This window comes from Pseudomonas sp. GM55 (genome assembly GCF_000282395.1).
Taxonomy (GTDB): Bacteria; Pseudomonadota; Gammaproteobacteria; order Pseudomonadales; family Pseudomonadaceae; genus Aquipseudomonas; species Aquipseudomonas fluorescens_CC.
This window is the reverse complement of the sequence record NZ_AKJJ01000040.1, coordinates 1-57338: the sequence shown is the minus strand read 5'-3', so window position 1 is coordinate 57338 and position 57338 is coordinate 1. Positions and strand designations below refer to the sequence as shown.

Annotated in this window: 52 protein-coding genes and 1 tRNA gene; 30 read left to right on the top strand and 23 right to left on the bottom strand. The window is 59.5% G+C overall.

Annotated features, from left to right (window positions below; genetic code table 11):
- Window positions 1–17: 17 nt before the first annotated feature.
- Window positions 18–839: a c-type cytochrome gene (locus PMI31_RS09145; RefSeq protein WP_008017651.1), complete on the bottom strand. Its 822-nt coding sequence runs from the start codon at window positions 837–839 to the stop codon at window positions 18–20.
- Between the two features lie 599 nt (window positions 840–1438).
- Here PMI31_RS09145 and PMI31_RS09140 point away from each other — a divergent pair.
- The 3 genes from PMI31_RS09140 (at window position 1439) to PMI31_RS09130 (ending at window position 5631) form a co-directional block, all read left to right on the top strand.
- On the top strand, window positions 1439–2644 hold the full coding sequence (locus PMI31_RS09140; RefSeq protein WP_008017649.1) for an acetyl-CoA C-acetyltransferase: 1206 nt from the start codon (window positions 1439–1441) through the stop codon (window positions 2642–2644).
- 24 nt (window positions 2645–2668) lie between these two features.
- Window positions 2669–4813: a 3-hydroxyacyl-CoA dehydrogenase NAD-binding domain-containing protein gene (locus tag PMI31_RS09135; protein WP_008017648.1), complete on the top strand. Its 2145-nt coding sequence runs from the start codon at window positions 2669–2671 to the stop codon at window positions 4811–4813.
- Between the two features lie 95 nt (window positions 4814–4908).
- Window positions 4909–5631: an amidotransferase gene (locus tag PMI31_RS09130; protein WP_008017646.1), complete on the top strand. Its 723-nt coding sequence runs from the start codon at window positions 4909–4911 to the stop codon at window positions 5629–5631.
- Window positions 5632–5731: 100 nt separating this feature from the next.
- Here the strand turns inward: PMI31_RS09130 and PMI31_RS09125 are convergent, their stop codons facing one another.
- The 3 genes from PMI31_RS09125 to PMI31_RS09115 form a co-directional block, all read right to left on the bottom strand.
- Entirely contained in the window at window positions 5732–6703 is a 972-nt protein-coding gene (locus PMI31_RS09125; RefSeq protein WP_008017645.1) for a magnesium and cobalt transport protein CorA, read from the bottom strand.
- Window positions 6704–6864: 161 nt separating this feature from the next.
- Window positions 6865–7587: a lysophospholipid acyltransferase family protein gene (locus PMI31_RS09120; protein WP_008017643.1), complete on the bottom strand. Its 723-nt coding sequence runs from the start codon at window positions 7585–7587 to the stop codon at window positions 6865–6867.
- 214 nt (window positions 7588–7801) lie between these two features.
- The gene (locus PMI31_RS09115) at window positions 7802–8491 is read right to left on the bottom strand and encodes a crotonase/enoyl-CoA hydratase family protein (protein ID WP_008017641.1); all 690 of its coding nucleotides are present in this window, start codon (window positions 8489–8491) and stop codon (window positions 7802–7804) included.
- A gap of 308 nt (window positions 8492–8799) precedes the next feature.
- Between PMI31_RS09115 and PMI31_RS09110 the strand changes: the two genes are divergently transcribed.
- Window positions 8800–8889: transfer RNA gene (locus tag PMI31_RS09110), tRNA-Ser, on the top strand.
- A gap of 334 nt (window positions 8890–9223) precedes the next feature.
- Here the strand turns inward: PMI31_RS09110 and PMI31_RS09105 are convergent.
- The gene (locus PMI31_RS09105; RefSeq protein ID WP_043302305.1) at window positions 9224–9679 is read right to left on the bottom strand and encodes a hypothetical protein; all 456 of its coding nucleotides are present in this window, start codon (window positions 9677–9679) and stop codon (window positions 9224–9226) included.
- Between the two features lie 170 nt (window positions 9680–9849).
- Here PMI31_RS09105 and PMI31_RS09100 point away from each other — a divergent pair, with 170 nt between their 5' ends.
- From PMI31_RS09100 to PMI31_RS09090, 3 genes are read left to right on the top strand one after another with little or no spacing between them, the layout of a single operon-like run.
- Window positions 9850–10104, top strand: coding sequence for a type II toxin-antitoxin system HicA family toxin (locus tag PMI31_RS09100; RefSeq protein WP_043302304.1), 255 nt, complete (start codon window positions 9850–9852; stop codon window positions 10102–10104).
- The gene (locus tag PMI31_RS09095) at window positions 10101–10433 is read left to right on the top strand and encodes a type II toxin-antitoxin system HicB family antitoxin (protein WP_008017639.1); all 333 of its coding nucleotides are present in this window, start codon (window positions 10101–10103) and stop codon (window positions 10431–10433) included. The genes PMI31_RS09100 and PMI31_RS09095 overlap by 4 nt, the downstream gene beginning before the upstream one ends.
- Before the next feature lie 54 nt (window positions 10434–10487).
- Window positions 10488–10766 carry a hypothetical protein gene (locus PMI31_RS09090; RefSeq protein WP_043302303.1) on the top strand — a complete coding sequence of 93 codons (279 nt, stop codon included), beginning with the start codon at window positions 10488–10490 and terminating at the stop codon, window positions 10764–10766.
- On the opposite strand, the gene PMI31_RS09085 is transcribed toward PMI31_RS09090, so the two are convergent.
- Window positions 10758–11342: a hypothetical protein gene (locus PMI31_RS09085; protein WP_008017638.1), complete on the bottom strand. Its 585-nt coding sequence runs from the start codon at window positions 11340–11342 to the stop codon at window positions 10758–10760. The genes PMI31_RS09090 and PMI31_RS09085 overlap by 9 nt on opposite strands.
- 150 nt (window positions 11343–11492) lie before the next feature.
- Here PMI31_RS09085 and PMI31_RS09080 point away from each other — a divergent pair, with 150 nt between their 5' ends.
- The 5 genes from PMI31_RS09080 (at window position 11493) to PMI31_RS09060 (ending at window position 13607) form a co-directional block, all read left to right on the top strand.
- Window positions 11493–11813, top strand: coding sequence for a YbjQ family protein (locus PMI31_RS09080; RefSeq protein ID WP_008017636.1), 321 nt, complete (start codon window positions 11493–11495; stop codon window positions 11811–11813).
- Between the two features lie 145 nt (window positions 11814–11958).
- Entirely contained in the window at window positions 11959–12147 is a 189-nt protein-coding gene (locus PMI31_RS09075) for a hypothetical protein (protein WP_032829518.1), read from the top strand.
- 311 nt (window positions 12148–12458) lie between these two features.
- Complete coding sequence (locus PMI31_RS09070) at window positions 12459–12827, top strand: hypothetical protein (RefSeq protein WP_007988063.1); 369 nt, start codon at window positions 12459–12461, stop codon at window positions 12825–12827.
- A 113-nt stretch (window positions 12828–12940) separates the two neighbouring features.
- Complete coding sequence (locus PMI31_RS09065; RefSeq protein WP_008017633.1) at window positions 12941–13408, top strand: glycine zipper domain-containing protein; 468 nt, start codon at window positions 12941–12943, stop codon at window positions 13406–13408.
- A 16-nt stretch (window positions 13409–13424) separates the two neighbouring features.
- Window positions 13425–13607 carry a hypothetical protein gene (locus PMI31_RS09060; RefSeq protein WP_008017631.1) on the top strand — a complete coding sequence of 61 codons (183 nt, stop codon included), beginning with the start codon at window positions 13425–13427 and terminating at the stop codon, window positions 13605–13607.
- A 102-nt stretch (window positions 13608–13709) separates the two neighbouring features.
- Here PMI31_RS09060 and PMI31_RS09055 read toward each other — a convergent pair whose 3' ends face one another.
- Entirely contained in the window at window positions 13710–16829 is a 3120-nt protein-coding gene (locus PMI31_RS09055) for an RHS repeat-associated core domain-containing protein (RefSeq protein ID WP_008017629.1), read from the bottom strand.
- A gap of 248 nt (window positions 16830–17077) precedes the next feature.
- Between PMI31_RS09055 and PMI31_RS09050 the strand changes: the two genes are divergently transcribed.
- Window positions 17078–17773, top strand: coding sequence for an HAD-IA family hydrolase (locus PMI31_RS09050; RefSeq protein WP_008017628.1), 696 nt, complete (start codon window positions 17078–17080; stop codon window positions 17771–17773).
- A 59-nt stretch (window positions 17774–17832) separates the two neighbouring features.
- On the opposite strand, the gene PMI31_RS09045 is transcribed toward PMI31_RS09050, so the two are convergent.
- A complete protein-coding gene (locus PMI31_RS09045; protein WP_008017627.1) occupies window positions 17833–18579 on the bottom strand; it encodes a 3-oxoacyl-ACP reductase family protein in 747 nt (248 codons plus the stop codon).
- A 124-nt stretch (window positions 18580–18703) separates the two neighbouring features.
- Here PMI31_RS09045 and PMI31_RS09040 point away from each other — a divergent pair, with 124 nt between their 5' ends.
- A complete protein-coding gene (locus PMI31_RS09040; protein ID WP_043302300.1) occupies window positions 18704–19627 on the top strand; it encodes a LysR family transcriptional regulator in 924 nt (307 codons plus the stop codon).
- A gap of 131 nt (window positions 19628–19758) precedes the next feature.
- On the opposite strand, the gene PMI31_RS09035 is transcribed toward PMI31_RS09040, so the two are convergent.
- The 3 genes from PMI31_RS09035 to PMI31_RS09025 all read right to left on the bottom strand — a co-directional run bounded on the left by PMI31_RS09035 (window position 19759) and on the right by PMI31_RS09025 (window position 23374).
- Window positions 19759–20487, bottom strand: a complete 729-nt coding sequence (locus tag PMI31_RS09035; protein ID WP_008017624.1) for an aspartate/glutamate racemase family protein — start codon at window positions 20485–20487, stop codon at window positions 19759–19761.
- Between the two features lie 56 nt (window positions 20488–20543).
- Window positions 20544–22085 (bottom strand): NCS1 family nucleobase:cation symporter-1, encoded by a 1542-nt coding sequence (locus PMI31_RS09030; RefSeq protein ID WP_008017623.1) that lies wholly within the window; start codon window positions 22083–22085, stop codon window positions 20544–20546.
- A gap of 548 nt (window positions 22086–22633) precedes the next feature.
- Window positions 22634–23374, bottom strand: a complete 741-nt coding sequence (locus PMI31_RS09025) for a phosphoadenylyl-sulfate reductase (RefSeq protein WP_007971943.1) — start codon at window positions 23372–23374, stop codon at window positions 22634–22636.
- Window positions 23375–23546: 172 nt separating this feature from the next.
- On the opposite strand from PMI31_RS09025, the gene thrH reads away from it, so the two are divergent.
- Entirely contained in the window at window positions 23547–24164 is a 618-nt protein-coding gene (gene thrH, locus PMI31_RS09020; protein WP_008017622.1) for a bifunctional phosphoserine phosphatase/homoserine phosphotransferase ThrH, read from the top strand.
- An 84-nt stretch (window positions 24165–24248) separates the two neighbouring features.
- Here thrH and pabB read toward each other — a convergent pair whose 3' ends face one another.
- The 4 genes from pabB to rloA all read right to left on the bottom strand — a co-directional run bounded on the left by pabB (window position 24249) and on the right by rloA (window position 28874).
- On the bottom strand, window positions 24249–25592 hold the full coding sequence (pabB, locus tag PMI31_RS09015; RefSeq protein ID WP_008017621.1) for an aminodeoxychorismate synthase component I: 1344 nt from the start codon (window positions 25590–25592) through the stop codon (window positions 24249–24251).
- A 218-nt stretch (window positions 25593–25810) separates the two neighbouring features.
- The gene (locus PMI31_RS09010) at window positions 25811–26797 is read right to left on the bottom strand and encodes an alpha-L-glutamate ligase-like protein (RefSeq protein WP_008017620.1); all 987 of its coding nucleotides are present in this window, start codon (window positions 26795–26797) and stop codon (window positions 25811–25813) included.
- On the bottom strand, window positions 26797–28332 hold the full coding sequence (rloB, locus tag PMI31_RS09005; RefSeq protein WP_008017619.1) for an osmotic stress tolerance membrane protein RloB: 1536 nt from the start codon (window positions 28330–28332) through the stop codon (window positions 26797–26799). The genes PMI31_RS09010 and rloB overlap by 1 nt, the downstream gene beginning before the upstream one ends.
- Before the next feature lie 5 nt (window positions 28333–28337).
- Window positions 28338–28874 (bottom strand): retropepsin-like aspartic peptidase RloA, encoded by a 537-nt coding sequence (rloA, locus tag PMI31_RS09000; protein ID WP_043302299.1) that lies wholly within the window; start codon window positions 28872–28874, stop codon window positions 28338–28340.
- 297 nt (window positions 28875–29171) lie between these two features.
- Between rloA and PMI31_RS08995 the strand changes: the two genes are divergently transcribed.
- The 6 genes from PMI31_RS08995 to prpD all read left to right on the top strand — a co-directional run bounded on the left by PMI31_RS08995 (window position 29172) and on the right by prpD (window position 37782).
- Window positions 29172–29891, top strand: a complete 720-nt coding sequence (locus PMI31_RS08995; protein ID WP_008017617.1) for a GntR family transcriptional regulator — start codon at window positions 29172–29174, stop codon at window positions 29889–29891.
- Window positions 29888–30778, top strand: coding sequence for a methylisocitrate lyase (prpB, locus tag PMI31_RS08990; RefSeq protein ID WP_008017616.1), 891 nt, complete (start codon window positions 29888–29890; stop codon window positions 30776–30778). The genes PMI31_RS08995 and prpB overlap by 4 nt, the downstream gene beginning before the upstream one ends.
- A 154-nt stretch (window positions 30779–30932) precedes the next feature.
- Entirely contained in the window at window positions 30933–32060 is a 1128-nt protein-coding gene (prpC, locus tag PMI31_RS08985) for a bifunctional 2-methylcitrate synthase/citrate synthase (RefSeq protein WP_008017614.1), read from the top strand.
- Window positions 32061–32263: 203 nt separating this feature from the next.
- Window positions 32264–34858, top strand: coding sequence for a Fe/S-dependent 2-methylisocitrate dehydratase AcnD (gene acnD / locus PMI31_RS08980; RefSeq protein ID WP_008017612.1), 2595 nt, complete (start codon window positions 32264–32266; stop codon window positions 34856–34858).
- Window positions 34859–34913: 55 nt separating this feature from the next.
- Window positions 34914–36116: a 2-methylaconitate cis-trans isomerase PrpF gene (prpF, locus tag PMI31_RS08975; RefSeq protein ID WP_008017611.1), complete on the top strand. Its 1203-nt coding sequence runs from the start codon at window positions 34914–34916 to the stop codon at window positions 36114–36116.
- A 181-nt stretch (window positions 36117–36297) separates the two neighbouring features.
- Window positions 36298–37782: a 2-methylcitrate dehydratase gene (gene prpD / locus PMI31_RS08970; protein WP_008017609.1), complete on the top strand. Its 1485-nt coding sequence runs from the start codon at window positions 36298–36300 to the stop codon at window positions 37780–37782.
- A 43-nt stretch (window positions 37783–37825) separates the two neighbouring features.
- Here prpD and PMI31_RS08965 read toward each other — a convergent pair whose 3' ends face one another.
- A complete protein-coding gene (locus PMI31_RS08965; RefSeq protein WP_008017608.1) occupies window positions 37826–38731 on the bottom strand; it encodes a LysR family transcriptional regulator in 906 nt (301 codons plus the stop codon).
- A gap of 116 nt (window positions 38732–38847) precedes the next feature.
- On the opposite strand from PMI31_RS08965, the gene PMI31_RS08960 reads away from it, so the two are divergent.
- Window positions 38848–39696 (top strand): type 1 glutamine amidotransferase domain-containing protein, encoded by an 849-nt coding sequence (locus tag PMI31_RS08960; RefSeq protein WP_008017607.1) that lies wholly within the window; start codon window positions 38848–38850, stop codon window positions 39694–39696.
- A 53-nt stretch (window positions 39697–39749) separates the two neighbouring features.
- Here the strand turns inward: PMI31_RS08960 and ppsR are convergent, their stop codons facing one another.
- Window positions 39750–40568, bottom strand: a complete 819-nt coding sequence (gene ppsR, locus PMI31_RS08955) for a posphoenolpyruvate synthetase regulatory kinase/phosphorylase PpsR (RefSeq protein WP_008017606.1) — start codon at window positions 40566–40568, stop codon at window positions 39750–39752.
- Between the two features lie 174 nt (window positions 40569–40742).
- Between ppsR and ppsA the strand changes: the two genes are divergently transcribed.
- The 8 genes from ppsA (at window position 40743) to PMI31_RS08915 (ending at window position 48930) form a co-directional block, all read left to right on the top strand.
- The gene (gene ppsA / locus PMI31_RS08950; protein WP_008017605.1) at window positions 40743–43118 is read left to right on the top strand and encodes a phosphoenolpyruvate synthase; all 2376 of its coding nucleotides are present in this window, start codon (window positions 40743–40745) and stop codon (window positions 43116–43118) included.
- A 197-nt stretch (window positions 43119–43315) separates the two neighbouring features.
- Window positions 43316–44305, top strand: coding sequence for an alpha/beta fold hydrolase (locus PMI31_RS08945; protein WP_043302298.1), 990 nt, complete (start codon window positions 43316–43318; stop codon window positions 44303–44305).
- A gap of 140 nt (window positions 44306–44445) precedes the next feature.
- The gene (gene rraA / locus PMI31_RS08940; protein WP_177323558.1) at window positions 44446–44934 is read left to right on the top strand and encodes a ribonuclease E activity regulator RraA; all 489 of its coding nucleotides are present in this window, start codon (window positions 44446–44448) and stop codon (window positions 44932–44934) included.
- A gap of 27 nt (window positions 44935–44961) precedes the next feature.
- On the top strand, window positions 44962–45957 hold the full coding sequence (locus PMI31_RS08935; protein WP_008017602.1) for a zinc transporter ZntB: 996 nt from the start codon (window positions 44962–44964) through the stop codon (window positions 45955–45957).
- A 62-nt stretch (window positions 45958–46019) separates the two neighbouring features.
- A complete protein-coding gene (locus PMI31_RS08930; RefSeq protein ID WP_008017601.1) occupies window positions 46020–46268 on the top strand; it encodes a hypothetical protein in 249 nt (82 codons plus the stop codon).
- A 2-nt stretch (window positions 46269–46270) separates the two neighbouring features.
- Entirely contained in the window at window positions 46271–47095 is an 825-nt protein-coding gene (locus PMI31_RS08925) for a mechanosensitive ion channel family protein (RefSeq protein ID WP_008017600.1), read from the top strand.
- 90 nt (window positions 47096–47185) lie between these two features.
- Window positions 47186–47776 (top strand): RNA polymerase sigma factor SigX, encoded by a 591-nt coding sequence (sigX, locus tag PMI31_RS08920; RefSeq protein WP_075949123.1) that lies wholly within the window; start codon window positions 47186–47188, stop codon window positions 47774–47776.
- A gap of 107 nt (window positions 47777–47883) precedes the next feature.
- Complete coding sequence (locus tag PMI31_RS08915; protein ID WP_008017599.1) at window positions 47884–48930, top strand: OmpA family protein; 1047 nt, start codon at window positions 47884–47886, stop codon at window positions 48928–48930.
- 75 nt (window positions 48931–49005) lie between these two features.
- Here PMI31_RS08915 and cobA read toward each other — a convergent pair whose 3' ends face one another.
- From cobA to PMI31_RS31285, 6 genes are all read right to left on the bottom strand, one after another.
- Window positions 49006–49791, bottom strand: coding sequence for a uroporphyrinogen-III C-methyltransferase (gene cobA, locus PMI31_RS08910; RefSeq protein WP_008017598.1), 786 nt, complete (start codon window positions 49789–49791; stop codon window positions 49006–49008).
- A 10-nt stretch (window positions 49792–49801) separates the two neighbouring features.
- A complete protein-coding gene (locus tag PMI31_RS08905) occupies window positions 49802–52519 on the bottom strand; it encodes a nitrate reductase (protein ID WP_008017597.1) in 2718 nt (905 codons plus the stop codon).
- Window positions 52519–52836: a nitrite reductase small subunit NirD gene (gene nirD, locus PMI31_RS08900; RefSeq protein ID WP_008017595.1), complete on the bottom strand. Its 318-nt coding sequence runs from the start codon at window positions 52834–52836 to the stop codon at window positions 52519–52521. Before nirD ends, PMI31_RS08905 begins: the two co-directional genes overlap by 1 nt.
- On the bottom strand, window positions 52833–55286 hold the full coding sequence (nirB, locus tag PMI31_RS08895; protein WP_008017594.1) for a nitrite reductase large subunit NirB: 2454 nt from the start codon (window positions 55284–55286) through the stop codon (window positions 52833–52835). Before nirB ends, nirD begins: the two co-directional genes overlap by 4 nt.
- Window positions 55287–55576: 290 nt before the next feature.
- The gene (locus PMI31_RS08890) at window positions 55577–57244 is read right to left on the bottom strand and encodes a bifunctional protein-serine/threonine kinase/phosphatase (RefSeq protein WP_008017593.1); all 1668 of its coding nucleotides are present in this window, start codon (window positions 57242–57244) and stop codon (window positions 55577–55579) included.
- A 7-nt stretch (window positions 57245–57251) separates the two neighbouring features.
- The coding region (locus PMI31_RS31285) for a hypothetical protein (protein ID WP_238539274.1) at window positions 57252–57338 on the bottom strand (87 nt) is incomplete at its 5' end.

Below are 57338 nucleotides of genomic sequence, written 5' to 3'. Positions count from 1 at the left end.
CCTACAAGGGAATGCGGTCAGGGCTTAACTTTGCGTCCTGTCATATGCTGCAAATACCCCACCAACATTCCCAAATCCTCATCCGGCAGTACCTCAGCGGAGAACCCCGGCATCTTCGCCTGCGGCCACTGGCGCAAACTCTGGGGATCGCGAATGTAGCGCTTGAGGAAGTCCGCGCCGAAATACTCGGTCGGGTTGTACGGAATATTCAGGTCCGGCCCGAACTGCGAGTCGCCGGCGCCATTGAGTCGATGGCACGCCAGGCAGTTTTTCTGGAACAACGCAAACCCCTTGTACACCGGATCATCCGCCTTCAGCGCCGGATCGGGCAGCAAGACAGGAAAGCGCTCGGCCACGGGCGCCAGGCGTTTGATGCTCGCTACCTGGAACGGCCATTGTTCGGGGCTGATGTTGCCGGCCTGCGGATGGGTCCAGACCAGATAGAACGGCCCGGCGCCTGGCTTGCCTTCGAACAGCGGTGGCCAGGGTTTGGCCGGGTCTTCTATCGCCAGCCACGCCTGTGCCCCCTGGGTATTGAGCAACGGCGCTGCGGCCATTTCGGCGGCAAAGCCATCCAGGGCCACGGCTTGCAGGTGGTCGTCAGGCTTGATGCCGGTCAGCAACGCGGACAGGGGCACGGCGCGGTAGCTCATGTCCCGCTTGTAGGAAACGTCATTGCTGATGTTGATGGTTTGAACCTGAGGATGCTTGAGCAATTCCTCGGTCTGCCAGGTGCGACTGGTCGCGCCCAGCTCCAGGTTCAGCTGTGCGGCATACAGGGGCGAGCCGAACAACAGGGCCCCGAGCAGAATGAGCATTTTCAAATGATCGCCGTCCATGTCGTGGAAGTGCCGCCAAGGTTGGCACAGCCACGCTGGCCCGGATAGCGGGCCAGTCACATTTTGATAGTGGCAATTCAAAAACCGTGACGCGGTATCTTTCAGACGCGACTAGCCAATCACCTTGGTCAGGTTCGGCAATATCAACAACAGTGTGGTGGCGAAAAGGATGAGCCCGGCTTGACGTACTTTCGATTGTTTGAACATGGCTTGACCGCCTTTATTGTTATTTCCTGATGCCTGCCTGCATTGCTCCATGACGGCAGGTGCACTTCCTGTAGCGACGAGTGCCTCGGCAAAACCCGACGACAACTTCGTACAAGTTCACCTTAGAGCCCGCGCAGAGCTTGGCTTAGATTCATTTTGTATGGTGTTCTTACGATTCGCTGTAAAAAAGACATGAGGCCTATTGCCAGCTTCTTTGGCGCCCGTTGGCTAGACAGCTTGGTGTCCGGAATCGGTAAAGCCGATAGCTCACTACCGTCCGTCTGAGCGTGAGCGTCAACATCTGTGAGCGCTGCGGTCATTGAATCAAATGCGGCTCGGGCCAAGAGTGAGCACTCGATATTCACCCACCCGCACTGTGGTTCGAGGACGTCATGACCCAAGCATTGATTTTCGACGCGTTACGCACGCCCCGTGGCAAAGGCAAGGCCGACGGCGCCTTGCACAGTGTCAAACCGGTGGACCTGGTGGCCGGTTTGCTCACCGCGCTGCAACAGCGCACGGCGCTGGACACCAGCCAGGTCGATGACGTGGTGCTCGGCTGCGTGACGCCGATTGGCGATCAAGGTTCCGACATCGCCAAAACCGCCGCCCAGGTGGCCGATTGGGATGTCAGCGTGGCGGGGGTACAGATCAACCGTTTCTGTGCTTCGGGGCTGGAGGCGGTCAACCTCGGCGCGATGAAAGTGCGCTCCGGCTTTGAGGACCTGGTGGTGGTCGGTGGTGTCGAGTCGATGTCCCGGGTGCCGATGGGCAGCGATGGCGGGGCCTGGGCACTGGACCCGGCGACTAACCTGCACAGTCACTTCACGCCACAGGGCGTGGGCGCGGACCTGATCGCCACCCTTGAAGGCTTCAGCCGTCAGGATGTCGATGCCTACGCGCTGCATTCCCAGCAAAAGGCTGCGCGGGCACGGGCCGACGGTTCATTCAACAAGTCTCTGGTGCCGGTGCAGGACCAGAACGGCATCATCCTGCTCGATCACGATGAGTTCATCCGCGCCGATTCGACCCTCGAAGGCCTGGGCAAGCTCAAGCCGAGTTTCGAGATGATGGGGCAGATGGGGTTCGATGCCACCGCGCTGCGGGTCTATAGCCATGTGGAGCGGATCAATCATGTTCACACCCCTGGCAACAGCTCCGGGATTGTCGATGGCGCGGCGCTGATGCTTATCGGCTCCGAAGCCAAGGGCCGGGCGCTGGGTCTGCAGCCACGGGCGCGGATTGTCGCCACGGCGGTCACCAGCACCGATCCGACCATCATGCTCACCGGCCCCGCGCCGGCGACCCGCAAGGCGTTGGCCAAGGCCGGGCTGCGGGTCGAAGACATCGATCTGTTCGAGGTCAACGAGGCGTTCGCTTCCGTGGTGTTGAAATTCATCAAGGACATGGCCGTCGATCCGGACAAGGTCAATGTCAACGGCGGCTCCATCGCCATGGGCCACCCGCTGGGCGCCACTGGCTGCGCCATTCTCGGCACGCTGCTGGATGAACTGGAGGCCCGACGCCTGCGTTATGGCCTCGCGACCCTGTGTGTCGGCGGCGGCATGGGCATTGCCACCATCATCGAACGCCTCTGAGCCCGGACTTCAAGGAATCCAGTTATGAACGAAGCCATTCGTTACGAAAAAGGCCAGGACCAAATCGTCGTCCTGACCATCGACATGCCGGGCCAGAGCGCCAACACCATGAGCGCGGTGTACCGCGAGGCCATGGCTGACTGCGTTGCGCGCCTGGTGGCCGACAAGGACAGCATCGCTGGCGTGATCATCGCCTCGGCCAAGAAAACCTTCTTCGCCGGCGGCGACCTCAACGAACTGATCAAGGTCGGCAAGCCCGAAGCCAAAGCCTTCTACGACATGGTGCTGACCCTCAAGGGGCAGTTGCGCACCCTGGAAACCCTTGGCAAACCGGTGGTTGCGGCGATCAACGGCGCGGCACTCGGCGGCGGCTGGGAAATCTGCCTGGCCTGCCATCATCGTGTGGCGCTGGACAACCCGTCGGTGCAACTCGGCCTGCCGGAAGTTACCCTCGGCCTGCTGCCGGGCGGTGGTGGCGTGGTGCGCATGGTGCGCATGCTTGGAATCGAAAAAGCCCTGCCATACCTGCTCGAAGGCAAGAAAGTTCGCCCGCAACAGGCGTTGCAGGCGGGGTTGATCGACGAACTGGCAGCGGATGCCGAAGAGCTGATGGCCAAGGCCAAGGCGTGGATTCTCGCCAACCCGGCGGCGGTACAGCGCTGGGACGTGAAGGGCTACCAGATTCCGGGCGGTACGCCGTCAAACCCGAAAGTCGCCCAGATGCTGGCGATTGCACCGTCGATCCTGCGCAGCAAAACCCAGGGCACGATGCCCGCGCCGGAGAAAATCCTGTGCGCGGCGGTCGAGGGCGCCCAGGTGGATTTCGACACGGCGCACTTGATCGAAACCCGCTATTTCACTGAGCTCACCACCGGCCAGGTGGCGAAAAACCTGATTGGCACGTTCTGGTTCCAGCTCAACGAAATCAATGCTGGCGGCTCGCGGCCTCAAGGCTTTGCACCTTATGTCACCCGCAAGGTCGGGGTGCTCGGCGCCGGGATGATGGGCGCCGGAATTGCGTTTGTCAGCGCATCGGCCGGTATCGAGGTGGTGCTCAAGGACATCACAATCGCTGCGGCGCAGAAGGGCAAGGCGCATTCAGCGGCGCTGCTGGACAAGCAAGTCGCTCGCGGACAAATGAGCATCGAGCAACGCGACAGCGTTCTGGCTCGCATTCAACCCACCGCAAGCGATGCCGACCTGGCTGGTTGCGACCTGATCATCGAGGCCGTGTTCGAGGATCGGGATTTGAAGGCCAAGGTCTCGTTGGCGGCGCAGAAGGTCGTCGGCGCGGACGCGGTGATCGCTTCCAACACCTCAACCTTGCCGATCAGCGGCCTGGCGTGCGCCGTGCCCGATCAGAGCAAGTTCATCGGCCTGCATTTTTTCAGCCCCGTGGAAAAAATGCCGCTGGTGGAAATCATCAAGGGCACCAATACCAGCGATGAAACCCTGGCCCGCGGGTTCGATTACGTCCTGCAAATCAGGAAAACCCCGATTGTGGTCAATGACAGCCGTGGGTTCTTCACCTCAAGGGTGTTCGGCACCTTCACCAACGAAGGCATTGCCATGCTGGGCGAAGGCGTGAACGCGGCGATGATCGAGACTGAAGCACGCAAGGCCGGCATGCCTGTAGGGCCGCTGGCGATCTCTGACGAAGTTTCCCTCAGCCTGATGAATCATATCCGCCTGCAAACGGCCAAGGACCTGCAGGCAGAAGGCAAACCGCTGAGGGAGCATCCGGCCTTTGCCGTGATTGACTTGCTGCTCAATGAATACAAGCGTCCGGGCAAGGCTGCCGGGGGTGGTTTCTATGAGTATCCGGCGGGCGGCCAGAAACACCTGTGGCCCGAGTTGAAAACCCGCTTCGAGAAAGCCGACGGGCAGATTTCGCCGAAAGATGTGCGTGATCGCTTGCTGTTCGTGCAAGCCATCGAAACCGTGCGCTGTGTGGAGGAGGGCGTGTTGACCTCGACGGCGGATGCCAACATTGGCTCGATCTTCGGCATCGGCTTTGCCCCGTGGACCGGCGGTGCGCTGCAGTTCATCAACCAGTACGGCGTGCAGGACTTTGTCGCCCGCGCCCAGTACCTGGCCAGGCAATATGGCGAGCGGTTCGCGCCGCCCGCATTGCTGCTGGAGAAGGCCGCCAAAGGGGAGACATTCTAAGGGGGCGATGACGCATTTCGGGGCTTGCCTTGTCACGGTGTTTCAGGGCAGGCTCTGGGGTGTGCATTATTCCCATCACGTGTCAGGTATTTTTTATGTCGTTACGCATCTGCATTCTGGAAACCGACCACCTGCGTCCGGAATTGGTTGACCAATATCAGGGCTACGGGCAGATGTTCAAACACCTGTTTTCGCAGCAGCCGATTGCCGCCGAGTTCATGGTCTACAACGTGGTACAGGGTGAATACCCAAGCGACGACCTGACATTCGACGCCTACCTGGTGACGGGCAGCAAGGCCGACTCCTTCGGCACCGACCCGTGGATCGAAACCCTCAAGACCTATCTGCTGACCCGCTACGAGCGCGGCGACAAGTTGCTGGGCGTCTGCTTCGGTCATCAGTTGCTGGCATTGCTGCTCGGCGGCAAGAGCGAGCGTGCGACTCAAGGCTGGGGCGTCGGCACCCACAAATACAAATTGGCCGCCAAGGCGCCATGGATGAATCCGGTGCGCGAAGAACTGACGTTGCTGATCAGCCACCAGGATCAGGTCACGTCGCTGCCGGAGAACGCCACGGTCATTGCTTCCAGCGATTTCTGCCCGTTTGCCGCTTATCACATCAACGACCAGGTGCTGTGCTTCCAGGGGCATCCGGAGTTCATCCACGACTACTCCCGTGCCCTGCTGGACATACGTCAGGAGGCACTGGGCGAGCAGGTCTACAGCAAAGGCATTGCGAGCCTGGAGCAGGAGCACCAAGGCACTACGGTTGCCGAGTGGATGATGCGGTTTGTCGCGCACAAGCCAACAGCTGTTTAAAACCTGTAGGAGCGAGCCCAGCTCGCGATGGTCGTGAACGATAACGCGCCAAACCTGACAGCCCACGGTGCTCTCAGGTTTTTCGCGAGCAGGCTCGCTCCTACAACCACCCCGATTTCTTGAAGCTCGCCCACAACCCCAGACAGCCCACCGTAATAAATCCCAGCACCCCGAAATACCCGTAGTGCCAGTTCAACTCCGGCATGTTCTGGAAATTCATCCCGTAAATCCCCGCCACCGCCGTCGGGAAGGCCAGAATCGCCGCCCAGGCCGCAAACTTGCGTTGCACCACGCTCTGACGAGAGGCCTCGAGCAGCACCCCGACCTCGATCGTCTGGCTGGCAATATCCGCCAGGGTCGTCAGGTCTTCCATTTGCCGCGTTACATGGATCTGCACATCGCGAAAGTACGGACGCATGTTCTTATCGATGAACGGGAATTTCAGCCTCTGCAACTCCTCCCCGATCTCAATCATCGGAGCCACATAACGACGCAAGCGCAAAACATCACGACGCAGGCCGTGTAGCTTCTGGATGTCGTAGTCATTCAACACGCCGCATAACACGTTGCGCTCCAGCTCATCGATTTCCGCGTGAATGGCTTCACCCATCGGCTGGTAGTTCTCGATCACAAAATTGAGGATGGCATAGAGAACGAAATCTTCCCCGTGCTCAAGCAATAGCGGACGCGCCTCACAGCGTTGTCGGACATGGGCGTAGGACGCCGAGTGACCGTTGCGTGCAGTAATGATGTAGCCATTGCCGGCAAAGATATGCGTCTCGATGAACTCAAGTTTGCCTTCATGACGGATGGGCGAATACGTCACGATGAACAGCGCATCGCCGAAGGTTTCCAGCTTTGGCCGGCTGTGCTTTTCCAGGGCGTCTTCAATGGCCAGTTCGTGCAGGTTGAACTGGCGTTGCAGGTTGTAGAGCTCCTCGGCATTCGGCTCCTCGAGGCCGATCCAGACAAAGTGCCCGGGTTTGGCAGCCCAGGCTGCGCCTTCGTCGAGGGTGATATTGGTGACTCTTTTACCGGCGCTATAAACCGCAGCAGCAACAACTCTACCCATGATGGTGGTTCACTTCTTTTGGCAGCTTTCAATTGGCAACATATGCAATGCCAGTGTTGATCAGCTTAGCCTTGCAGTGTTTGAGAGTCAGCTAAATCTGCCGAGTTCGCCGGTAAAGTCTCGCAGGCAAAAGAAAACCCGCACCAGGCGGGTTTTCTTGTTCAGGCGGCTTGCAGTTGCCGGTCCATCGAATCGATGCATTCACGCATCTGCTCGCGGCACTGGGCAATCAGCATGGGCATGTCGTCCAGGCTCAATCCGGCGGTGGGAATCGCCGGCAACGAACGAATCAGGATTTTCCCGCTGCGCCAGCGGTTCAAGCGCATGTGTTTGATGTAACTGCTGACACACACCGGCACGATCGGAACTCCGGCGGCAATGGCCATCTGGAAGGCGCCTTTCTTGAAAGGCAGCAAGTCCTCACCCAGGTTGCGCGTGCCCTCCGGGAAGACCCAGATCGAGGTGTCCTTGTGTTGCAGGGTGTGGGTGGTGGTCAGCATCGACTTGCGCGCCTTGTGCGCATTGCCACGGTCGATCAGCACATTGCCTGCCAACCAGAACAACTGCCCGAACAGCGGCACCCATTTCAGGCTCTTTTTGCCGATGCACACGGTACGGCGGGGCACCACGTTGCCAAACACAAACAAGTCGTAGTTGGACTGGTGATTGGCAATGATCACGCAGCTGTCGGGCTTATCCATCAATGGCCCAACTTCGGCCTTCACCCGCAAACGCAAAATACACATGGCCGGCCATGCATACAGGCGTGCGCACAGACGGCTGTTGTCCGGGTTGAATGGCCGGCACAAACCGAGAATCACACCCAGCACACCCGCCACAACAAAGTGAAGGCCCATCAATGACATACGCAACAAAAACAGCATTTACAGGCCCCACCGGGACAAAAGGTGGCGCAGTGTACGGATGTGCACTGTTTTCGGCAATTGCTGCCAGAGTAGTGGGAGATAGCCGATGTTTGTGCTGATGTTTCCGACTAATCGGTCAGATACGGTCTAGAGCGGTTACAGGCGTTTAACACAGACATGTATGAAACAGCCCGACACGACGGTCGGGCCTTTCGTTGTAGCAGGTCCGGGCTTAACCCAAATGTTCCTGGTCCTGGATGATCGCGTTGTCCAGGGCCTCCAGCAGCGCTTTGCGCACTTTCAATTTGGTGTTCTTGTGCGCGGTCATGTTGATCTTCTTCAACTGGCGAGCCGCCGCCAGTGCCGCGCCTTGCAGTTCTTCAGCCGACACCACGACATCCAGGAAACCGGCAGCCACGGCGCCTTGTGGATTGAACATCTCGCCGTTGACCACCGAACGCTGCAGCGCCACTTTGTTCAGGCGGTCACGGGCGATCTCAATGCCTGCGTGGTGCATGGTCATGCCGATCTGCACTTCGTTCAGACCAATGCTGAACGGGCCGTCTACGCCGATGCGATAGTCGGCCGACAACAGCAGAAACGCACCCTTGGCCACTGCATGCCCCGGGCACGCAACGATCACCGGGAAGGGGTGCGACAGCAGGCGGCGGGCCAGTGTCGAGCCGGAGGTCACCAGTGCCACGGCTTCTTTAGGGCCGGCTGTCATCACCTTCAAGTCATAACCGCCGGAGAGAATGCCCGGCTGACCGGTAATGATCACCACCGCACGATCAGTCACGGCCTGATCCAGCGCAGCGTTGAACGCGGCAATCACATCCGGGGAGATGGCATTGACCTTGCCATTGCTCAAGGTCAGGGTCGCGATACCGTCTTCGAGATGGTAGGAGATCAACTCACTCATGACGCTATTCCTTTCAATAAAGTTGGGCAGACGTTACCCACCGCCGCAGGCCAGGTAAAGCGCCGTGACTGACCCGCCAGTCACCCTTTCCCCGCCCACCAGGCGTAGCCCGCCGTGCCTGCCGCGCATTCCCCTCTATATAGAAGAGGGGGCGAAGCCGGAGATTGGCCGGATTGCCATGGCCTCGAGCGAGCGCAAACGCTGAATCGCGTTAACCGCATGAAAATTCTGAAAAAAATGTTTGCCATCGGAAAAGCTTTCGACTACATTAGCGCGCCTCGACAGACAGAACATGTTTGAAGAGATACGGTGAAGTGTCCGAGTGGCTTAAGGAGCACGCCTGGAAAGTGTGTATACAGGAAACTGTATCGAGAGTTCGAATCTCTCCTTCACCGCCACATTCTGCAAACACAAACCCCTGATTTTCCTAGAGAGAGTCGGGGGTTTGTGGTTTTTGGCGTCTGAAAAAGGGTGATATGGGAACACCGTTCGCTACGTTGGCGGCGTTGATTCCGGTTTACGGAGCTGGTGTGGACGCGTACGTGTAGAACGGGCCATCGGGGTCTGCATTAGAGATCCGATTTAGGTGGTGCAGTCTATTTAAAGTGTCGAGTTCCTATGTCTTTCATCGGGTGCGACTTGGGAAAGGGTAACTTTCTGGATCTTACAGGGTCGTATTGTCATCTCGAAGTCTGTTCTATGATTCGCTCGCAGACCAATGCACATAGGGCTCTATGCAGCTCCACTTGCCTCAATATGTTCCCAGATTTCATCCAGCATTGTACGGAAAGTAACGTCTTTTTCAGCAACGGTATGGATTGCTGAATCGTCCAGCGTAGCTCCATGGATTGTTTGTTTGCCTATTTTTAAGGCCGCGTTAAGCTTTACGCGTACTCCGTCTTCGGGAATACCTGGGAGGTGGCCGCAATTGGCTTGATTTCCGAGAATGAATGCGTTTTCAAGTTCTATTTTTGCTGCCTCTTCGAAAAGATAATTGGCTTGCTGAAGTAAGATTAAGCGATTGTCACTCTCCTGCCAGTGTTCCAGGCCCGGTCGCTGAATTGCAGCGACGTCTGGAGAGTATTTCGACGAATAAAGGGCAACAAGGCGGCCACCGACCCAAAAGGTAAGCAAGCGTACCTCCTTACGCAACTCTCGGATTTTGCCTACAACTTCAGCGAGAGTCACCGGGTACTCTTGTAACCGCCCCAAACAAAATCTGAACCTCAGACACGAAAACGCCGCTTTCCTATTGCTGGATAAGCGGCGTTTTCTTAGCGCGTGTTGGAGGGTCGCTTCATGCATCAGCGATGTCATTCGCGGTTGCTAAACCCAGCACGGTATCATGATATAATACCATGAATAGTAAACAGCTCAGTACTCTCAAAGCCGTGTTCTCGAGGCCTACCCCGGCCACGCTGGAGTGGGCTCGTATCGAGTCCTTGCTCGGAGCAGCAGGCGCCAGAACCATTGAAGGCAATGGATCGCGAGTACGTTTTGAACTCAATGGCGTGGTGGCCACCTTTCACCGTCCCCACCCCGACAAAGAAGCCAGGCCCTACCAGGTGCGTGACGCTCGGGCTTTCCTTGAACAAGCAGGAGTTACCCCGTGAACGTGATGAATTACAACGGCTATGCAGCCAGAATTGAGTACAGCGACGAAGATGGCCTGTTTGTTGGCCACATCGCAGGCATCAAGGATGTCGTTGGGTTTCACGGCGAGTCAGTCCAGGAGCTCCGAGCGGCGTTCGAAGAGGCCGTCACTGACTATCTGGAAACGTGCGCCAAGCTCGGACGTGCACCGCAGAAACCCTATTCGGGCAACCTGAGTCTGCGTCTAGCCCCCGCACTGCATGCAACGGTCGCGGTAAAAGCGCAGTTAGCTCACAAGAGTATCAATCAGTGGGTCGCCGACGTTCTTGATCGCGAAGCGCATGCCTAAGGCTGTGTTATTCATTTATTGCGGTACCTGGTTCGGTGTGACTGCGGAATCGGAATGCAGTATTTAATAGGGCTTGCCGCAAGAATGAGCATTGAACTAAAGAACTTTATCAAAGCCGCTCTGTTGGTTTTTGCGGTGTGGCTTGCGCAGTTTCTCGAGCATGAAACACTGACAGCATTAATTTTTACGATTGTATTTTCATGTGGTGCGTATTTTGCTGTTCGCAACCGCAATAGCATCAGTGCTTTTACAAAGAAATGGCCAAGCTCACTGGCTTACGCAGTATTCATTTTTTTTACATATGTAATCGTGGCGGAAAAACCACTACGTTAGCTCAAGTCGCTCTAACGCATAGTCCTTACCTGCCAAGGTAAGTTCAAAAGTGGTGGCGCCGAACGTACCCCGTGTCACTTTTTGCCTCACAAGATGTTTAGCCTGGAGTTGCTTTAGACCGTCTTCAACTTCCAGCTTGCTGAGCGAGACAAGTTTGCAAACCGAGTCCAGGTTTGCAATTTTCCTGAAATTTGCGTGATAGGCCAAAGCTTCCATCAGCAACGTTTGGTTATCTGTCAACTGCGGAAACTGAGGGTTGTTCGTTTTGTAAACTTTTCGCTCTATCTCGTGTAGCTCGCCGTAAGTGCCGTCAGTGGTGCGGTAGTAGTAAATCGCTACGCTCAGAATGCTGATTAAAGCCGCGATAATCGTCAGCAGCGACCAATTCGGCATTGGCGTTTCTAACAGAAGCCAGTTCCACGCAATTAGCAGCCAGCCCTTGGTATCTGCCAACAACGTCATGTCGAAGTAAGTGTCGAGCAGCTTTGTGGCAGATACCAAGGCGACGAGGAAGCCTCCAGTCGAGTAGGCAATAGCCTTGAAAGTGAAGGGGAAATGATTGCCTTCTGCTGTCATGCTGCTCGTCTCCAGTGTAGAGAACCGACGTTATCAGCATAGCAGTGGAGAGCGGTGCCCCGGCATTGGTGCGGGTGGGGGAGATGCTGATCCCGTAACATTGCCAGCATTCGATGCGTTGGCTGAATATCTGAACAGGAAGGAACAGCAATGATCACCACCACCACTCATTCCATTGAAGGTCGGCAAATTACCGCCTATCTGGACATCGTCAGCGCCGAGTCGGTGCAAGGGATCAACATCGTCCGTGACGTGTTTGCCGGGATGCGCGACTTTTTCGGCGGGCGTTCCCAGACATTGGAGCGAGCGTTGAAGGAAGCGCGCATTCAAGCCACCGATGAGATCAGGGAGCGGGCGCGGGCGCTTCAGGCGGACGCGGTGGTCGGGCTTGATTATGAGATCAGCATGCCGGCCGGCAAGGGCGGGATGGTCGTGGTGTTTGTGACCGGGACGGCGGTCAAGTTGCGGTGAAGGAGCGAAGCCATTCGTCGGTCACGGGGGAGTCCGAACGGCAAGTCCATAAGTGACCGTCTAGTCTCAAAAACCTTGGCGATCGATATTTTTTCGGCAAAAGGGCTTGCCGGTGTCGATCCCGCTTTTTGAAAGGGGTGAAGAGATGGCTGATCCGTATATCGAGGACGATGGTGCAGAGTTTCCGATCAACAATTCCGTGCGGTGTGGCCAGACCCAGTATGTGGCCAGTTTCGGCGAGGACCAGACAGAGGTCGACAAGATCAAGACCAGGGCGTGCCGGGTACTGAAGGGCAAATTCCTGCCCAAGGTGACAGCACCGGTCAGGAAGTAAACGAATGCGAGCAGACCCTGTCATTGAACGGGGTTTTTGATGATTGAAAGGGTTGCATGACAATATTTTCAGGCGGCTGATCTTTCACAAACTTTTCACAGCCCCCTCCGTAGTCTCGTCTTATCCGTTAGAAAGCAACACCTGGCCCGTTTCCCCAGCGGGCTTTTTTTTGTCCGTCATAAAACCTTTTGCAAAAATGCTGTCCAATCGTCGCCAATCGCGAAGTTGGACCGGTGTGCTGGACTTTATCCGCGCAAAAGCATTCAATCTCGCCCCCTTTTGTGTACCCCCTATTTTTTGAGGTTTTTGTCATGCGTTTAACACTGCCCGCTCTGGTTCTGGGGCTTCTGGTTGCTCAAGGTGCAATGGCTGGTGACGGCACTGCCGCGCTGGGCGGTGGTTTGGGCGGCGCATTGGGTAACGTGGTCGGCCAGAAGATGGGCGGCAGCACTGGCGCAGCGATTGGTGCAGGCGTCGCTGGCGCGGCGGGCAGCGCAGTTGCCGCCAAAAAAGGTCATCGTACCAGCGCTGCTATCGGTGGTGGTGTCGGTGCGGCCGGTGGTTCGGTGATCGGTAACAGCCTCGGTGGCAAGTCCGGCGCCACCATCGGCGCAGGCCTGGGCGGTGCATTGGGCGGCGGCGTAGGCAGCAACCTGGCCAATGGTCACAAGCGTCACTGATCCTGATCCAGATTTGAAAAGAGCCCGGCTTGATGCCGGGCTTTTTCGTATGTGAACGATTTACGCCGCAATGGCTCAAATCATCCATACCCCCCAAGAATGTGAGGCGTACCATGAACCCTGTAATCAACGGCAAGAAAAACGGAAGCCTGAATGCTCGTCGATTGATGTTGCCGGCGATTGTTTTTGGATTGCTGGTCTCTCAGGTGGCGCTGGCGGGAGGTAACGGAGATGCCGCGGTAGGCGGTGGTCTTGGTGGGGTGTTGGGCAACGTTGTCGGTGGCCAGGTGGGTGGCAGCACGGGCGCAGCGATTGGCGCAGGTGTCGGCGGAGCGGCCGGCAGTGCCATTGCCGCGCCCAAGCACAGTCGCACCGAGGCGGCGGTAGGCGGTGGCCTGGGCGCGGCGGGTGGTTCGGTGGTCGGCAACAGCCTTGGCGGCTCGACCGGATCGGCCATCGGCGCGGGCCTTGGCGGTGCAGCGGGCGGCGCGGTCGGCAATGATCTGGGGAGTGACAGCGGCCATTCCCATTCCGGTAACGGTCATAAACACTCGAACAAGCACCACAGGAAGCATCACTAGTTAGGCGAGGCATACCATGACTGCGGAAACCGAGGGCAAGGAAGAAAAAGGCCCGAGCGAACTGCCGTTTATCAACGATCCCGGCAATGAAGATCCGGGATCGCTGATGGATGATGCGACGGTGCCGCTCAACGATGCTGATGATGCGGGCGATGTGGGGAATATTGATTTGGAAGATGAGGAAGAGGACGAAGATTGATCGAATCGTGTTGCCGGATCGAACGCGTCCATCGCCAAGTCATTGCCGGTGCCGGTGCAGCGATTACGAAACGACAGTGAGGAAGCCTGGGTCCCGATTACTTTAGGCAGTCGATCCAATGGGTTCAATTGCAGTTTCATCGATTTCCCAGGGCTTCCGTGAGTCCCCGCGATACAAGTATTTATTTGGAGGTTTTGGAGCGGGCGCATCAGGCTCACCTTCATCAACCTTTGCCACTCCCTCCCGATCCGTCGCCAGGCATCCCGGCTTGTTCGCCTGCGGGCAATTCCCGCCCAACCCCGACGGACTCACCCATCCCGTCGGGTTCCGGGTGTATCGATACGGGTTCAACCCACCGGCCAACTTGACCGGATCCTGCGTCAGATAACGACCGATGTCCGGATGGTAGTAGCGATGCCGGTTGTAGTGCAGGCCGCTCTCAGCGTCGAAATACTGCCCCTGAAACCGTAGCGGTTGCTCAAGCCGTTCGTCGTCGCTGTGGCTCGGTTCGCGGCGTTTGCCGTGGGCGGTGTATTTGGCCGACCATACGATGGCGCCGGCGTAGCTGGTCAGTTCCTGCGGGGTGCCGAGGTGGTCGAGTTGGTAGTAGAACGGGCAGGCGTCTGCCCGCCCTTTGCCGTCGAGCAGCGCCAGCGGGCGGAGGGTGTCGGGTTCGTAGACGTAGCTGCGGTAGTGCCGGGGGCCGCTTTCAGCGATGAGCTGGTCGCCTTGCCAGAAGAATTGCGTGATCTGGCCGTCGACGGTTTTGCGGATGCGCCGACCGAAGGCGTCGTAGCGGTAGCTGACACTTCTACCATCCGGGGTGCTGACCCCGATCAGGCGGTGCTGGCTGTCGTAGGTGTATTCGGTGACCTGGGGCGGCATACCGCGACATTCGCGAATCAGGTTGCCGAAGACGTCGTAGTCGTAGTGGCTGTCGCAGCGGCGGCGCAAGCGGTTGCCCTGGAGTACGCGAGGGCCGGGGCGGTCGTGGATCAGCAGGTTGCCGGCCGGGTCGTGAGTGAAGTTCTCTGTGGACTGGTCGCGGGCGTGTCGCACGCCGGTCAGGCGGTCGAGCGCGTCGTATTGGTAGCGGCGTGAACCGTGGCGGCTGTCGGCAATTTGCAGGAGGTTACCCTTGGTGCTGTAGGCATACTCACGGTGGTACAGCGGTCGTTGCTTTTGACTGACGGCGTGGGCCTGCAAACGGCCTTGCTCGTCGTAGGCATAATCACTGAGCAGCAGACCCTGTTGGCGTTGCTGTTCGCGCCTACCGACAAAACGATGGCTGGTCAGGCGCGTGCCGTTGAGATCGATGGCAGTAAGGGCGCCCCCTTTGGCGTGGTGGTAGACGAGGACACAGGCATCCGGCAGGTGTATGCGCTTGAGCCGACCGCAGGGGTCGTAGCCGTAACGCAGGGTCCCCGAACCCTGATGCTCGGTGATCAGCCGGCCCTGGCTGTCGTATTCGAATTCCAGCGGACGGCCCTGGCCGTCATCGACGCTGATCAGTTGCCCGAAGTTGTCGTAGCGGTACTCGACCTTGAGCCCATCGGGCAGGGTTTTGACCAGTAGCCGCCCAGCGCTGTCACGTTGATAACCGGTCACCAGCTGTGAGCCGTCGTCGCCAAACTCGGTTTTCTCCATCAACTGGCCATTGAAGTCGTAGCTGTAGGCGGTACGACGGCCATCGAAGCCGGTTTCCTGTCTGATCAATCCGCCCGGGGTGTAGTCCAGCCGGTAAGTGTCGCCGACCTCGTTGTCGATCTCGCTGAGCAACAAATGCACATGGTCGTAACGGTACTTCAGCGCACTGCCGTCGGGGTTGATCCGACGGCTGACCAAGTGCAGGTCGTCAGTGTATTCGTAACGGGTTACCCGCCCCAGTTCGTCGGTTTTGGCGGTGACCTGGCTGTAGGCGTTATAGCGCCAGGCACGGCGGGCACCGGTGGGCAGCGTCGTCTGGGTCAGTCGGCCCACGGCGTCCCACTCGTAACCGGTGATGGCACCGTGTTCGTCCTGTTGGGTAATCCGCCGCCCCAATGCATCGTAGGAAAAAGTGCGTAGAGCACCGTCCGGCAGGGTCTCTTCCAGCAATTGTCCCAAGGCGTTCCAGACAAACTGGTGACTGCTCTGGTCGGGGAAACGGATCGTCAGCAAGCGTCCCTGCGGGTCGTAGAAATAGCGGGTGATCTGCCCGTCGGGATCGGTGACGGCAGTGATGTCCCCTTGGGCATTGCGCCGGTAGCTCCACCTCGCCTGACTGTGGGGGCGGGTGTGCGGGAAGCCGTGACGATACTCGTAGGACATAGGCGCCTCATCCGGCGCAAGCAGTGCGATCAGATGGCCCTGATCGTCCCAGATGTAACGCACTTCCATCTGCGCAAACGAGGCCCAGTAACGGATGCAGCGGGCTGCCTTGCCGGAGCGTTCCCACGCCCAGAAGACACTCGCGCCGCCAGCCAGTTGCCGTTGCAGGATGACGTGCTGCTCGTCGTAGTCATAGCGTTCGCTTTCACCCGCGGCGTTGGTCGCCTCGATCAAACGCTGGCGGGCGTCGTAGCGGTAGCTGACCAGCGTCTGTTCGGTGCGCCAGGTTTGCGCCTCGGAGCCTCTGCGCTGAAACACCTGATAGTCGACGGCCACCAGGTGCTTGAGGTCGTAACGCAGCAGCAGGGCGCGGTCGGCGCCATTGTCCAGGCGCTGAATCCGGTCAAAGTGGTCACGCTGTATCGTCAGGCGGTTGCCGTAGGCGTCGCTGATCGCGCCGAGCCGGCCGTCGCGGAAGTGATAGAAACGCGCCACGTCGCCGGCCAGGGCGAGGATCAGTTCGTCCGGCGCTTCGCCGAGGTAAACCGCCGCCTGCGACAGGCTGTTGTGGGTCAGCGGGCGCGCCGCCGTCGGCCGCGGAAATGGCGTGCGGCGGTTTTCGGGGTCGATCCACAGCACCTGCTCGCCGTGGAGTTCCAGGTGCTGGGACAGCGAATGACTCCAGCCAAAACCGAGGCCACTGTCGAGTTCGACGGCACTGGTGCGATAGAGGCGGGTGAAGTCGAACGGCAAGACTCCGTCGAGGGTGCCGTCGGTCAGGGTCAGCAGTACTTCGCCGGTAACCATCGACACCGGGCAGCTGTGGGTGGTGCGCTCGACGGTTTCGGTCCTGTGCACCCGCGTCAAGGGACTGCTGGTGGGGAATGCCAATACCTCTTGGGGATCGAACATCGGCAGACTTTCGCTTGGCGGAATGTGGAGCTCGAGACTCTGCGGGGGATCTGCAAGGAAAGAAGTCAGGAAGGTTGGTGTTTGGTGTAGGGCGATTCGCTAAATATCGCAGGGCCATTCGGCGTGAATCGGGATTTCATCGTTGCTCTGAGCCAGCGGCGCTCGCTATGCTGCTGAATCCTTTAATCCATTCGGGCATCAGGCCGTTCCTGAGCTGCCCGCGATGCCTCGGAAACGGATCAGATGCGATGAATGCACCACTGAAAGCATTCGGCCCGATCAAGGCCGTGATTTTCGATATGGACGGCTTGTTGCTGGATACAGAGGGTATCTACACCGAAGTCACGTCTATCATCGCTGCGCGTTACGGCCGAACGTTCGATTGGAGCATCAAACAGAACATCATTGGTCGGGGCGCGGGCGATCTGGCGCGCTATGTGGTTGAAGCGCTGGACTTGCCGATTACGGCGCAAGAGTTTCTGGTGATCCGCGAGCCGCTGATGCGCGAGCGTTTTCCTACAGCGCAGGCGATGCCTGGCGCACAGGAGCTGGTACGGCATCTGAAGGCCAACAACATTCCCATTGCGGTCGGCACCAGTTCTTCGAGCCAGTCGTTCGGCCAGAAAACCACCTTGCACCGCGACTGGTTCGCCTTGTTCGACTTCATCGTCACCGCCGATGACCCAGAGGTGGGCGCGGCCAAGCCGGCACCGGATATTTTCCTGACGGCGGCGCGGCGTCTGGGCGTCGCGCCTGAGGATTGCCTGGTGTTCGAGGATTCGCCCTTTGGTGTCACCGCCGCGAAGGCGGCGGGGATGACGGCGATTGCGATTCCGGATGCTGCAATGGCCGACGCCAGGTACGCACATGCCGATGGCATTCTTCGTACGTTGAAGGCGTTCGAGCCGGGCGCTTTTGGTTTGCCGGCGCTTGAGTGGGCCTGACGACAAAAAATGTGGGAGCGGCGGTGCGGCGATCCCACATTTGCTTTGCGTTTAATGCGTCAGGCGCCGAAGCCACCGTCGATGGTCAGACTGGCCCCTGTAATGTAGCCGGCTTCCGGGCCGACGAGGTAGGCGACGAAGCTGGCGATCTCTTCGGCCTTGCCGTAACGGCCCACAGCCATCATCGGGATCAGGCTTTCCGCAAAGTCACCGTCGGCCGGATTCATGTCGGTGTCGACCGGACCCGGTTGCACGTTATTGATGGTGATGCCTTGCGGGCCGAGATCACGGGCCAGGCCTTTGGTCAGGCCGACCAGTGCCGACTTGCTCATGGCGTACGGGCCGCCACCGGCGAAGGGCATGCGGTCGGCGTTGGTGCTGCCGATGTTGATGATGCGACCGCCTTCGGTCATGTGTCTGGCGGCGGCCTGGGTGGCGATGAACACGCTGCGCACGTTGATGGCCAGGGTCTGGTCGAAGTCTTCGAGTTTAAACTCGGCCAGCGGCGCGATGGCCAGTACACCCGCATTGTTGACCAGGATATCCAGGCGACCGAAGGCTTCTACCGTGGCGGACACCGCACCGCGGATCGCCTCGGCGTCGGCGCTGTCAGCCTTGATGGCCAGGGCCTTGCCGCCTTTGGCGGTGATGCTGTCTTGCAGTGCTTCGGCCTTTGCCGTCGAGCTGACATAAGTGAAGGCAACGGTCGCGCCTTCAGCAGCCAGGCGCTTGACGATGGCTGCGCCGATACCGCGGGAACCACCTTGAATCAATGCCACTTTGCCGCTGAGGTTCTGAGTAGTCATGTCGATCTCCAAGTCCCGAGGCGAGATGTCCCGGTTGATGGAGCCTAGTATCGATTCAGGATTACGTGCCGTGTAGACCATGGTTGAGATAGTCTGTGTAAACCAAAAGTTTATAGTGGCGTCTATGGAAACCTTCAGCAGTATCGAATGCTTTGTGCGCAGCGCCGAGGTCGGCAGCTTTGCTGAAGCGGCGCGCCGCTTGAGTCTGACCCCGGCGGCGGTGGGCAAGAGCGTCGCCAAACTCGAGGCACGCCTGGGCGTCAGATTGTTTCAGCGCAGCACGCGCAGCCTGACCCTGACGGAGGCCGGACAGTTGTTTCTCGGCGAAGTCAGCGCCAGCCTGCACACGATCCAGAATGCCGTGGCCAATCTCGCCAGTGCCGGAGGGCAGCCGGCGGGTACCTTGAAAGTCAGCATGGGTACGGTGTTCGGCTGCTTGTACATTGTGCCGATGCTCGGCGAGTTTCTGCGGCGATTCCCGGCGATCAACCCGGACTGGCACTTCGATAACCGCCAGGTCGATCTGATCGGGCAGGGCTTCGACGCGGCAATCGGCGGCGGTTTCGAATTACCCCAGGGCGTGGTGGCGCGCCGGCTGAGCCCGGCGCATCGGGTGCTGGTGGCTTCACAGGCTTACCTGGAAACACATGGGTCGATCAGCGAGCCGGATGACCTCAAGCACCATGACGGGATTCTGATCCGCTCGCCGCAAACCGGTCGTGTGCGTTCCTGGCAGTTGACCCATCGCCATCAGCAGCACAGCCCGTTGACGCTCAAGGCGCGGATGACCATGAGCGATTCCGAGGCCGCCTGTGCCACGGCCGCGCAGGGGCTGGGCATTGCGCTGGTGAGCATGCCGTTTGCAGTGGGTTATCTGGAGTCGGGCAGGTTGCAGCGGGTGTTGCCGGACTGGTACATCGACGACGGTTACACCTCCATCTATTACGCCGAACACAAACTGCTGCCGGGCAAGACCCGGGCGTTTGTCGATTTCATCATTGAGCAGTTTGCCGAGCGGGGGTTGGGGCAGAGGTTCAGTGCGGTTTGAGCCAGGCTTAAGACCGAGGTGTTGCCATCGCGGGCAAGCCCGCTCCCACAGGATTTTGCGCCGTACCATGATGATGTAAACAACGCGAAACCTGTGGGAGCGGGCTTGCCCGCGATGAACGATAACGCGGTCTACCGGGCAAACCGAGCCGGCCAGCCAATGATGTTTTTCGGCCGCGGCGTTGCATAAGTCCGCACCTTCGATGTCGACAACCCCAGTCGCACCAGCGACTCGGCAATGGTCACCGCCGCCGTCACGCCGTCCACCACCGGCACGCCGGTGCGTCGGCGAATCTGCTCGTCCAGCCCGGCCATGCCGCCGCAACCCAGGCAGATCACTTCGGCCTTGTCCTGGGTCACCGCCAGTTCGGCCTGATGCACGATGGCTTCCAGTGCGCGCTGCGGCTCGTGTTCCAGTTCCAGCACTGCCAAACCACTGGCCCGCACCGAGGCGCAACGGTCCCAGAGGCCGGAGAGCTTGAGGCGATCTTCGATCAGCGGCACGGTGCGGTCGAGGGTGGTGACCACGGAATAGGCATGACCGAGGAACATCGCCGTGCTGGCGGCGGCATCGGTGATATCCACCACCGGCACGTTGAGCAGTTCCTGCAGGCCTTCACGGCCGTGTTCGCCGTAACCGGCCTGGATCACTGCGTCGAAGGGTTGGTCGTAGGACATCACCCGATCCATGACCGCGATGGCCGCCAGGTAACTTTCGAAATTGCCCTCGATGGAGTCGGCGCCGAAGTGCGGGGTGAGGCCGACGATTTCCGTGCCGGGCGACGCGACGGCTTGCGCCGAGCGGGCGATGGCCTGGGTGATGGATTCGGTGGTGTTGACGTTGACCACGAGAATGCGCATGGGGAGTCCTTATTGCAGGTGGTTCTGCGGCCCGACAACGTCGGGCCGCGACAGGATTAATGACTGACGTTGTCGACCGCGATTGATTCGCCACTGATATCGGCATAGTGCGGTTGGCGTTTGGCGATGATCAGGTAGAGCATTCCGGCGATTCCGGCACCGATCAGCCAGGAGAACGGCGACACGCTGTGGAAGCCCGGTACCAATGCCAGAACGATGGCGATCAGGGCGGCGGGAATGAACGCCGCCACCGCGCGCAGATTGACGCCGCGGCTGTAGTAATACGCGCCGTTAGGGTCTTCGCTGTACAACTGTGGCACGTTGATCCGGCCTTTTCGTACCAGCCAGTAGTCGACCATGATCACGCCGTACAACGGGCCGAGCAGCGCGCCGAGGCCGGACAGGAAGTACACGATCACCAGCGGGCTGTTATAGAGGTTCCACGGCAGGATCAGCACGGCGATGGTCGCGCTGATCAGCCCGGCGCGGCGGAAGGTCAGGTACTTCGGGGCCAGGTTGCTGAGGACGAACGCCGGGGCGACGAAGTTGGCCATGATGTTCACCGCCACGGTGACGATCAGGAACGCCAGGCAGCCGAGCACCAGGAAGAAGGTGTTGGGAATCGAGGCGATGATTTCGGTCGGGCTTTCGATGATCCGGCCATTGATCTGGAATTGCGCGCCGCACAACAGGACGGTGATGGCGGCAAACACCAGGATGTTCACCGGCAGGCCCCAGAAGTTGCCGACCTTGATGGTTTTACGGCATGGGGAAGAGCGGGCAAAGTCGCAGAAGTTGAGGATCAACGTACCGTAGATCGCCAGCCACAATGCGCCACCGGCAAAGATGTTGCGCCACATTTCACCGCCAGTCAGCGGCTCACGGATCGACCAGGCAATGGTCGCGTCGGCCTGGGTGTACATCCACGCGGCGAGGGCGGCGACGGTCAGCAGAATCACCGGGCCGGCAAACGCCTCGTAGCGCCGCACCATTTCCATGCCATAGGCAAGAATCGCCAGTTGCACGAACCAGATCGCGACGAAACACACCCAGCCCAGGGTCGACAGGCCCAGGATCGAGTTGTGGTCGTAGTCGGCGAACCCGGGATGGACCGCTGTCAACAACACGCGAAAGACTACGGACGCCAGGTACGTCTGGATACCGAACCAGGCGATGGCGATCACGGCGCGGATCAGCGCAGGAATCTGCGCCCCATGTATGCCGAAACTGATTCGGCTGATGACCGGAAACGGCACCCCGGTCTTTTGCCCCATGTAGCCGGACAGGTTCATGAAGCAATACACCAGCGCTGCACCGATCCCCAGGGACAGCAGGATTTGCCAGCCGCCCAGACCCAGGGCATACAGACCGATGGCGAAGGAGTAGTTGGCAATGTTGTGAACATCATTGGTCCACAGGGCAAAGATGCTGTAACGGCCCCAGCGCCGGCCTTCGGCCTTGGTCGGTGCGAGGTCTTTGTTGTGCAATCGGGGGCTGAGCACGACGGGGCAGTGATGCGCTTGATTGTCGGCGATGTGAGTGGAATGGGAGGAGGGTAGATCCAGCGCGATGTTGTTATTGGAGAGACTAGTACGCATTCCGGCAGGCTCCTGATGCTCGACATCGCGATGACTGTGCATGAGCGTTGGCTCGACAAATCTTCGTCGCGGGTGGCGAATATCATTGGTTACGGGGCATCTGCAGCCTGTACGGGATAGGGCGCTTCAGGCTTGCGGATCTAAAGTGTGTGTATGTTTTGATATGATTGTATACAAAACATGTATGCACTTAAGCCAGAACCATGCCAGTGGAGAGTTCTATGAAAGGCGCTGCTCATTTCGTTTTGTTATGGCTTTTCGCCAAGTTGCTGAAAAATAGTTAATTTAAATTGACCGATTGAACAGGTATTTATTTTACGAAGGGGATTCAGGAGGGCGTGGCGGCGCACGTCAGTCGGGGGAATGTAACTTTTGGGGGCGCAGAAACGAAAAGTGCACACATAAATGGCACCGATGGTGACATTCCTGTGTACACATTTTTGTAGGAGCGAGCTTGCTCGCGATGGTCGTCAACGATAACGCGGGGTGCCAGATACCCCGCTGCGTTCTCGGGTTCATCGCGAGCAGGCTCGCTCCTACAGGGGTATTTACGCTTTGGACTTGCTGATGATATTCCCCGCATGCAACCCGCATTCCTTCTGCGTCGCTTCTTCCCACCACCAGCGGCCTTCGCGCTCATGCTGGTTCGGCAGTACCGGGCGGGTGCAGGGTTCGCAGCCGATGCTGATAAAACCGCGTTCGTGCAGACTGTTGTAAGGCAGTTCCAGCATGCGGATGTAGCCCCAGATCTCTTCGCTGGTCATTTGTGCCAGCGGGTTGAACTTGTACAGGGTGCGTTCCGGAGTGGAGAACGCGGTGTCGATTTCCATCACCGCGACGGCGCTGCGGGTGCCGGGGCTCTGGTCCCGGCGCTGGCCGGTGGCCCAGGCTTTGACGCCGGACAGCTTGCGGCGCAGCGGTTCGATCTTGCGGATGCCGCAGCATTCGCCATGGCCGTCCTTGTAGAAGCTGAACAGGCCTTTTTCCTTCACGAAAGGTTCGAGTTTCGTGTAATCCGGCGACACCAGCTCGATGTCGATCTTGTAGTGCTCGCGCACCTGATCGATGAAGCGGTAGGTCTCGGGGTGCAAGCGGCCGGTGTCGAGGCTGAACACCTTGACGTTCTTGTTCAGCTTCCAGGCCATGTCCACCAGCACCACGTCCTCGGCACCGCTGAAAGATATCCACAGGTCATCGCCGAACTCGGCAAACGCGAGCTTCAGGATGTCCTGGGCGGATTTGTTGGCATAGGTCGTGGCGAGTTCCACGACGTCGAACGTTGGGCTCATCAGGGCGGCTTCCTACAGGTCGGTGGCGCTGGGCGCTCTATATGGGCCGATGGTAACAAAAAGCGGCACGGGCCGGGGCATCCTCTGCGTTGCGCAGGCAGGCCCGAGTCGCTAGAGTTCGGCAGTCTTTTGGCTCGCTCGACTCAATAATCAATACAAATGGGAGTGTCTTGTGGAAATTGCCTGTCTGGATCTTGAAGGTGTGCTGGTCCCGGAAATCTGGATCGCCTTCGCCGAAAAAACCGGGATCGAGTCCCTCAGGGCCACCACCCGGGACATTCCCGACTACGACGTGCTGATGAAGCAGCGCCTGCGGATTCTCGACGAGCACGGCCTGAAGCTCTCCGACATTCAGGAAGTGATCGCCACGCTCAAGCCACTGGACGGCGCCATCGAGTTCGTCGACTGGCTGCGCGAGCGTTTCCAGGTGGTGATCCTGTCCGACACCTTCTACGAGTTCTCTCAGCCGTTGATGCGCCAATTGGGCTTCCCGACCTTGCTCTGCCATCGTCTGATTACTGACGACAGCGGGCGAGTCACTGGCTATCAACTGCGTCAGAAAGATCCCAAGCGTCAGTCGGTCCTGGCCTTCAAGAGCCTCTACTACCGGGTGATCGCGGCGGGGGATTCCTACAACGACACCACGATGCTGGGCGAGGCCGATGCCGGGATTCTGTTCCATGCGCCGGACAACGTGATTCGCGAGTTCCCGCAGTTCCCGGCGGTGCACAGTTTTGAGGAGCTGAAGCAGGAATTCATCAAGGCTTCGAACCGGACCTTGAGTTTGTAGTGTTCTGAAGGGCGCCTTCGCTGGCAAGCCAGCTCCTACAAGAACTCCGCAATCCCTGTAGGAGCCGGCTTGCCGGCGAAGCTCTTAAAGGCTCTGCAACGTATCGAGTAGCACCTTCACCTTGGTGATCGACTCCTGATATTCGGCCTGCCACTCCGAGTCCGCGACAATCCCGCCGCCACCCCAGCAACACACCTGCCCGTCCTTGACCAGCAAACTGCGGATGGCGATGGAGCTGTCCATCTCGCCACGCACGTCCAGGTAAAGCAACGAACCGCAATACAGTCCGCGTCGGGTCGGCTCCAGTTCGTCGATGATCTGCATGGCGCGAATCTTTGGCGCGCCAGTGATCGAGCCGCCGGGGAAGCTGCCGGCGATCAGGTCCAGGGCGTCGCGGTCATCCGCCAGTTCACCGGTGACGCTGCTCACCAGGTGATGCACGTTCGGGTAACTTTCCAGGCTGAACAGTTCCGGCACCCGTACCGAACCGGTGCGGCAGGTCCGGCCGAGGTCATTGCGCAGCAGGTCGACGATCATCAGGTTTTCCGCGCGGTCCTTGGGGCTGGCCAGCAGTTCGGCGGCGTTCGCGGCGTCCTGCTCAGGCGTCAGGCCCCGAGGTCGAGTGCCCTTGATCGGGCGGGTTTCCACATGGCGCTGGCTGACTTTGACGAAGCGTTCCGGCGACAGGCTGAGTACGGCATTGCCGTCAGGCAAGCTCTGGAAGCCGGAAAAAGGCGTCGGGCACGCTGCGCGCAGTGCACAGTAAGCGGCCCACGGATCTCCCTGGCAGGGCGCGCGAAACCGCTGGGCGAAGTTGACCTGATAACAGTCGCCGGCCTGAATGTATTGCTGGATGCGTTCGATTGCCTGTCGATACTCGTCAGCGCTCAAGTCGGCAGTCATCGGGGTGAGCAGTTTGAATGGAGCGAGCCCTTGCGCTGCAGGCTGGCTGAACAGGTCGATCAGGCGCTGACGTTCGCTGTCGGGCAGAGTCGGGTGGAACACCAATTGGCTGGTCAGCGAAAGGTGATCGCTGATCAATGCCCAGCCGTACAGGCCGAAACGCGCGTCAGGCAGTTGCAGGTCGTCCCTTGCCTGGCTCGGCAGGCGCTCCAGATGCCGGCCGAAGTCGTAACTCAGGTAGCCGATCAATCCACCGGCAAACGGCAACTCATAAGGTGCCGGCAGGGTGGCTTCGCCCAGGCGTGTCAGGTTATCGCGCAGGCGTTGCAGGAAAGCGTCGCCACTTTCGTCGGGCGATACCGTCAGCTGTTCCAGCGGCCAGGCACTGAGCAGGTCATAGCGGCCGCGGTCGGCGCTGGGGCGGCCACTGTCGAGCAGCACGGCACCGGGCGCATGGCGAATCGCCGCGAAGTATTGGGCGGGGTTGGCGCGATAGGGCAGCGGGTGTACGGAACAGGTCAGCATGGGCAGGGGAGATCAGCCATCGAGGCGGGGTGGCGATTGTAGTCCCCTCGGAGAATTGCTCCTAGAGGGGGTTGAGTACTGTAGGAGCGAGCTCGCTCGCGATGGTCGTCAACGATAACGCGGTAAGCCTGATACCCCGCAGGGTTTTCAGGTTCATCGCGAGCAAGCTCGCTCCTACAAGAGATGGGCGTCAGTTCATCGCGAGCAGGAGAAGGGCCTCAACCCACGACCGCAGGAATATGCCCAAACATCTCCTGCACGAACGCCACGCGCTCTTCGACTGTTTCGGTCACGCCACGAGCCTTCAGGTCTTCCAGTCGTGCTTCCACCGCATGAGTGCGCGACGTCAGCCCGCAGTCATTGGCAATCTGGATATTCAGCCCCGGCCGGGCGTTGAGCTCAAGAATCAGTGGACCTCTTTCCTGGTCCAGGACCATGTCGACACCGATGTAGCCCAACCCGCACAACTCATGACAGCCAGCGGCAAGTTTCATGAAACCGTCCCAGTAGGGCAGTTGCACGCCATCCACGGCATTCGTGGTGTCCGGGTGTTTGTTGATGATGTTGTTCAGCCAGGTGCCGCGCAGGGTCAGGCCTGTGGCCAGGTCCACACCGACGCCGATGGCGCCCTGGTGCAGGTTGGCCTTGCCGTTGGACTGACGCGTCGGCAGACGCAGCATGGCCATCACCGGGTAGCCCATCAAGACAATGATGCGAATGTCCGGCACGCCTTCGTAACTGATGCTCTTGAAGATCTGGTCCGGAATCACCCGGTATTCAATCAGCGCCCGGTCGCGGTGACCGCCCAGGGAGTACAGGCCGGTGAGGATGCTGGAAATCTGGTGCTCGATTTCTTCATGGCTGATGATCCGGCCGGACACCGTGCGATAACGCCCTTCAAAGCGGTCGGCGATGACCAGGATGCCATCGCCGCCAGCGCCCTGGGCCGGTTTGATCACGAAGTCACGGCGTCCGCTGACGATCTCTTCGAGATTGTCGATTTCCTTCTCGGTGGAAATCACCCCATAGAGTTCCGGCACATGAATGCCGGCGGCAATTGCGCGCTCCTTGGTGATGATCTTGTCATCGACGATGGGGTACAGGCTGCGCTTGTTGTACTTGAGCACGTAGTCTGCGTTGCGCCGGTTGATCCCCATGATGCCCCGGGCTTCCAGGGCCTTCCAGGTCTTCCAGAAACCGAACATCAGGCGTCAGCCTTTTTCAGGAAGGCCTTGAAACGCACCAGTTCGGTCAGGCGATAACCGCGATAACGACCCATGGCCAGCATGAAAGCCACCAGGATCAGCAGGATCGCCGGGAAGGTGAACACGAAGTACACCAGTTCCGGCACGGTCATGATCAGGTGTGACAGGGACGCGGCGAATAGCGTGCCGATCGCCACTTTCATGGCATGGCCGCCGCCACGCTCTTCCCAGGTGATCGACAGGCGTTCGATGGTCATGGTCAGGATCACCATCGGGAACAGCGCCACCGACAAGCCGCGCTCCAGGCCGAGTTTATGGCTGAACAGGCTGATCATCGCAATCAGCACCACCACGAACGTCAGCACCACCGACAGCCTCGGCAGCATTTGCAGCTTCAGGTGTTCGAGGTAGGAGCGCAGCGACAGTCCCAGCGCCGTGATGATGGTAAACAGCGCGATACCGAAGCCGAGCTGGGTTTCGCGGAAGGCCAGGGCGATCAGCACCGGGGTGAAGGTGCCCAGGGTCTGGATGCCGATCAGGTTGCGCAGGATCAGGATCACCAGCACGCCGATCGGGATCATGACCATGATCATGAAAGTCTGCTGGGTCTGCAGCGGCAGGCCGTACAACGAGTACTCGAGGAAGTTGGCGTCGGTGTTTTCGTCGGTCAGCTTGGCCAGGCGAATGGCGTTCATTTCGCTGTTGTTCAGGCTGAAGGTCACGTTGGCTTTCTTGCCGCCGTCGACGGTGATCAGGTTTTCGTCGCCGGTCCACCACAGCAGGCGATCGGTCGGCAAGCCCTGTTCACCGGTTTCCGGGTTGAAGTACAGCCAGTCGGTGCCATTGAAACTGCGCAGCCACAGTTCCGGCATTTGCGGCTGGTCGGCCACCAGGCGAATGGTGTGGACCTTCTCGATCGGCACATGGGCGATGGACAGCAGCAACTCGACGATTTTTGCCTTGTGCGCGGTGGATGGATCGCCGGCCAGCAACAGTTTGACGTTGTCGTCGTTGAGGTTGTTGACCCGCTTGATGGCTTCACCGACGAAGGTTTCGACGTCGGCCGAGTGCTGGCGAATCGGTGCGAGCAGGGCTTCGGCGGCGATTTTTTCCGGGCCTTCGATGGTCATGCTGTCGCGAAAGGTCGGTCCTTTGATCTTGGCTTTCTCGCCGGAATAACGCTTGGTCAGCACCAGGCGGTAATACAGCGTCTGATTGCCTTTGGCCCGGCGTGCCGACCAGGTGACCTTGCGATTGCCGTCGACCCGGTTCACGGCCACGCCGTAGTTATTGGAGATGAAGCTCTCGTTGAGGCTGACGAAGTCGCGGCTCAGCGGTGGTACGAACATCTGGATCTTGACCGGGTCCTTGGCACTGGCGACGAACTCGACCTTGGCGTCGATGTTCCACAGGTCGTCAGTGGCGTCTTCGGTTACCGGAATGCCCAGCACGAAGATCTGGTAGGCCGTAACTGAAATGCCCAGCACCACCAGGATGGCGATCAGCAGTTTCAGATGAAGGGTAAGAGAGCGCATTTGAATTACTCGGCGGTATGAGCGTCGGTGGTGCAGGCGGGTTTGCCGGCAGCATATTTAAGGCTGGGGTCAACCAGTGCATCGAAGCGTTTGAGCGCTTCGGAGCCAATCAGTAGCGGGTATTGGAAGGCACTGCGGTCGGTCAGGTTGACTTCGATGCTGCGCAGGGCCGAGCCCATGCAGATATCCAGTTCGATCACCGGACGGGCGGTGTACTTCTTGCCTTCCTCCGGGTCGTAGTCGCTGGCCCGACGCTTGATCTTGCTGACACGGGCCAGCGGGCGTTCGATCGGGTGCGAATGGGCGGCGTCGATGGCCAGGTAAAAGCGCACCCACGACTCGCCGTTGCGTTTGAAACGTTTGATATCCCGTGCACTCAGGGACGCGGTTTTCGCCCCGGTGTCGAGTTTGGCCGCCACTTCCAGATCAATGCCATTGAGCGATGCGTACTCATTCAGGCCATACACGGTCTTTTCCCCGGCCATTGCGAAGCCGGGCAGGCAAACTAAATAAAGGAAGGCAGGGAAGGGCTTGAGTCTCATAAATCCTGGTGCGCAGCGGTCCGACTTGATTCAAGGCCCTGGCATCGCTGCGCAAGCTCCCTCGTATGCCTATCAGGGTTTTATGACAGGCAGTGCAGATGTGACAAACAAATGCGGGCGGCATTCTAGCACGGTGGTTTGATGGCGCCAGCGCTGGCGGGTGGCTATAAACAGTGTGGTTGCTTCGTTATGGTGCAGCCGGTTATCAGAAGATTGTCGACAATATCGATTTAGCCTTTGACTGTTCCGCCTGTATTCGTTAGTTTTTGCGGCATTGGCTCACAAGGTGTCGACAATATGCTGGATCAACTCGATCCCCCGGTTTTAGCGCAAGACGATACGGAGACCCTGTCCGAGAACGTCTTCCGTCGCATTCAGGCGGCTATCGTCAAAGGCGAGATCGCGCCGGGCAGCAAAATCTCCGAACCGGAGCTGGCGCGCACCTACGGCATCAGCCGTGGCCCGTTGCGCGAGGCCATCCACCGTCTGGAAGGCCAGCGCCTGCTGGTTCGCGTGCCGCATGTCGGCGCGCGGGTGGTGTCGCTCAATCACGCCGAGCTGCTTGAACTTTACGAAATCCGGGAGTCCCTGGAAGGCATGGCCTGTCGCCTCGCCGCCGAGCGCATGAGTGTCGAGGAAATCGACGAATTGCGTCGGGTCCTGGAAACCCACGAGCGCGATGAAGCGTTCCAGGCTGGTAGGGGCTACTACCAGCAGGAAGGCGATTTCGACTTCCATTACCGAATCATCCAGGGCAGCGGCAACCGCACGCTGACCCAAATGCTCTGCGGCGAGCTCTATCAGCTGGTGCGCATGTACCGCATCCAGTTTTCCACCACACCCAATCGCCCGCACCAGGCGTTCGCCGAGCACCACCGTATTCTCGATGCCATCGCCGACCGTGACGGTGAACTGGCCGAGTTGTTGATGCGCCGTCACATCGGCGCCTCCAAACGCAATATCGCCCGTCACTACCAGGACGGCGTTAACCCGACAGCCAAACGAGGTGAGTCATGAGTTTGAACAAGAGCACACCAGGCCAGCGTTTCCGCGATGCGGTCGCCAGCGAGCATCCACTGCAAGTGGTCGGCGCGATCAATGCCAACCACGCGCTGCTGGCCAAGCGCGCCGGTTTCAAGGCGATCTACCTGTCGGGTGGCGGGGTGGCTGCCGGCTCCCTCGGCGTGCCTGACCTGGGCATCACGGGGCTGGATGACGTGCTGACCGACGTGCGCCGTATCACCGATGTTTGCGATCTGCCACTGCTGGTGGACGTGGACACCGGTTTCGGCTCCTCGGCGTTCAACGTCGCTCGCACCGTCAAGTCGATGATCAAGTTCGGTGCCGCGGCGATTCACATCGAAGACCAGGTCGGCGCCAAGCGCTGCGGTCACCGTCCCAATAAAGAAATCGTGACCCAGCAGGAAATGGTCGACCGCATCAAGGCGGCCGTGGATGCGCGTACCGATGACAGCTTCGTGATCATGGCCCGTACCGACGCCCTGGCAGTGGAAGGTCTGGAATCTGCTCTGGATCGCGCCGCCGCGTGCATCGAAGCCGGCGCCGACATGGTGTTCCCGGAAGCCATCACTGAACTTGAAATGTACAAGCTGTTCGCCAACCGTGTGAAAGCGCCGATCCTGGCCAACATCACCGAGTTCGGCGCGACGCCCCTGTACACCACCGAACAACTGGCCGCTGCCGATGTATCGCTGGTGCTGTACCCGCTGTCGGCGTTCCGCGCCATGAACAAGGCTGCAGAAAACGTCTACACCGCGATTCGTCGCGATGGCACGCAGCAGAACGTCATCGACACCATGCAGACGCGCATGGAGCTTTACGATCGCATCGACTACCACACCTTCGAGCAGAAGCTCGATGCGTTGTTTGCCGCGAAGAAATAATGAACACCGTGTACCTGTAGGAGCGAGCTGGCTCGCGATGGTCGCCAACGATAACGCGGGAAATCTGATGCCCCGCGGCGATTTGATGTTTATCGCGAGCAAGCTCGCTCCTACAGGCTAGTTTCCCTAAAAAATTCAAGAATTGGAGACAGCAATGGCCGAAGCAAAAGTACTCAGTGGCGCCGGGCTCCGTGGCCAGGTAGCCGGGCAAACCGCACTGTCCACCGTGGGCCAGTCGGGTGCCGGTCTGACTTATCGTGGTTACGACGTTCGTGAACTGGCGGCTGACGCTCAGTTCGAAGAAGTTGCCTACCTGCTGCTGTACGGCGAGCTGCCGAGCAAGGCGCAACTGAGCGCCTACATCGCCAAGCTGGGCAAGTTGCGTGACCTGCCGCAAGCGCTGAAAGAAGTGCTGGAACGCATCCCCGCCGACGCCCACCCGATGGACGTGATGCGTACTGGCTGCTCGTTCCTGGGCAACCTGGAACCGGAGGCGAACTTCACCGAGCAACAGGACAAGACCGACCGTCTGCTGGCTGCCTTCCCGGCGATCATGACTTACTGGTATCGCTTCAGCCACGAAGGCAAGCGCATCGACTGCGTGAGCGACGAACAGTCCATTGGCGGCCACTTCCTGCACCTGCTGCACGGCAAGAAACCGAGCGAGCTGCACGTCAAGGTGATGAACGTTTCGCTGATCCTCTACGCGGAGCACGAGTTCAACGCGTCGACCTTCACCGCGCGAGTCTGTGCCTCGACCTTGTCCGACCTGTTCTCCTGCGTGACCGCAGCCATCGGCTCGCTGCGCGGCCCGCTGCACGGCGGTGCCAACGAAGCGGCGATGGAAATGATCGAGCGTTTCTCGTCGCCGGAAGAGGCGATCAAAGGCACCCTCGGCATGCTGGAGCGCAAGGACAAGATCATGGGCTTCGGCCACGCGATCTATAAGGACAACGATCCGCGCAACGAGGTGATCAAGGGCTGGTCGAAGAAGCTTGCTGACGAAGTGGGTGACAAGGTGTTGTTCCCGGTGTCCGAAGCCATCGACAAGACCATGTGGGAACAGAAGAAACTGTTCCCGAACGCCGACTTCTACCACGCCTCGGCGTACCACTTCATGGGCATCCCGACCAAGTTGTTCACGCCGATCTTCGTCTGCTCGCGCCTGACCGGCTGGGCCGCCCACGTGTACGAACAACGTGCCAACAACCGCATCATCCGTCCAAGCGCCGAGTACGTCGGCGTTGAACAGCGCAAGTTCGTACCAATCGAACAACGCTGAATGGTGGGGGCGCCTGCACGGGTTACTGAATGAACCGGTGGCCCTGTAGGAGCTGGCTCGCCAGCGAAGGCGGTTTGTCATCCAACATCTTGTTGACTGACCCACCGCCTTCGCTGGCAAGCCAGCTCCTACAGAGGTCCGCGTTCAGTTCAGTACCTGTGCCAGGCCCCACCTTTTGTAATCTCCGTGACCGAGTCCTGACGATGAACACTGAATTCCGTAAACCGCTGCCCGGCAGCCACCTGGATTACTTCGATGTCCGCGCGGCGGTCGAGGCGATCCAGCCTGGCGCCTATGACACCCTGCCGTACACCTCCCGTGTGCTGGCGGAAAACCTTGTGCGTCGCTGCGACCCGGCCACGCTCACCGAATCCCTGAAGCAATTCATCGAGCGCAAGCGCGACCTCGACTTCCCGTGGTTCCCGGCCCGCGTGGTGTGCCACGACATTCTCGGCCAGACTGCGCTGGTCGACCTCGCCGGCCTGCGTGACGCCATCGCCCTGCAAGGCGGTGACCCGGCGCAAGTCAACCCGGTGGTGCCAACGCAACTGATCGTCGACCACTCCCTGGCCGTCGAGCGTGGCGGTTTCGATCCCGAGGCGTTCGAGAAGAACCGCGCCATCGAAGACCGTCGCAACGAAGACCGTTTCCACTTCATCAACTGGACCAAGAAGGCGTTCAAGAACGTCGACGTGATCCCGCCGGGCAACGGCATCATGCACCAGATCAACCTGGAGAAAATGTCTCCGGTGATCCAGGTGCGCGACGGCGTAGCGTTCCCCGACACCTGCGTCGGCACCGACAGCCACACCCCGCACGTCGATGCGCTGGGCGTGATCGCCATCGGCGTCGGTGGCCTGGAAGCCGAGAGCGTCATGCTCGGCCGCGCCTCCTGGATGCGTCTGCCGGAAAGCGTTGGCGTCGAACTGACCGGCAAGCTGCAACCGGGCATCACCGCCACCGACATGGTGCTGGCGCTGACCGAGTTCCTGCGCAAGCAAAAAGTGGTCGGTGCCTGGCTGGAATTCTTCGGCGAAGGCGCCTCCGCGCTGACCCTCGGCGACCGCGCAACCATCTCCAACATGGCCCCGGAATACGGCGCCACCGCGGCGATGTTCTACATCGACCAGCAGACCATCGACTACCTCAAGCTCACCGGCCGTGAAGACGATCAGGTGCAGCTGGTCGAGAACTACGCCAAGACCACAGGCCTGTGGGCCGACAGCCTCAAGGGCGCGCAGTACGAGCGCGGCCTGACCTTCGACCTGTCCTCGGTGGTACGCAACATGGCCGGCCCGAGCAACCCGCACGCCCGTGTCGCGGTGTCGGATCTGGCCGCCAAAGGTATCTCCGGGAAGTGGGAGGACGTACCGGGGCAAATGCCGGATGGCGCGGTGATCATCGCCGCCATCACCAGTTGCACCAACACCAGCAACCCGCGCAACGTGATCGCCGCCGGCCTGCTGGCACGCAATGCCAACAAGCTCGGGTTGACCCGCAAGCCATGGGTCAAGTCATCCCTGGCACCGGGCTCGAAAACCGTGGCGCTGTATCTCGATGAAGCCGGCCTGACCGATGAGCTGGAACAGCTCGGTTTCGGTGTTGTGGCTTTCGCCTGCACCACCTGCAACGGCATGTCCGGCGCACTGGACCCGGTGATCCAGCAAGAGATCATCGACCGCGACCTGTACGCCACGGCGGTGTTGTCCGGTAACCGCAACTTCGACGGCCGGATTCACCCGTACGCCAAGCAAGCATTCCTCGCGTCGCCGCCATTGGTGGTTGCGTATGCAATTGCCGGCACCATTCGTTTCGACATCGAAAAAGACGTACTGGGTGTGGTCGACGGCAAGGAAATCCGCCTGAAAGACATCTGGCCGAGCGACGAAGAAATCGACGCCGTGGTCAAGGCGTCGGTGAAGCCGGAGCAGTTCCGTCAGGTGTACATCCCGATGTTCGCCATCCACGAAGACACCGGTCCGAAAGTCGCGCCGCTCTACGACTGGCGCGAGATGAGCACCTACATCCGCCGTCCGCCGTACTGGGAAGGTGCACTGGCCGGGGCGCGTCCGCTCAAGGGCATGCGCCCGCTGGCGGTGCTGCCGGACAACATCACCACCGATCACCTGTCGCCGTCCAACGCCATCATGCTGGACAGCGCCGCTGGCGAATACCTGGCGAAAATGGGCCTGCCGGAAGAGGACTTCAACTCTTACGCGACTCACCGTGGTGACCACCTGACTGCGCAGCGCGCGACCTTCGCCAACCCGAAACTGTTCAACGAAATGGTTCAGGAAAACGGCAAGGTCAAGCAGGGTTCGCTGGCCCGTGTCGAGCCGGAAGGCAAAGTGATGCGTATGTGGGAAGCCATCGAAACCTACATGGATCGCAAGCAGCCGCTGATCATCATCGCCGGCGCTGACTACGGCCAGGGCTCGTCTCGCGACTGGGCGGCCAAGGGCGTACGTCTGGCGGGTGTGGAAGCGATTGCCGCCGAAGGTTTCGAACGCATCCACCGCACCAACCTGGTGGGCATGGGTGTGTTGCCACTGGAATTCAAGCCAGGCACCAACCGCCACACCCTGGCCATCGACGGCAGCGAAACCTACGATGTGATTGGCGACCGCACTCCGCGTGCCGAGCTGACACTGGTGATCCATCGCAAGAACGGCGAGCGCGTCGAAGTGCCGGTGACCTGCCGCCTCGACACCGCCGAAGAAGTGTCGATCTACGAGGCCGGCGGCGTGTTGCAACGCTTCGCCCAGGACTTCCTCGAAGAATCGGCGGTTGCCGTCTAATACAGGCTGCACAGGCACGGGACTTTGGTCCCGTGCCTGTTTTGAAGGAGCACACATGTCTCACGCAGCTCATTTTCCCAAGCAGATCAAAATCCCCGCCACCTACATGCGCGGCGGTACCAGCAAAGGCGTGTTTTTCAGCCTGAAGGATTTGCCCGAAGCAGCACAGGTCCCCGGCCCGGCCCGCGACGCCTTGTTGCTGCGGGTGATCGGCAGCCCGGATCCGTACGACAAACAAATCGACGGCATGGGCGGCGCGACCTCCAGCACCAGCAAAACCGTGATCCTGTCGAAAAGCATCAAGGCCGACCACGATGTCGATTACCTGTTCGGTCAGGTCTCCATCGACAAGCCCTTCGTGGACTGGAGCGGCAACTGCGGCAACCTGTCGGCGGCGGTCGGTTCGTTCGCCGTCAGCAATGGCCTGGTGGACGCGAGCCGCATCCCGCACAACGGTGTGGCGGTGGTTCGTGTGTGGCAGGCCAACATCGGCAAGACCATCATCGCCCATGTACCGATCACTAACGGTGAAGTGCAGGAGACCGGCGATTTCGAGCTCGACGGCGTGACCTTCCCGGCGGCCGAAGTACAGATCGAGTTCCTCGATCCGGCGGCGGAAGAAGAGGGTGGCGGCGGTTCGATGTTCCCTACCGGCAATCTTGTGGACGACCTGGAAGTGCCCGGCGTCGGTACCTTCAAGGCGACCATGATCAACGCCGGGATCCCGACGATTTTCGTCAATGCCGAAGACATCGGCTACAAGGGTACCGAGCTGCAGGGTGCGATCAATGGCGACCCAAAAGCCTTGCAGATGTTCGAAACCATCCGGGCTTATGGCGCGCTGCGCATGGGGCTGATCTCGAACATCGACGAAGCGGCCAAACGGCAGCACACGCCGAAGGTGGCCTTTGTGGCCAAGCCGGCGGACTATGTGGCGTCCAGTGGCAAGGCGATTGCCGCAGGGGATATCGACCTGCTGGTGCGTGCACTGTCCATGGGCAAGTTGCACCACGCGATGATGGGTACGGCGGCAGTGGCGATCGGTACGGCCGCCGCGATTTCCGGCACGTTGGTGAACCTCGCTGCAGGCGGTGTCGAGCGCAACGCTGTGCGCTTCGGTCACCCGTCCGGCACTTTGCGCGTTGGTGCCGAGGCCAGCCAGGTCAACGGTGAATGGACCGTGAACAAGGCGATCATGAGCCGCAGTGCGCGGGTGTTGATGGAGGGTTTCGTTCGCGTGCCGGGCGATTCTTTCTGATCAATACAACACCCTGTAGGAGCTGGCTTGCCAGCGAAGGGACCGTCACATTCAACATCATTGTTGCCTGTGACACCGCTTTCGCTGGCAAGCCAGCGCCTACAGATGGAAGCATTCAAAATAAGAGATTGAATTCGACTGCATCTTCGCTGGCAAGCCAGCGCCTACAGGTGAATCGAACATGAGTGCCAACGTCGACCTGAATAACCGCCCCGACTACGACAAGGTCCTGCAGGACATTGCCGATTACGTTCTCAACTACAAGATCGAGTCCGCAGAGGCGCTGGATACCGCGCGCAACTGTCTGATCGATACCTTGGGTTGCGGTCTGCTGGCCCTGCGTTTTCCGGAGTGCACCAAGCATTTGGGGCCCGTGGTCGAAGGCACCGTCGTACCATTCGGCGCCCGTGTGCCAGGCACCTCTTTTCGGCTCGATCCGATCAAGGCGGCGTGGGACATCGGCTGCATCGTGCGCTGGCTGGACTACAACGACACCTGGCTCGCCGCCGAATGGGGGCATCCGTCGGATAATCTCGGCGCTATTCTCGCGGTGGCCGACCATTTGTCGCAAAAGCGTCTGGCCAATGGCGATGCGCCGCTGACTGTGCGCGCCGTGCTTGAAGCGATGATCATGGCTCACGAAATTCAAGGCGTGATTGCCCTGGAAAACGCCTTCAACCGCGTCGGTCTCGATCACGTGATTCTGGTGAAAGTCGCCTCGGCCGCGGTCACCGCCAGGCTCATGGGCGCCAACCGCGAGCAGATGCTCTCGGCGCTTTCCCATGCCTTCGCCGACGGCCAGGCGTTGCGCACCTACCGCCATGCGCCGAATGCCGGCTCGCGCAAATCCTGGGCGGCGGGGGATGCGTCCAGCCGTGGCGTGCGTCTGGCGGACATCGCCTTGCGCGGTGAAATGGGTATCCCCGGTGTGTTGAGTGCCAGGCAATGGGGTTTCTACGATGTCTTGTTCAGTCACACCAACAACGATCTGGCGCTCAAGCCCGCAGACAAGCGCACCTTCAGCTTCTCTCGCCCGTACGGCAGTTATGTGATGGAAAACGTGCTGTTCAAGATCAGTTTTCCCGCCGAATTTCACGCGCAAACTGCCTGCGAAGCCGCGGTGACGCTTCATCCGCAAGTGCGTAATCGGTTGCACGAAATCGACAGGATCGTCATCACCACCCACGAATCGGCGATCCGCATCATTTCCAAGGTCGGTCAACTGGCCAATGCCGCCGACCGCGATCATTGCATCCAGTACATGACCGCCGTGCCGCTGGCCTTCGGCAATCTGGTGGCCGAGCACTATGAGGATGACTTCCACAAGGCGCATCCGATCATCGACGTGCTGCGCGACAAGATGGTCATCGTCGAAGAGCCTCGCTACACCCGTGAATATCTGGAAGCCGACAAGCGCTCCATCGCCAATGCGCTGCAGGTTTTTTTCAAGGATGGGTCCAGCACGGGGAAGGTGGCAGTGGAGTACCCGATCGGGCATCGTCGGCGCCGCGCTGAGGGTATTCCGATGCTGGAGGACAAGTTCAAGGCAAACCTGGCGACGCGTTTCACGGCGCAGCGGTGCGCGCAGATTTTTCAGTTGTGCAAGGATCAGGTAGCGCTTGAAGCGACGCCGGTGAACCGGTTTGTGGACTTGTTCGTGATCTGAGGCGGCAGCGCGATTGCGCGATGCGCCTTTGAGTGCCTTCGATTCACCGGCGGTCCTGTCCGGTCAGGAAATCGATCAGTGCGCGAGCGGCAGAGGATAAAAGCCGATGGTGGGGGTAGACCATTGAAAAGGATCGTGTCCGTCCGCTCGATTGTTCGAGCAACTCCACCAGGTGCCCCTGCCGGATGCGTTCGCGGACGATGAAATCATAGGACTGACAAATGCCCAGGCCTTGTTCGGCCAGGGAAACGATACCCAGGACGTCCTCCGAGACTTGCACCGTTGCCGTCGGTATCCAGTCAACGGACTGCCCATCTTCCACCAGTTGCCAGGGTCTGATTCTGCCTGTGCCGGGGATGACAAAGGTCAGGCACGCATGGCTTTTCAAGTCGGCGAGGTTGCGCGGCACACCGGCTCGTTGCAGGTATAGGGGAGCGGCGACCAGGCACAGGCGTGCATCTTCGAGCTTGCGCCCGATCATCCGGCTGTCGGGTAGGGCGCCCATGCGAATGGCCAGGTCGAAGTTTTCAGCCACCAGGTCGACATTGCGGTTGCAGATGCTCAGTTCGATCCGGACCTGCGGGTAGTGGCGGTTGAAGGCTGCCAGCAGTGCCGGCAACCGGTAATGACCATAGGTGGAGGGCGCGCTGATACGCAGCAGACCGCCGGGTTGTTCCCTTTGGCTTTGCAGAGTGTTTTCCACGTCCGCAATCATGCCGAAAGCGTTACGCATCTGATCCAGGTACAGGCGTCCTGCCTCGGTCAGGCACAGCCGGCGCGTGGTGAGCCTGAGCAACTGTACCCCGACCTTTTTTTCCAGGCGTTTGATGGCTCGGCTGATCACTGATGGGGTGGTGACCAGGGCGACGGCGGCGGCGCTCAACGTACCCTTGTCGACGACGGTGATGAATGTTTCGACATCGGCCAGGTGATCGAATCGACGTTCCATTTTTACTTCCAGGGGCCAAAGAGATTGTCTTCCAGACGGGTTTATCGGCGATCAAGGTAGCAATAATTTCTACGGGCTTCAGGCCTTAAGCGCCTGTGGAAACCTTTGGAGACGATATGAAAAAACTGATGACGCTGATGCTGAGCGCAGGGATTTGGGCTACCAGTCAGACCGCCCTGGCCGCCCATGTGCTGGTCGTACTGTCGGATGCCGAAAGGCTCGACCTGAAGGACGGTAAGTCCGTGCAGACCGGCTTTTATTTCAACGAGCTCATGCAGCCTGTGAAAATGCTGCTCGATGCCAATCACAAGGTGACTTTCGCCACGCCCCTGGGACGTGCACCGATGCTGGATCAGGGCTCTCTGAACAAGTCCTACTTCGGTAATGACGAGGCGGATTTCAACGCGCACAAAACCTTGCTGGAAACGCTCAAGCTCACGTCTGCCGATGAGTCACCGGTGATCAGCCTGACCCGTGCCGAGCAGATGGGTTATCAGCAGTTCGATGCGTTGTATGTGCCCGGTGGCCGGGCACCCATGCAGGATCTTACCGAGAGCCCGTTGATGGGCAGGCTTCTGGCGAACTTCAACGAACGGGGCAAGCCCACGGCAATGGTGTGTCACGGTCCCGCTGCGCTGCTGTCCACCTTGCCGGACCCGGTGGGCTTTGCTCGCGCACTGGAGTCGACAGGTCGTGCCGATCCGGGTGCCGGCTGGATATATGCCGGCTACAACATGACGGTCATGAGCAACACGGAGGAAAAGTGGGCGCAGCGTAACGGCCGACTTCAAGGGGGAGAAATGAAATACATGCCCCAGACGGCACTCGAGCAGGCGGGAGGGCGCTATCGGTCCAACCTGCTGCCATGGAGTTCAAATATGGTGGTCGACCGTGAGCTGATTACCGGACAGAACCCTGAATCGACAATGGAAGTCGCCAATGAACTGCTTAAACGGCTGAAGTAGCCTGGTAGCTGCGAACCAACACCAGCGTTGGCTTGAGTTCGCAGCTGCTGGCTCTATTTGAACCGCCGCTCGACGCCTTTCTCCACCAGGATTTTCGCGGAGATTTCTTCAACGGAAAAATGCGTGGAGTTGATGTTCGGAATGTTCTCGCGGCGGAACAGGTTTTCCACCTCGCGCACTTCGAACTCGCACTGGGCGTAGCTTGAATAGCGGCTGTTGGGTTTGCGTTCGTTGCGAATGGCGGTGAGGCGGTCCGGGTCGATGGTCAGGCCGAACAGCTTGTGTTGGTGAGCGCGCAGGGCTGACGGCAGTTGCAGGCGTTCCATGTCGTCTTCGGTCAACGGATAGTTGGCTGCGCGGATGCCGAATTGCATCGCCATGTACAGACACGTCGGTGTCTTACCACAACGCGACACGCCCACTAGTATCAGGTCGGCCTTGTCGTAATAGTGCGTGCGGGCGCCGTCGTCGTTGTCGAGGGCGAAGTTCACAGCCTCGATCCGCTCCATGTAATTGGTGTTGGAACCGATGGAGTGGGATTTGCCGACGGTGTAGGAAGAATGCTCGGTCAGTTCCTGTTCAAGCGGCGCCAGGAAGGTCGAGAAAATGTCGATCATGAAACCATTCGAGGTTGCGAGAATCTCACGAATGTCCTGATTGACGATGGTGTCGAAGATGATCGGACGGAAGCCGTCGGTTTCGGCGGCTTTGTTGATTTGTTGTACCATGGCCCGCGCTTTGTCCACGTTGTCGATATACGGCCGCGTGACTTTGCTGAAGGTAATGTTTTCGAACTGCGCCAGAAGGCTTTGACCCAGGGTTTCGGCGGTAATGCCGGTACCATCGGAGATAAAGAAAGCAGATCGTTTCATTTGCACCTTGGGCCTTAAGCTAATGAACATTCTTGGATATGATAGGCGCGATTTGCCGGCCGCCAATGGCCCGCATTCTCACTTATTTTCCAGGTCCAGGCCATATAGCTGGCAAACGCTCCATAGAGCAGCCGGTTTCTGAGCTTTTCCAACACAGTTAGTGGAGAGATCACCTTGGTAGAGTACGTAGTTTCCCTCGATAAGCTCGGCAAACACGATGTTGAGCATGTGGGGGGCAAGAACGCATCCCTGGGCGAGATGATCAGCAACCTGGCAGGTGCCGGTGTTTCGGTGCCCGGTGGCTTCGCCACGACCGCTCAGGCTTATCGTGATTTCCTGGAACTGAGCGGCTTGAATCAGCAGATTCACGATGCCCTCGATGCCTTGGACGTCGACGACGTGAATGCCCTGGCCAAGACCGGTGCCCAGATCCGTCAATGGATCATGGAAGCCGAGTTCCCTGAAAAACTGAATACCGAAATCCGCACCGCGTTCGCCGCGCTGTCCGCCGGCAACCCTGACGTGGCCGTGGCCGTGCGTTCTTCCGCTACCGCCGAAGACCTGCCGGACGCATCCTTCGCCGGTCAGCAGGAAACCTTCCTGAACATCCGCGGTGTCGAAAACGTCATTCGCGCCGCCAAAGAAGTGTTCGCCTCCCTTTTCAACGATCGCGCGATTTCCTATCGCGTGCACCAGGGCTTCGACCACAAGTTGGTAGCCCTGTCGGCCGGCGTACAGCGCATGGTCCGCTCCGAAACCGGCACCGCCGGCGTGATGTTCACCCTCGATACCGAATCGGGTTTCCGTGACGTGGTGTTCATCACCGGCGCCTACGGCCTGGGTGAGACCGTCGTACAAGGCGCGGTGAACCCGGATGAATTCTACGTCCATAAAGGCACGCTGGCCGCCGGTCGCCCGGCGATCCTGCGCCGCAACCTGGGCAGCAAGGCCATCAAGATGATCTACGGCGACGAGGCCAAGGCCGGTCGTTCGGTCAAGACCGTCGACGTGGACAAGGCCGAGCGCGCACGTTTCTGCCTGACCGACGCCGAAGTCAGCGAACTGGCCAAGCAGGCGATGATCATCGAGAAGCACTACCAGTGCCCGATGGACATCGAGTGGGCCAAGGACGGTGACGACGGCAAGCTGTACATCGTGCAGGCCCGTCCGGAAACCGTGAAGAGCCGCACCCAGGCCAACGTCATGGAACGTTACCTGTTGAAAGAAACCGGCACCGTGCTGGTGGAAGGTCGCGCCATCGGCCAGCGTATCGGCGCCGGCAAGGTGCGCATCATCAAGGACGTGTCCGAGATGGACAAGGTCCAGCCAGGCGACGTACTGGTGTCCGACATGACCGACCCGGACTGGGAACCGGTCATGAAGCGCGCCAGCGCCATCGTCACCAACCGTGGTGGCCGTACCTGCCACGCGGCGATCATCGCCCGTGAGCTGGGTATCCCGGCTGTAGTCGGTTGCGGCAACGCCACCCAGCTGCTGAAAGACGGCCAAGGCGTGACCGTTTCCTGTGCTGAAGGCGACACCGGTTTCATCTTCGAAGGCGAACTGGGCTTCGACATCAAGAAGAACTCCGTGGACGCCATGCCGGAGCTGCCGTTCAAGATCATGATGAACGTCGGCAACCCGGACCGCGCCTTCGACTTCGCGCAGCTGCCGAACGCCGGTGTGGGCCTGGCCCGCCTGGAGTTCATCATCAACCGCATGATCGGCGTGCATCCCAAGGCACTGCTGAACTACGACGGCCTGCCGCTGGACATCAAGGAAAGCGTCGACAAGCGCATCGCCGGCTACAACGATCCGGTGGGTTTCTATGTCGAGAAACTGGTCGAAGGCATCAGCACCCTGGCGGCTGCGTTCTGGCCGAAGAAAGTCATCGTGCGCCTGTCGGACTTCAAGTCCAACGAATACGCCAACCTGATCGGCGGCAAGCTGTACGAGCCGGAAGAAGAGAACCCGATGCTGGGCTTCCGCGGTGCGTCGCGTTACATCAGCGAATCGTTCCGCGACTGCTTCGAACTCGAGTGCCGCGCGCTGAAGCGTGTGCGCAACGAGATGGGCCTGACCAACGTCGAAATCATGGTGCCGTTCGTCCGTACCCTGGGCGAAGCGAGCCAGGTGGTCGATCTGCTGGCGGAAAACGGCCTGGCCCGTGGCCAGAACGGTCTGCGCGTGATCATGATGTGCGAACTGCCGTCCAATGCGATCCTGGCGGAAGAGTTCCTCGAATTCTTCGACGGTTTCTCCATTGGCTCCAACGACCTGACCCAACTGACCCTGGGCCTGGACCGTGACTCCGGGATCATTGCCCACCTGTTCGATGAGCGTAATCCGGCGGTCAAGAAGCTGCTGGCCAATGCCATTGCCGCGTGCAACAAGGCCGGCAAATACATCGGCATCTGCGGTCAGGGCCCTTCGGACCACCCTGATCTGGCAAAATGGCTGATGGAGCAAGGTATCGAGAGCGTTTCGTTGAACCCGGACTCCGTACTGGAAACCTGGTTCTTCCTGGCTGAGGGTCAGGCTTCGGCTTGATCGTGTGAAAACGGGCCGCTCTCTCCGTAGGAGCGAGCTTGCTCGCGATGGACGTCAACGATAACGCGTTTATCCTGGATAAACGTGGTGTCCTGAAGTTCTCCGCGAGCAGGGCTCGCTCCTACGGGGAGCGGTCTTTTTGAGATTCAAGTAGGGCGGGCTCCTGTAGGATGCCGCCCTTTTTTGTGCAAGAGATTATGCAAAGCAGCAGCAACCTATTTCCTGTCGCCCTGATCAGTGCCGAACGGCGCGGTGATCTGAGCGAAGATGTGTATCGATTGAAGCCCGGCAACAGCCCCGACTTCACCGTCGAGCTGGCTGTGACGCGTCTCGGCATGGCCGATGAGCCATCTTCCCGCGGCGTGCCGGTGATCCTGCTGCACGGCAGCTTTTCCAATCGCCGGTTCTGGTTTTCTCCCAAGGGCCTGGGGTTGGGCGCTTATCTGACCCGATTGGGGTTCGACGTCTGGATTCCGGAAATGCGCGGTCACGGCCTGTCCCGGCGCAACCACGACTACCGTAAGAACCGTGTCGCCGACTACGCTCGCTATGACCTGCCGGCCATTGGCGCGTTCGTACGCGAACAGAGCGGGCAGGTCCCGCACTGGATCGGTCACTCGCTGGGCGGTATTACACTGGCAGCGGCGCTGGGCGGCGAGTACATCGGTGAGCCGGTCGTAGCTTCGGCGGCGTTTTTTGGCGCGCAGGTCAGTCGCACCTACTGGCCATTGAAGATTCCGCCGGTGGAGTGGAGCGGTCGCTTCATTCTCAAGCGCTTTGCCCAGTTGTCCGGATCAAGGCTCAAGCGCGGTCCGGAGGACGAGCCCATCGGCCTGGCCCTGGAAAGCATGCGTTGGTACGGTCTGTTCGGGCGCTTTGGCGATGCCGATAAAAACTGGTGGGACGGTTTGGCCGAGGTCAAGTTGCCGGTGCTCGCCGTGTCTGCTGCGGGTGATCATCAGGATCCTGCGTGGGCTTGTCGCAAACTGTTCGAGCAGTTCGGTTCCGAGCACAAGCAATTTATCAATCTGGGTCGTGACCAGGGTTTTGCCGATAATTTCGGCCATGTTGAAATGCTTGTCAGCAAGCCTGCCCAGGCTGAAGTCTGGCCTTTGGTGGCCCGCTGGCTGGCGGACCAGCAGACGCCGTTGTTGGGAGAGCAGGGGGATTTGGCCGCGGCGGTTTGAGCCTGATGCTCTAACAAGGGCATTTCGCTCTGGTCGGCTTGCGGCTAAGATATGACGCATTGAGCTGTTCTGGTCACTTTCCGTGACTGAGCCATCACTGATGTTCGTGCTGTCTTCCTCTTTACAGGAGTTTCTCGATGATCCATTACCTCACGCCTGACCTGTGCGATGCCTATCCGGAACTGGTGCAGGTGCTGGAACCGATGTTCAGCAATTTCGGCGGCCGTGATTCCTTCGGTGGCGAAATCGTGACCATCAAGTGCTTCGAAGACAACTCGCTGGTCAAGGAGCAAGTCGAGCTCAAGGGCAATGGCAAGGTCCTGGTGGTCGATGGCGGGGGCTCCCTGCGCCGTGCGCTGCTGGGCGACATGCTCGCCGAGAAAGCGGCCAATAATGGCTGGGAAGGCCTGGTGATCTACGGTTGCATCCGTGACGTCGACGTCATCGCGCAAACCGACCTGGGGGTTCAGGCGCTGGCCAGCCACCCAATGAAAACCGACAAGCGCGGTATCGGTGATCTCAACGTTGCCGTGACCTTCGCTGGCGTGACCTTCCATCCGGGCCATTACATCTATGCGGACAACAACGGCGTGATCATCTCGCCCAGCCCGCTGAAAATGCCTGAATAAAAGCGGTTGCAGATCAGAGGAGTGCGGATGTTCGAGGAAGAAAACGCGCAATGGGGGCTGGTACATGCCCTGGTGCTGGACGGTAGAGGCGGCGCGCGTTCGATTGCCCGGACTGAACTTGATGACTTGCAGCTGCAGGCGCATGAAAGCCTGTGGCTGCACTGGGATCGCAGTCATCCGCAAACCCGGACCTGGCTACGCAAATCCAGTGGTCTGAGCGAATTCAGCTGTGACCTGTTACTCGAAGAAAACACCCGACCGCGACTTTTACAGCTTTCCGACAGCGAACTGCTGCTATTTTTGCGCGGGGTCAACCTGAACCCCGGTGCCGAGCCGGAAGACATGGTGTCGGTGCGGATCTTCGGCTCTGCCCAGCGTGTCATTTCCCTGCGTTTGCGTCCATTGCGCGCCACTGAAGAACTGCTGGTGCAACTGGCCGACGGCAAAGGGCCGAAAACAGCCTCCGAACTCATCCTGTACATGGCGCAGTACCTCACCAACAAGGTGCAGGATCTGGTCAGCTGTCTCTCGGAAGTGGTCGATGAGGAAGAAGAAAAGCTGGATTCCGACGAACGGTATGCGCCGGAACATGGCGCTGTATTGCAGATCCGTCGCAGGGCCGCCGCGTTGAAGCGTTTTCTCGCTCCGCAGCGGGATATTTTCGGGCAGTTGACCCGGATCAAGTTGCCTTGGTTCGTCGAGGACGATGGTGATTACTGGAACGAATTGAACAACAGCCTGACCCGCTACCTCGAAGAGCTGGAATTGACCCGGGAGCGTGTGGGGCTGGTTCTGGAAGCGGAAGACCGTCGGTTGAGCGTGCGCATGAATCGCACGATGTATCGCTTTGGCGTCATCACCGGGATTTTTTTGCCGATGAGTTTTCTGACCGGGCTTTTGGGGATCAACGTCGGTGGAATTCCATTCTCTGCCAGCCCTTATGGCTTTCTGATCGCCTGCCTGATGATGGTCTCGGTGGCGCTGGGGCAGTGGTGGTTGTTTCGACGTTTGCGCTGGGTCTGAGGGAAACCATGTGACCCGAGCAAAACTCACCGCGTCTTCCACAGACATCACGAGAGGTGCGTATGCACGATCCGTTTGAACAGTCTTTGCGCGACATGCTCAACGCCTCACCGTCCACCCGGGACGACGATGCGTGCCTTGGGCGAGTACTGAAAACTGCCAACCGCCAGGTCGGTGCCGGCGATCTGTTCAGCCTGCTGGGGCGCTGGTTGCCCGCGCTGATGATCGCCCTGAACAACGGCTCGGCCCATGTCGCGCCAGTGTCCCGTCTACGTAAACCTACCGCTCGCACTGCTGATAAGGCTGATTGAATATGGAACTTGATCTCTGGACCCAGAGCCTCGTCACTGCAATGACTGCGTTGTGGACCAAGGTTGCGAACTTCATTCCGAACCTGTTCGGCGCACTGGTCGTGCTGCTGTTGGGTTTTGTCGTGGCCAAACTGCTGGACACCCTGCTTTCCAAATTGCTCGCCAAAGTGGGCCTTGACCGTTTGATGGGTGGCACCGGCCTGACCAAGCTGCTGTCCCGCGCCGGATTGCAGGTTCCCATTTCGACCTTGATCGGCAAGATCGTCTATTGGTTCGTTCTGCTTATTTTTCTGGTTTCTGCCGCAGAATCTCTTGGACTTGAACGGGTTTCAGCTACGCTGGATATGCTTGCGTTGTATGTACCGAAGGTTTTCGGCGCGGCGCTGGTGTTGCTGGTAGGCGTTTTGCTGGCGCAACTGGCCAACGGACTGGTGCGTGGAGCGGCAGAAGGCGTGGGCCTGGACTATGCTGCAGGGCTTGGACGAATTGCCCAGGGCTTGGTGATCATCATCAGTATTTCGGTTGCGATCAGCCAGTTGGAAGTCAAGACCGACCTGCTGAACCATGTGATCGTGATCGTGTTGATAACCGTTGGTCTGGCGGTAGCGCTGGCCATGGGGTTGGGAAGCCGGGAAATTGCCGGCCAGATTCTTGCGGGAATCTACGTGCGTGAGCTGTACCAGGTTGGGCAACAAGTGCGTGTTGGCGAGGTCGAAGGCCAGATCGAAGAGATCGGCACGGTTAAAACCACATTGCTGACCGATGAGGGTGAGCTAGTCTCTCTTTCCAATCGGATCCTCCTTGAGCAGCATGTGAGTAGCCGCTAACCCGGCAAACCCTGCTAATGTATGCCGCCGCAAAATGCCCGCTGATGCTGGCTGCGGCGGACATTGACCTGACTGTCGGCCCGACTTGTTTTGAATAAAGCCCAATCGTTATCCATGCGCTACGACCCCCGCGAGCTCTCTGATGAGGAGTTGGTCGCGCGCTCGCATACCGAGCTGTTTCACGTAACGCGCGCCTATGAAGAACTGATGCGGCGTTACCAGCGAACATTATTTAATGTGTGTGCACGATATCTCGGGAACGATCGCGATGCAGACGATGTCTGTCAGGAGGTCATGTTGAAGGTGCTGTATGGCCTGAAGAACTTCGAAGGTAAATCGAAGTTCAAGACATGGCTATATAGCATCACGTACAACGAGTGCATCACACAGTATCGGAAGGAACGGCGAAAGCGTCGCTTGATGGACGCATTGAGTCTTGACCCCCTCGAGGAAGCGTCCGAAGAAAAGGCGCCGAAACCTGAGGAAAAAGGTGGACTTGATCGCTGGCTGGTGTATGTGAATCCGATTGACCGCGAAATTCTGGTGCTACGTTTTGTCGCAGAGCTGGAGTTTCAGGAGATCGCAGACATCATGCATATGGGTTTGAGTGCAACAAAAATGCGGTACAAGCGCGCTCTAGATAAATTGCGTGAGAAATTTGCAGGCATTGCTGAAACTTAGTTCAGCGCAAATATCTCTTACGTGCAGGCAAGTTCTGTTAGACTTGCCGCCGAGTTGTCCCCCGGTTTGCGGGACTGCTTCACAATCACCAGATGGGGATTTAACGGATGAAACTGAAAAACACCTTGGGCTTGGCCATTGGTACTCTTATTGCCGCTACTTCGTTCGGCGCATTGGCACAAGGCCAAGGCGCAGTTGAAGGCGAGCTCAACTACGGGAAGAAGTACAACGACAGCGTTAACAACGTTGAAGACGGCTACACTCCTGGCGCCTCCATCGGTTACTTCTTGACCGACGACGTATCGTTGAACTTGACCTACAACAATGACGACCACACCCGTTCGAACAACGGTACTGGTAATCAGAAAATCGAAGGCGACCAGTTCGGTCTGAACGCTCAGTACCACTTCAACAACGCTGGCGACGCTCTGCGTCCTTACGTTCAAGGTGGTGTCAAGCACGGCAGCATGACCAACGTAGCCGCTGACGGCCACACCGGTCGTGACCAGTCGACTTTCCTGACTGCTGGCGCTGGCCTGAAGTACTACTTCCTCGAAAACGTCTACGCTCGTGCTGGCGTAGAAGCTGACTACAAACTGGACAACGGCCGTTGGGACTACATCCCGTCCGTAGGTCTGGGTGTGAACTTCGGTGGCGGCAACAAGCCTGCTGCTGCTCCGGTTCCAGCTCCAGAAGTCTGCTCCGACAGCGACAACGATGGCGTTTGCGACAACGTCGACAAGTGCCCGGACACCCCAGCCAACGTAACTGTTGACGCTGATGGCTGCCCAGCTGTTGCTGAAGTCGTTCGTGTAGAGCTGGACGTGAAGTTCGACTTCGACAAGGCGGCAGTTAAGCCAAACAGCTACGGCGACATCAAGAACCTGGCTGACTTCATGAAGCAGTACCCATCGACCACCACTACTGTTGAAGGTCACACTGACAACGTCGGTCCTGACGCTTACAACCAGAAACTGTCCGAGCGTCGTGCAAACGCCGTTAAGCAAGTTCTGACCAACCAGTACGGTGTTGAGTCGTCCCGCGTTCAGTCCGTTGGCTACGGCGAATCCCGCCCAGTTGCTGACAACAAAACTGAAGCTGGTCGCGCTGTTAACCGTCGCGTAGAAGCGCAGGTTGAAGCTCAAGCTAAGTAATTAGCTCGCAGCTCTGAGAAAAGCCCGGCTCAGGCCGGGCTTTTCTTTGTCTGCGATTTGCTGAGGAGGGACGCGTCAGGCGCGTTGAAGTCCAGCATTGATGTGGACGAATAGAGCCTCTTCGCGAGCAGGCTCGCTCCCGCAGGAGGGGATGGCGTTGGCTGCGACTGCGCCGATCACCAGGATGGCAGGGCTTTTCAGCTGGAATCTGCAGGCAGCGTCTTCCATCGCGGTGAGGGTGCTCCGGCATTCCCGCTGATGGGGCAAGGACGCGTTTTCAATCATGGCCACGGGCATATCCGCCGCCATGCCGCCGGCCAATAATTGCTCACGGATTTCACCGAGCTTGGCCACTCCCATGTAAATCACCAGGGTCGTTCCGCCTTGGGCCAGCGCCTGCCAGTTCAATTGGCTGTCGTCCTGGGTGTGTGCGGTGACCAGCGTCACGCCGCGGGCCACACCGCGCAAGGTCAGCGGAATATCGCATTGCGTTGCCCCCGCCAGCCCGGCAGTGATGCCGTTGACCAACTCGGCTTCGATCCCACGCTCACGCAACCACTGCGCCTCTTCACCGCCGCGGCCGAAAATGCACGGATCGCCGCCCTTTAGCCGCGCCACGCATTTACCCTGCCGGGCATAACGAAGCATCAGGCGATGGATGAACGCTTGCGGGGTGGAGCGGCAGCCGCCGCGCTTGCCCACCGGGATGATCCGCGCCCGAGGGCAGTGCTCAAGTATCGCGACATTGACCAGATCATCGATCAGCACCACGTCAGCCTCGCGCAAGGCACGAACCGCTTTCAACGTGAGCAATTCCGGATCCCCCGGGCCCGCACCCACCAGCCAGACTTTTGCGCTCATAGTGTTTTCCTCACGAGATGACGGTGATTGGCCGCGCCTTGGCAGCCAGCAGGCGTTTGATTTCCGGAACACAGGACCCGCATTGCGTGCCGCAACCCAGTTCCTGCTTCAGTTCCTGTAAGTCCAGGCCACGGTCGATGCCGGCGCAGATCGCGTTCTGGCTGACGTTCTTGCAGTTGCACAGGGTTTTGTTCGCGTCGACAGGCGCGTCGAGGTTGCCTGGTGGCGCGCTCAGCGGCGCCAGCAACCAGCGCCGCAATTGCTCGTCTGCGCGGCCTTCGAGCCACAGCCCCTGCAACCAGTGTTGGGCCAGGGTTTCACCGGCCAGTCGAATGGAGGTGATCCGGCCATTTTCGATTCGCACGCGCTTGCCAATGGCCCGTCGAGGGTCGTCGTAAGCCAGCACGGGGCCGTCATTGAGTCCCAGGCTTCTATCGATTTCGCTTAGCAACTCTGCCGAAGGCGCTGAAGCATTGGCGACCCGTGCGAGCAGAGCAGGGCGCTCACGCCCCACCAGGCTGAGGCTGACGTAGGAAAACGCCTCAAAGAGTGGTCGTAGCGTCTCAAAATGTCGTTGAACATCTCCCTCGATCAATGCGAACAGTTTCCAGGGCAAATCCACCGGATCCAGGCGAACACCGCTGTGTTTGAGTTCGGGCTGTTTCGACAGGGGATCGAATGCGGACAAGGTGAGGCTGTTCACCCCACCCTTGAGGAAGCGGTCACCCCAGTGCATGGGTAAAAAAGCCTGGCCCGGACGCACGCTGTCATCGCTGGCAACCGCAACGATGACCGCACCGCGCCGGCTTTTCAGGCTGACCAGATCCCCAGGCTGCAAGCGATGGCGGCGCAACTCGTCCGGGTGCAGGCTCACCTGCGCTTCGCCGACATGGCCGAACAACTGTGCGGCGGTGCCGGTGCGGCTCATGCCGTGCCATTGATCGCGCAGGCGGCCGGTGATCAGGGTCAGCGGGAAGCGTGCATCGCGTTGCTCTTTGGCGGCACGATACGGATCGGCCACGAACTGTGCGCGCCCGTTGGCCGTGGCAAATACCCCGTCGATATACAGCCGTGCCGTGCCCTCGACGGCACCCGAAGGAAAGGGCCACTGCTGCGGGCCGAGACGATCGATCAGCGCATGGCTGATACCGGACAGGTCCAGATCGCGTTCGCGAGTCAGTTGTTTGTATTCATCGAAGACTTGAGCGGGGTTATCAAACGCAAACAGGCTGGTTTGACCAGGACGCAGGTATTTTTCCAGGCGCTGTGCGAAATCCACGGTGATCGCCCAGTCCGGCCGTGCCTCACCCGGTGCGGCGATTGCCTGGCGTACGTGGGAAATGCGCCGTTCGGAGTTGGTCACGCAACCTTCCTTTTCCCCCCAACTGGCGGCGGGCAGCAGAAGGTCGGCAAACTTCGCGGTTTCAGTGGTACCAAAGGCTTCCTGCAACACCACGAACGGGCAGGTTTGCAAGGCTGCGCGCACGGCCGTCTGGTCCGGCATGGATTGCGCGGGGTTGGTGCAGGCGATCCACAATGCCTTGATCTTGCCGCTGCGCACTTGCTCGAACAGCTCGATCGCCGTGAGCCCGGGATTCTCCGGCAGTTGCTCGACGCCCCAGTAAGACGCCACTTGCGCACGGTGTTGTGGATTGGCGGCATCACGATGGCCGGGCAGCAGGTTGGACAAACTGCCGGTTTCCCGCCCGCCCATGGCATTTGGCTGACCGGTGAGGGAGAAAGGTCCGGCGCCGGGACGACCAATCTGCCCGGTGGCCAGGTGCAGATTGATCAGCGCACTGTTTTTCGCGCTGCCGGCGGTGGACTGATTAAGCCCCATGCACCACAGTGACAGAAAGCTTGGAGATGTGCCGATCCACTCGGCACATTGCTGCAATTGCCCGACGCTGATTCCGCAGAGCTGCGAAACCATTTGCGGCGTGTAGTCACGCACCAGGCTTTTCAGCTCTGCCAGGCCCTCGGTGTGGTCTTTGATGAAGTCACGATCGATCCAGTCTTCCCACAGCAGCAGATGCAAAATCCCATGGAACAGGGCGACATCGGTGCCAGGCAAGATCGCCAGGTGCAAGTCAGCCAGATCGCAGGTATCTGTACGACGTGGGTCAATGACGATGACTTTCATTTGCGGCCGGCGGGATCTGGCTTCTTCCAGCCGACGAAACAGCACCGGATGGGCGTAGGCCATGTTGCTGCCGACGATCATCACGCAATCGCTCAACTCCAGGTCTTCGTAGCTGCAGGGCGGGGCGTCGGCACCCAGGCTGCGCTTGTAGCCGACCACCGCCGAGGACATGCACAGCCGCGAATTGCTGTCGATGTTGTTGGTACCCACCAGGGCACGTGCCAGCTTGTTGAAGGCGTAGTAGTCCTCGGTCAACAGTTGCCCGGAAATGTAGAACGCCACACTGTCCGGGCCATGTTCGGCAATGGTTGCGGCAAATACGCTGGCAGCGTGATCGAGGGCGGTATCCCAGTCGGTGCGGCTACGCGCCAGGCCTTTGCCCAGGCGCAGTTCCGGGTACAGCGCCCTTGCCGTCAAGTCGCCGGTCAAATGCAGGGTTGATCCCTTGCTGCACAGTTTGCCGAAATTGGCCGGGTGTGCCGGATCGCCGCTGACGCCGAGGATGCGCTCGCCGTCGTGCTCGATCAGCACCCCGCAGCCGACCCCGCAGTAACAGCAGGTGGACGCGGTGATCTGGCGGTCCATCAGCCTGCATCCCGCAGGGACAGCAGAACCCGGCCATTTTCCACCCGGGCGGGATGGTGGTGGGCGCAGCCGATGTCCGGGGCCTGGGCTTCACCGCTTTGCAGATCGATTTGCCAGTTGTGCAACGGGCAGGCCACCCGTTTGCCGTAGATCAGGCCTTGGGACAGCGGGCCACCCTTGTGCGGGCAGCGATCGTCAAGGGCGAACACTTCGTCGTCGCTGGTACGAAAAATCGCGATGTCTCCCTTTGGGCCGGCGACGATCCGCGAGCCAAGGGTATTGATTTCATCCAGTGCGCAGATATCCAGCCAGTTCATGCCAGCACCTCCAGGTTTTTCACGGGGATGACGTCGAATTCTTTTTTCAGCTGTGGCTGTTCCAGGCGTTCCTTCCACGGGTCCTGTTCGAACGACAGCGAGAATTGCAGGCGATCGTTGAGTGCCTTGCGACGCTCCGGGTCCTCAAGCACGGCTTTCTTGATATGGTCCATGCCGACCCGCTGCAGGTAGTGCACGGTGCGTTCGAGGTAAAAGGCTTCTTCGCGATAGAGCTGGAGGAATGCACCGTTGTATTCGCGGACTTCTTCGGCGGTTTTCAGTTTGACGAAGAATTCCGCGACTTCGGTCTTGATCCCGCCGTTGCCACCGATGTACATCTCCCAGCCGGAATCCACGCCGATGATTCCTACATCCTTGATGCCGGCTTCCGAGCAGTTGCGTGGGCAACCGGAGACAGCCAGTTTCACCTTGTGCGGTGACCACATGTTGAACAGGTCATGTTCCAGCTCGATACCCAACTGTGTGGAGTTCTGGGTGCCAAAGCGGCAGAACTCACTGCCGACGCAGGTTTTCACCGTGCGGATGGATTTGCCGTAGGCGTGGCCGGATGGCATGTCCAGGTCTTTCCATACTCCCGGCAGGTCCTGCTTGCGGATGCCCAGCAAGTCGATGCGCTGGCCACCGGTGACCTTGACCATCGGCACGTTGTACTTGTCGGCAACGTCGGCAATGCGCCGCAGTTCCGAAGGATTGGTCACACCACCCCACATACGCGGGACGACAGAGTAAGTACCGTCTTTCTGAATGTTGGCGTGAGCCCTTTCGTTGATCAGGCGCGATTGCGGATCGTCCCTGGCTTCCCCCGGCCAGGTGGAAATCAGGTAGTAATTGAGTGCCGGCCGGCAGGTGGCACAGCCATTGGGTGTGCGCCAGTTCAGGTAGCTAATGGTGTCTGCGATGGTCAGCAGGTGCTGCTCGCGGATGGCCTGGCGGATCTGCCCGTGGTTGAGGTCACTGCAACCGCAGATGGCTTTTTCGCTTTTCGGCTTGACGTCGGCGGCGCCGCCCACGGTGTTGATCAGGATCTGTTCCACCAAACCTGCGCACGAACCGCAGGAGCTGGCTGCCTTGGTGTGTTTCTTGACGTCGTCGACACTGAACAGCCCGTGCTCCTGGATCGCCTTGACGATGGTGCCTTTGCACACGCCGTTGCAGCCGCAGACTTCGGCGTTGTCGGCCATGCTCATGGCTTTGTCCTGGCCCTGGTGTCCTACGTCGCCAAGCGCATTTTCACCGAACATCAAGTGATCGCGGATCTCACTGATGGCATGGTTTTCACGGATCTGCCGGAAATACCAGCCGCCATCTGCCGTATCGCCGTACAGGCAGGCGCCGACCAGCACGTCATCCTTGATCACCAGTTTTTTGTAGACTCCGCCGATCGGGTCCGAGAGGGTAATGGTCTCGGTGCCTTCGCCACCCATGAAGTCGCCAGCGGAAAACAGGTCGATGCCGGTGACCTTCAGTTTAGTCGAGGTCACCGAACCCTTGTAGGTGGCAAAACCGAGTTGCGCGAGGTGGTTGGCGCAGACTTTGGCCTGTTCGAACAGTGGCGCCACCAAACCATAGGCGATGCCGCGATGGCTGGCGCATTCACCGATGGCATAGATCCGCGGGTCGTAGGTTTGCAGGGTGTCGTTGACCAGAATCCCGCGGTTGCACGGAATGCCGGATTTTTCCGCCAGTTCGGTATTGGGGCGAATGCCGGCGGCCATCACGACCAGGTCAGCGGGGATGATGTCGCCGTTCTTGAATTGCACCGAACCGACCCGGCCGTTGCCTGCGTCGTGCAAGGCCTGGGTCTGCTCACACAGACGAAAGTGCAGGCCGCGAGACTCAAGGGCTGTTTGCAGTAATTGGCCGCTGGTCTTGTCCAGTTGCCGCTCCATCAACCACTCGCCGATGTGCACCACGGTGACGTGCATGCCCCGCAGCATCAGGCCGTTGGCGGCCTCCAGGCCGAGCAGGCCGCCACCGATCACTACGGCGTGCCGGTGGGTTTTCGCGGTGTCGATCATGGCCTGGGTGTCGGCGATGTCGCGGTAGCCGATCACACCCTCAAGGGTGTTGCCGGGAATAGGCAGGATGAAAGGCGTCGAGCCGGTGGCGATCAACAGGCGATCGTATTCGGCTTCGCTGCCGTCTTCGGCAATGACCCGGCGCCTGACCCGGTCAATCTCCACCACTTTACGGTTGAGCAGCAGTTTGATGTTGTTGTCCAGGTACCAGCTCAGGTCGTTGAGCACGATCTCTTCGAAGGTCTGTTCGCCCGCCAGCACCGGCGACAGCAAGATGCGGTTGTAGTTGGTGTGCGGTTCGGCGCCGAAGACCGTGATGTCGTACAGCTCTGTACTCAGTTTGAGCAGTTCTTCCAGGGTCCGGACCCCGGCCATGCCGTTGCCGATCATCACCAGTTTTAGTTTTTTCATCAGGTTCTCCGGGGAGCTCAGGCCTGCCTCATCAGGGTTCAGGCCATGCTCGACAAATTTTGCGCAAACAAAAAAAGGTGTCCCGCCAGTTACCTGGCGAGGACACCTTTGTCCTGGTCCCGTTCTCTCGGGAAGTGCAGCCTTCGTCGTTGAAGCCTGCGCTTTATGTCTGTTGAAAGAGGTAATGCAGTGGTTATGCCAAGTCGCTCATGTCCCGTGTTTATTGGCTTTTTTCCCGTTCATAAGGGCAAAAACCTGAGGGAATGCACCGATTCAAGGCGCGTTGCCCGCTAATGGAGCGCAATCAACAGCAGCACCAGGTTGAGCAACAGCGATACCAGCGCCAATGTCCGCCAGACCTTCAGTGGCTCGCGCTCCAGCAACGGCTTGGGGCGCACATTCAAACTGCGGCGTTCGCCCTGTTCGATCAGCAGTAACCATTCTTCCGCCGTTTCGAAGCGTTGATCAGGGGCCGCTGCCACGGCGCGCTCCAGGCTATGGGCGATCCAGTCCGGCAGGTCGGGCCGGTAGCGGCTGGCGTTGACCGGGAGGCCAAACCTGGGGCGTTGGAACGCTTCGATTTCGCCATAGGGATAGTGCCCGGTGAGCAGGAAATACAAGGTCACACCGACGGCGTACAGGTCCTGCTGTGGCGTCGGCGCTTCGCCGCGAAAGGCTTCCGGTGCGATGTAACTGGGTGTGCCCGGCAGAGCCCAGGGCAGATCTTGCGAGAGACCGGGGCAGTAGGCGAGGCCGAAATCCAGCAGGCGCAACTCACCGTCCTGCCCCAGTAACAGGTTTTCCGGTTTGATATCGCGATGCAGAATCTGCCGTCGATGCAACAGACCAACCGCTCGCAGCAAGCGTTCGGCGATGTCCTGCCACTGGGGCAGCGGCAACGGCCCGCTTTGCTCATACCGTTGGGCCAGGGTAGCGCCCGAATATTCGCGCATCACGTAGTACAAATGCTGACGCTGACTGGCGGCATGGACTTCAGGAAAATGTCGACCTGCCACGCGTTTGAGAAACCACTCTTCCGACAGCAGCGCTTGCCCGGCCTGGTGATCGTCGTGCAGGCGCCCTGGCAGCGTTTTCAGCAGCCAGGGTTGTTGCTGATGGTCGCGAACGCGATAAAGCAGTGATTGCTGGCTCTGTGCAACGATCCCCTCGACCTGCCAGCCCTCGAACGCCTGACCCGGTTTCAAGGCTGGCGGCAATGGCCATTGCTGCAAGTGAATCAACGCATCGCCAATACTCGCTTCACCGAGGGCATCGACCCGCACCAGCAAGGCGCTGGCATTGTCCTGGCTGCCCGCCAGGTGTGCGGCATTGACCAGGGTTTGCGCAGCGCTTTTCAAGTCCGGTTGATCACGCAGGATCGCCGCAATGGCGGTATCGCCCAGGACGGCCCAGATGCCGTCGCTGAGCAGGACGAAGCTTTCCTCGGGGCGCAACTCACCGTCGAGAAAATCCAGCACCAGATGTTGATCGAGCCCCAGCGCCCGTTTCAGCACATGCTGCATGCCCGGCTGGTCCCAGACATGATCCTCGCTGATTCGCTGCAATCGATCGGCGTGCCAGCGATACACCCGACAATCGCCGACATGGGCCAGGGTAAAACGCCGGCCGCGCAGGACCAGCGCACTGAGGGTGGTCAGCAGCGGTTGTCCGCCGCCATTGGCCTGCAGCCAGCGGTTTTGCGCCAACAACAGACGATCAAGTGCCTGTGCGACGCTCCAGGTTTCCGGCGTGGCGTAGTAATCCAGCGCCAGGGCCTGCAACGTCGAACGGGCAGCCAGGCCGCCATCGGCGCACTGGCTGACACCGTCGGCGATGGCGAACAGATAACCTTTGCTTGCTGCCAGCGCCGGAGCCGGCGTGACCAGGCGCAGGGCATCCTGGTTTTCCTCGCGAGGACCAATGGCGCTGGCTTCGGCGAAACTCAGTTGCAGGCTCATCGAGACCTCAGACCCGGGCAGCCGTTACGGCGGGCGAACCCCAGGTGGTTCTCCAGCGGCGTTTTACGCCATGCAGACCAAACCAGGCCAGTAC

Bases quoted from the DNA above. Each gene is read 5' to 3' on its own strand.
- PMI31_RS09080 (WP_008017636.1), top strand. From the start codon at position 11,493: ATGATCACCACCACCACTCATTCCATTGAAGGTCGGCAAATTACCGCC.
- cobA (WP_008017598.1), bottom strand. From the start codon at position 49,791: ATGAGCGCAAAAGTCTGGCTGGTGGGTGCGGGCCCGGGGGATCCGGAA.
- PMI31_RS09125 (WP_008017645.1), bottom strand. From the start codon at position 6,703: ATGGGTAGAGTTGTTGCTGCTGCGGTTTATAGCGCCGGTAAAAGAGTC.
- PMI31_RS09140 (WP_008017649.1), top strand. From the start codon at position 1,439: ATGACCCAAGCATTGATTTTCGACGCGTTACGCACGCCCCGTGGCAAA.
- PMI31_RS09040 (WP_043302300.1), top strand. From the start codon at position 18,704: ATGGAAACCTTCAGCAGTATCGAATGCTTTGTGCGCAGCGCCGAGGTC.
- ppsR (WP_008017606.1), bottom strand. From the start codon at position 40,568: ATGAAACGATCTGCTTTCTTTATCTCCGATGGTACCGGCATTACCGCC.
- PMI31_RS08995 (WP_008017617.1), top strand. From the start codon at position 29,172: ATGCTGGATCAACTCGATCCCCCGGTTTTAGCGCAAGACGATACGGAG.
- PMI31_RS09120 (WP_008017643.1), bottom strand. From the start codon at position 7,587: ATGCTGTTTTTGTTGCGTATGTCATTGATGGGCCTTCACTTTGTTGTG.
- PMI31_RS09115 (WP_008017641.1), bottom strand. From the start codon at position 8,491: ATGAGTGAGTTGATCTCCTACCATCTCGAAGACGGTATCGCGACCCTG.
- PMI31_RS09025 (WP_007971943.1), bottom strand. From the start codon at position 23,374: ATGAGCCCAACGTTCGACGTCGTGGAACTCGCCACGACCTATGCCAAC.
- PMI31_RS09010 (WP_008017620.1), bottom strand. From the start codon at position 26,797: ATGTTCGGTTTCTGGAAGACCTGGAAGGCCCTGGAAGCCCGGGGCATC.
- PMI31_RS08930 (WP_008017601.1), top strand. From the start codon at position 46,020: ATGCACGATCCGTTTGAACAGTCTTTGCGCGACATGCTCAACGCCTCA.
- PMI31_RS08915 (WP_008017599.1), top strand. From the start codon at position 47,884: ATGAAACTGAAAAACACCTTGGGCTTGGCCATTGGTACTCTTATTGCC.
- PMI31_RS09090 (WP_043302303.1), top strand. From the start codon at position 10,488: ATGCAGTATTTAATAGGGCTTGCCGCAAGAATGAGCATTGAACTAAAG.
- prpD (WP_008017609.1), top strand. From the start codon at position 36,298: ATGAGTGCCAACGTCGACCTGAATAACCGCCCCGACTACGACAAGGTC.
- nirB (WP_008017594.1), bottom strand. From the start codon at position 55,286: ATGAAAAAACTAAAACTGGTGATGATCGGCAACGGCATGGCCGGGGTC.
- PMI31_RS08905 (WP_008017597.1), bottom strand. From the start codon at position 52,519: ATGGACCGCCAGATCACCGCGTCCACCTGCTGTTACTGCGGGGTCGGC.
- PMI31_RS09135 (WP_008017648.1), top strand. From the start codon at position 2,669: ATGAACGAAGCCATTCGTTACGAAAAAGGCCAGGACCAAATCGTCGTC.
- nirD (WP_008017595.1), bottom strand. From the start codon at position 52,836: ATGAACTGGCTGGATATCTGCGCACTGGATGAAATCAATACCCTTGGC.
- PMI31_RS08960 (WP_008017607.1), top strand. From the start codon at position 38,848: ATGAAAAAACTGATGACGCTGATGCTGAGCGCAGGGATTTGGGCTACC.
- PMI31_RS09030 (WP_008017623.1), bottom strand. From the start codon at position 22,085: ATGCGTACTAGTCTCTCCAATAACAACATCGCGCTGGATCTACCCTCC.
- PMI31_RS09100 (WP_043302304.1), top strand. From the start codon at position 9,850: ATGAATAGTAAACAGCTCAGTACTCTCAAAGCCGTGTTCTCGAGGCCT.
- PMI31_RS09130 (WP_008017646.1), top strand. From the start codon at position 4,909: ATGTCGTTACGCATCTGCATTCTGGAAACCGACCACCTGCGTCCGGAA.
- PMI31_RS09050 (WP_008017628.1), top strand. From the start codon at position 17,078: ATGAATGCACCACTGAAAGCATTCGGCCCGATCAAGGCCGTGATTTTC.
- pabB (WP_008017621.1), bottom strand. From the start codon at position 25,592: ATGCTGACCTGTTCCGTACACCCGCTGCCCTATCGCGCCAACCCCGCC.
- PMI31_RS09070 (WP_007988063.1), top strand. From the start codon at position 12,459: ATGCGTTTAACACTGCCCGCTCTGGTTCTGGGGCTTCTGGTTGCTCAA.
- PMI31_RS09045 (WP_008017627.1), bottom strand. From the start codon at position 18,579: ATGACTACTCAGAACCTCAGCGGCAAAGTGGCATTGATTCAAGGTGGT.
- PMI31_RS08890 (WP_008017593.1), bottom strand. From the start codon at position 57,244: ATGAGCCTGCAACTGAGTTTCGCCGAAGCCAGCGCCATTGGTCCTCGC.
- PMI31_RS09065 (WP_008017633.1), top strand. From the start codon at position 12,941: ATGAACCCTGTAATCAACGGCAAGAAAAACGGAAGCCTGAATGCTCGT.
- prpF (WP_008017611.1), top strand. From the start codon at position 34,914: ATGTCTCACGCAGCTCATTTTCCCAAGCAGATCAAAATCCCCGCCACC.
- PMI31_RS08925 (WP_008017600.1), top strand. From the start codon at position 46,271: ATGGAACTTGATCTCTGGACCCAGAGCCTCGTCACTGCAATGACTGCG.
- acnD (WP_008017612.1), top strand. From the start codon at position 32,264: ATGAACACTGAATTCCGTAAACCGCTGCCCGGCAGCCACCTGGATTAC.
- PMI31_RS09085 (WP_008017638.1), bottom strand. From the start codon at position 11,342: ATGACAGCAGAAGGCAATCATTTCCCCTTCACTTTCAAGGCTATTGCC.
- PMI31_RS09145 (WP_008017651.1), bottom strand. From the start codon at position 839: ATGGACGGCGATCATTTGAAAATGCTCATTCTGCTCGGGGCCCTGTTG.
- PMI31_RS08935 (WP_008017602.1), top strand. From the start codon at position 44,962: ATGTTCGAGGAAGAAAACGCGCAATGGGGGCTGGTACATGCCCTGGTG.
- rloB (WP_008017619.1), bottom strand. From the start codon at position 28,332: ATGCGCTCTCTTACCCTTCATCTGAAACTGCTGATCGCCATCCTGGTG.
- PMI31_RS09075 (WP_032829518.1), top strand. From the start codon at position 11,959: ATGGCTGATCCGTATATCGAGGACGATGGTGCAGAGTTTCCGATCAAC.
- prpB (WP_008017616.1), top strand. From the start codon at position 29,888: ATGAGTTTGAACAAGAGCACACCAGGCCAGCGTTTCCGCGATGCGGTC.
- PMI31_RS09060 (WP_008017631.1), top strand. From the start codon at position 13,425: ATGACTGCGGAAACCGAGGGCAAGGAAGAAAAAGGCCCGAGCGAACTG.
- prpC (WP_008017614.1), top strand. From the start codon at position 30,933: ATGGCCGAAGCAAAAGTACTCAGTGGCGCCGGGCTCCGTGGCCAGGTA.
- rloA (WP_043302299.1), bottom strand. From the start codon at position 28,874: ATGAGACTCAAGCCCTTCCCTGCCTTCCTTTATTTAGTTTGCCTGCCC.
- PMI31_RS08945 (WP_043302298.1), top strand. From the start codon at position 43,316: ATGCAAAGCAGCAGCAACCTATTTCCTGTCGCCCTGATCAGTGCCGAA.
- PMI31_RS09035 (WP_008017624.1), bottom strand. From the start codon at position 20,487: ATGCGCATTCTCGTGGTCAACGTCAACACCACCGAATCCATCACCCAG.
- PMI31_RS09055 (WP_008017629.1), bottom strand. From the start codon at position 16,829: ATGTTCGATCCCCAAGAGGTATTGGCATTCCCCACCAGCAGTCCCTTG.
- PMI31_RS08965 (WP_008017608.1), bottom strand. From the start codon at position 38,731: ATGGAACGTCGATTCGATCACCTGGCCGATGTCGAAACATTCATCACC.